Genomic DNA, 52,071 nt, shown 5'->3' with positions numbered 1-52,071 from the left:
GCGGCCAGGGCGTGGCGTCGGGTGAGCGGGCGCATCGGACTCCTCGGCGTCGAGTGGTGCGGATGGTCGGGCTGAACGCTAGCCGGGACGTCGGCGCGCACTGGTCGGACGCTCCGGAGCGCTGGCCATTGTTCGCCGAACATGGGCGCATGTCCAGTTGTCGGAATTTGTCGGTGGCGCGGGCTACCGTGGTGCCATGACCACGCATCTGACCCACTGGGGAGCGTTCGAGGCGGTCAGCGATGGCGAGCGGCTGACGCGGGTGCGGCCTTGGCATGGTGATCCCGAGCCGATGCCGTTGATCGAGAATGTCGCTTCGGCGCAACATCATCCGACGCGGATATCCCAGCCGTATGTGCGTCGCGGATGGCTCGAGCGGGGGCCGGGCGCGTCGGGGCGAGGGGTGGATCCGTATGTGCCGGTGTCGTGGGAGCGGGTGACGGATCTGCTGGCGGCCGAATTGCGCCGGGTGTACGGCGAATTCGGGCCCGAGGCGGTCTACGGCGGGTCGTACGGGTGGGCGAGTGCCGGGCGGTTCCATCATGCGCAGAGTCAGGTGCACCGGTTCCTGAACTGCCTCGGCGGGTTCGTGCGGCACGTGAACAGCTACAGCATGGGCACTTCGACGGTGCTGCTGCCGTATGTGCTCAGCAATCTGTATTGGCTACTGCAGCACGGTACTTCGAAGTCCGTGCTGGCCCAGCGCACGGAGTTGGTGGTCGCGTTCGGCGGGTTGTCGCCGAAGAATTCGGCGGTCACACCCGGGGGTGTGTCACGTCATCGCGGTCGCGGCTGGATCGCCGAGGCGCGGGAGCGAGGGTGCCGGTTCGTCTCGATCAGCCCGCTGCGCGACGACATCCCGGACGAGGCGAGGGCCGAGTGGATCGCCCCGCGCCCCGGCAGCGATGCGGCGCTGATGTTGGCGCTGGCGCAGGTGCTGGATGCGGAGGGCCTTGCCGATACCGATTTCCTGGATCGGTACACGGTCGGTTTCGATCGGTTCGCCGGGTATCTGCGCGGTACCGACGACGGTGTGGTGAAGGATCCGGAGTGGGCCGCGGCGATCACCGGGGTGTCGGCGGGGCGGATTCGGGAACTGGCGCGGGAGATGGTGGCCGCGCGGACGTTCGTCACGGTGAGCTGGTCGTTGCAGCGGGCCGAGCACGGTGAGCAGCCGGTGTGGCTGGGTGTGGTGCTCGCGGCGATGCTCGGGCAGATCGGTGTGCCGGGCGGCGGATTCGGGCACGGTTACGGATCCACCAGCAGTGTCGGCGAGCCCGCCCGCAAGCTGTCGGTGCCCAGGTTGCCGCAGGGCGAGAATCCGGTGCGGACCTTCATCCCGGTCGCCCGGGTGGCCGATATGCTGCTGAATCCCGGTGCGGAGTACGACTACGACGGCCGGCGGCTGGTGTATCCGGATATCCGGCTCGTCTACTGGTGTGGCGGCAATCCGTTCCATCACCATCAGAATCTGGCCCGGCTGCGGGAGGCGTTCGCTCGTCCGGAGACGATCGTGGTGCACGATCCGTTCTGGACGAGCACCGCGCGTCACGCCGATATCGTGCTGCCCTCGACGATGTCGGTCGAGCGGGACGATTACGGGGCGGGCGACAACGATCGCATGTTCTTCCCGATGCCCGCGCTGACCCGCCCGCACGGCCGGGCGCGTGACGACTATTCGATTCTGGCGGACGTGGCCGAAAAGCTAGGCGTCGGTAAGGAATTCACGGAGGGACGTACGGCCGTGGAGTGGCTTCGGCACCTGTACGACCAGTGGCATGCCGGGTTGGGCGAGGCCGGTGTCCCGGGTTTCGAGGAGTTCTGGGCGGGGGGCGGGGTCGAGTTGGCGGTCACCGAGGCCGATCAGGTGGTTTTCGCCGATTTCCGGTCCGATCCCGAGGCGCATCCGCTGAGCACGCCGAGCGGGCGGATCGAGATCTTCTCCGAGACCATCGAGGGTTTCGGCTATGCGGACTGTCCGGGGCATCCGGTCTGGATCGAACCCGAGGAGTGGCTGGGAAGTATTGCAGCACAGCGTTTTCCGTTGCAGCTGGTCGCGAATCAGCCGCGGACGAAGTTGCACAGCCAGCTCGATGTCGGCGCGCACAGCCAATCGGTGAAGGTGGCCGGGCGGGAACCGGTGCGGCTGCATCCGGACGAGGCCGCCGCGCGTGGCCTGGCCGCGGGTGATGTGGTGCGCATCTTCAACGATCGCGGTAGCTGCCTGGCCGGTCTGGTCGTCTCCGATGCGGTGGAGCCGGGGATCGCGCAGCTGTCCACGGGCGCGTGGTACGACCCGGATCCGGCGGATCCGAGTTTCTGCCGGCACGGCAATCCGAATGTGCTCACCGCCGATCGGCCGTCCTCGATGCTGAGCCAGGGCTGTACCGGGCAGTTGAGCTTGGTGGAGATCGAGCCGTATCGGGAGTCGCTGCCGGAGTTGTCGGTCAGCGTCCCGCCACCCACCGTGTGAGCCGCAGGGCGGGTGCCGTCTGCCGCTGTGCAGATCTCGTGTTTGAATCACTGAACCGACCGTGAGAGGACTTCGATGACCTACAGTGCCGATCCCACCCGCTACGACGGGGCCATGCAGTACCGGCGTACGGGCCGCTCGGGCCTGGATCTGCCGGTGCTCTCGCTGGGTTTCTGGCACAACTTCGGTGATGATCGGCCGTTCGCGGTTCAGCGTGAGATCGCCTTGCGCGCATTCGATCTGGGGATAACGCATTTCGATCTGGCGAACAACTACGGTCCGCCGTACGGGGCGGCGGAGATCAATGCGGGGCGGCTGCTGCGGGAGGATCTGGCGGCGTACCGCGACGAGCTGATCGTGTCGACCAAGGCCGGGTGGGACATGTGGCCCGGACCGTACGGGCAGGGCGGCGGTTCGCGCAAATACGTGCTTGCCTCGCTGGATCAGTCGTTGTCCCGGCTCGGTCTGGACTATGTCGACGTCTTCTATTCGCATCGGTTCGATCCGAGCACGCCGCTGGAGGAGACCGCGGCGGCGCTGGATACCGCTGTGCGGCAGGGGAAGGCGCTGTATGTCGGGATCTCCTCTTATGACGCTGAGCATTCGGCCCGGATGGCGGGGATCCTGCGGGAGCTGGGCACTCCGCTGCTGATTCATCAGCCGTCGTATTCGATGCTGAACCGGTGGATCGAGACCGAGGGTCTGCTCGATACCGCGGCGGCGGAGGGGTTCGGGATCATCGGATTCACCGCGCTGGCGCAGGGGCTGCTGACCTCGCGGTATCTGGACGGAATTCCGGCGGGATCGCGTGCGACGCAGGGCAAGTCGTTCCAGAGCGAGTTGCTGACCGAGTCGATGATCGCGCGATTGCGCGCGCTGGACGCGATCGCCGCGCGGCGCGGTCAGAAACTCGCGCAGCTGGCGCTGGTGTGGGCGTTGCGGGATCCGCGGGTGACCTCGCTGGTGATCGGGGCGTCCTCGGTCGAGCAACTCGAGCAGAACGTCGCGGCGCTGGGTAACCGGGAGTTGAGCGCGGCGGAGCTCGTCGAGATCGACGCGCTGCTGGACGAGGATGGCGCGGTGGATCTGTGGCATGACGCGCGTGCGGGGACATTGTGAATCAGGTTGCTGCCAGCGGGTTTTCGATTCACCGGCGGTGAATCCGCACCGCCGGTGATATCGGCGGTCCGGGCGCGGCGGTTGCCGGCGCCCGCCGCACGTCCGGGTGCTGGGCGCGCGTCGATCGCTCCGCGGCGGCTGGTCCGGCGTCGATCGTGACGAGCCGCGGATTGCGTGTATCGCCAGTCGAATTCGATATCCGGGGCGTGGTGGACGAGGGCCGGTGCTGCTGGTCAGCGGTCGGGTGTGTCCAGGTCCGCGAGGCCGGTGTTCGCGCCGCACAGGATGACGCACACGGTTTCGTCGGGATCGGGAATGTACGCGCGGCTGGTGAGTGCGGCCATGGCGGTGGCGCCGCCGTGTTCGACCGCGAGGCGGCGGTCGTCCCACAGGTGTGTGCGGGCGGCGGTGATGGCCTCGTCGGAGACTAGCAGAGCGCGGGTGTCGCAGGCCGCGGCGGCGGTGAGCGCCAGCGGGGTGGCGGTGCGTGCGCCCAGGGAGTCCGCGGCGATCGAGTTCACCGGGACCGGGACGGGCTGCCCGGCCTCGAGGGCGGCGTGCAGCGCGCGGCAGTTCTCCGGTTCGACCGCGATCACTCGCATTCCGTAATGTGCTGCGGCGGTGGCGATTCCGGCGTACAAGCCGCCTCCGCCGACCGCGACCAGCGCGGTGTCCACGCTCGGCAGCTGAGCATGGATCTCCCGCATGAGCGTTCCGGCTCCGGCCGCGATGAGCGGGTTGTCGTAGGCGTGGGATTGCAGTGCGCCGCTGTCGGCGGCGAATTGCGCGCAGGCTTCGGCGGCGTCGGCGTAGCTGTCGCCGATCTGTTTCACCCGCGCACCGTAGGCGACGAGCCGGGCGACCTTCACCGCGGGGGCGTTGGCGGGGACGAACACCGTTGCGGTGATGTCGTGTCGCCGTGCGGCCCAGGCGCATGCGAGTCCGGCGTTGCCACCGGAGGCGATGGTGACTCCGGCTTCGGGCAGGGTGCGGTCCTCGAGGTGGGCGGCCAGGAAGTTCGCGGCTCCGCGTGCCTTGAACGTGCCGGTGTGCTGCAGGAATTCCAGTGCCAGCCACAGTGATCGACCGGAGTCCGTAGGGGATTCGGCCGGGGCGAGGGTGATCGGGCGGGTGTGCCCGTGGATGCGCCGGGCGGCGGCCTCGATGTCGTCGTAGCCGAGGTGATCAGTGGTGTCCATAGCGCTCCTGCCTGGTCGTCGAGTGGTCGGCGGTGGTGATTCCCCGGGCAATGCCTGTCAGCGTGGTGTGCGTCCGTGCTCCGGCGTGGGGCGTCCGTGACGGGTTGGCACGACCAGTCGTGTCCCGCGCATCGTATGCCGAGGCGAGGCCGGATATGTACCTCCGGAACGGTTCCGGCGCCCGGGTGCGGCGGGTACGCTGCCAGAATCCGATGATTATGGGGGTCGGCAGCAAAAGGGGTGGTGAGTCGTGCAGACCAAGACCGATGAGATCGCTGATCGAATCTATCGTTTCTCCACCTTCGTTCCCGAGGTCGGGCCCAGCGGGTTCACCTTCAACCAGTTCTTCGTCGATGCCGAGGAACCGCTGCTGTTCCACACCGGTATGCGGTGGCTGTTCCCGCAGGTGTCCGCGGCGATCGCGCGGATCCGGCCGGTGGAGCAGCTGCGCTGGATCACCTTCGGTCACGTGGAGGCCGACGAGCTCGGGGCGATGAACTCGTTCCTCGCGGCCGCGCCGCAGTCGCAGGTGGCGCACGGGGTGCTCGGGTGCGAGGTGTCCCTGGACGATATGGCCGATCGGCTGCCGCGGCGGCTGGCCGACGGTGAGGTGATCGACCTGGGCGACCGGCAGGTTCAGCATCTGGACACGCCGCACGCACCGCACAACTGGGAGTCACGGGTGCTGTACGAGCAGACCACCGGCGTGCTGTTCTGCGGTGACCTGATGACGCAACTGGGCGACGGTCCCGCGCTCACCGAGGCTGACCTGGTGGGGCCGGCCTCGGTCGCCGAGGACGTATTCCATCAGACCTCGCTGGGCCCCGCGGTGCCCGCCGCGCTGCATCGGCTGGTGCAACTGCGGCCGACCACCTTGGCGATCATGCACGGGTCGAGTTTCACCGGGGATTGCGAACGAGCATTGAGCGACCTGGCGACCGTGTACGAGGATCGGCTGAACCACTGAGTTCCGCGGTGGGCGCAATGGTAGGGGTTCCGGTAGTAATCGCCGAAAAACCAACGGATATGCGTAGTCGGTAACCGATCGCTGGTGAGGCTCGGTTCGGCCTGCGGTGATGGCTGATTGCTGGTTGGCTTGGCTCCCAACGCTATTGGCTGGTGTGGGAGGTCGGGTTCGTGGCGACGCGGGTGTTCGCGGATGAGGAGTTGGCGCGTCTGCGGGAGTTCCCGGAGATCGGTCGTGAGGAGCTGTTCCGGTTCTTCACGCTCTCGCCTGCGGATCTGGCGTTCGTCGATCCCGGTCGCGGCCGTGGTCCGGCCGATCGGCTCGGGATCGCGGTCGCGTTGTGCACGTTGCCGTGGCTGGGATTCGTGCCCGATCGTGTGGTGACCGCCCCACCGGTCGCGGTAGCGCGCGCCCGGCTGAGCAGTTGCGGGTCGACGGTACTGAGATCCGTTCCTATGGTCGCCGCGCCCAGACCCGCACCGACCACCTGCGGCTGGTCGCCCAGTACCTCGGGTGGCGGGCTGCGGGTGCGCTCGAACTCAAGGAGCTCGACGAGTTCCTGCTCGCGCGGGCGATGGAACACGACTCCCCAACCCTGCTGTTCCGGTTGGGATGTGAGTACCTGATTTCGGCGCGGGTGATCCGGCCCGGCCCGGTGAGCATGGTCGAACGCATCGCCCACGCCCGTGAGCAGGCCCAGCGCGAAACCTACGACCGCCTGGCGCACGAGTTCACTCCGGCGCGTTGTGCGGAGTTGGATGCGCTGCTGGTCACCGATGCCTCGCTGGGGGTGTCGCGGTTGCGGTGGCTGGCGACCGGGCCGGTCGAAGCTTCGGCGGCCGCGGTGTGCGCCGAGGTCGACAAACTGGCGTTCCTGCGTGGCCTGGGCGCGGATCGGCTGGATATGTCGGTGCTGCCCGCCGAGCGCCGCCGGTTCCTGGCGACGATGGGGCGCCGGTTGACCCCACAGGCTCTGGAGCGCCGCGATCCGCAGCGGCGGTATCCGATCCTGCTCACGGTGTTGGCGCAGTCCGGTACCGACGTGCTCGATGAGGTCGTGGCGTTGTTCGATCAGGCGATCTCGGCGAAGGTCGGTGCCGCCGAACGCCGGATGCAGCAGGAACTGGCCGAGCGCGGCAAGAGCGCCAGGCCCTGCTCGACGACCTGTTGGCCATCGTCACCGATCCTGCGGTGGCCGATGCGGAGATCGGTGCGCTGATCCGCGACGATGCGATCGGGTGGGAGCGGTTGCGGGCGGCGATCGCGCAGGCCAAACCCCGGTTGCCGCGTGATCACGGGCATCTGGCCGCGCTGGATTCCTCCTACAATTACCTGCGCGAGTTCACTCCCGCGGTGCTCGCCACGGTCGGTTTCGCCGGCGGCACCGCCGCGTCCGAGCTGCTGATCGCGGTCGCGATGCTGCGCGAGCTCAACGCCACCGGCCGGCGGAAGGTGTTCGATGAGGCCCCGACCGGGTTCGTGCCCGCGAAGTGGCGCGGCTACCTCGATCAAGCCCGCAAATCAGGCAGCGCGACGGCGTATCGGCACTACTGGGAGCTGTGCGTGCTGCTGGGCCTGCGGGATGGGCTACGCAGCGGGGACGTGTTCGTGCCCGGCTCACGCCGCTATGCCGACCCGGCCGCCTACCTGCTCACCGGCGAGCAGTGGGCTCCGCAACGCGACGAGTTCTGCCGCCTGGTCGGCCGTTCGGGCGATCCGGGCGTCGCCCTGGCCGCTGTGGTCGAGGAACTGCACACCGCAGTCGGTGAACTCGAGACCGTGCTCGCCGACGGTGAGGGGCCGGTGCGCCTGGACGGGGATTCCGGGGATCTGGTCATCTCGCCGTTGACCGCTGAGGATGTTCCGGCCGAGGCGGTCTCGCTCAAGGCCGAGCTGACCGAGATGCCGCCGTTCGCGCCTATCGTGTCGTTGCTGATCGAGCTGGACAAGCGGACCGGCTACCTGGACTGCTTCACCCACGCGGGCGGACAGGCCACCCGTACGCCGGAGTTGAAGCGCAACCTGATCGCGGTGCTGCTCGCGCACTCGACCAACCTCGGGTTGACCAGGATGGCCGAGGCCAGCGGCATCTCCTACGACATCTTGTCCTGGACCGACGAATGGTATGTGCGCGAGGAAACCCTGCGCACGGCCAACCTGGTGCTCATCGATTACCACCAGCGGCTCCCGCTGACCCCGGTGTTCGGCGCCGGGACGCTGTCGTCGAGCGACGGACAGCGTTTCCCCACGGGCGGGAAATCCACGACGGCGCGGCCGATGAGCCGCTACTTCGCCCACGAGGGCCTGTCGACCTACACCCATGTCACCGGCTCCCACGCCACCTACGGCACCAAGGTCATCGTGGCCACCAAACGCGAAGCCCACTACGTGCTCGACGAGATCCTGGGCAACGCCACCGATTTGCCGATCACCGAACACGCCACCGACACCCACGGGGTCACCCTGGTGAATTTCGGGCTGTTCGACCTGCTCGGGATGCAGCTGTCCCCGCGCATCCGGGACCTAGGCCGCATCACCCTGTACCGGCCGGGCCCGCGCGCCGCGTCCGAGGAACGGTTCCCGCACGCTGGCCCGCTGATGACCCGCAAGGCCAACCTCGAGTTGATCGCCGAGCACTGGGACGACCTGCTCAGATTGGCCGGATCGTCGAAATTCGGGCACGCCACCGCGTCCCTGCTGGTCGGCAAGCTGTCCGCCTCCGGACGCCAGAACACCCTGGCCGCGGCACTCGAGGAGTACGGGGCGTTGCGGCGCACAATCTACGCCGCGAAATACCTCTCCGATCCGGACTACCGGCGCAAGATCGCCCGCCAGCTCAACAAGGGCGAATCCCTGCACGCCCTTCGTCGCGACCTGCTGTATGCGCACGAGGGGATGATCCGGGCCCGCCAGCTCGCCGACCAGACCGAGCAAGCGTGGTGCCTGACACTGGCGACCAACGCCGTAATCGCTTGGACCACAGAGTATTACGGGCTCGCTGTGGATCAGATGCGCCGGGCCGGACGCCGGATCGACGACGATGTCCTGGCGCACATCAGTCCGGCGCACAGCGAGAACATCAACTTCTTCGGCGCGATCGAAGTGGACATCGAGGCCGAGCTGGCCCAGCTTGGCCCGACGGGCTACCGGCCGCTGCGGGTGCGCGACACCTTGTTCTGAGCAGCCTTTACCGCGTTGTCGGACCTCTCAATTGCGAGTTGGGTTACGGGCTTCAGGGGTCGTGCCGGTGGCCGAGGTGGTGTGGTCGGTGGCGGCCCAGCTGGCGAGCAGGGCGAGGTTGTCGGCCGATTCGGTGGCGGGTTCGGCGGTATAGGCGGTGAGGATCAGTCCGGGTGCGGCGACGAGTTCCATGGAGTCATAGGCGAGTTCGAGGTGGCCGACGGCGGGGTGGTGGAAGGTTTTGATGCCGCCGCGGTGGATGCGGACGTCGTGGGCGGCCCAGCGGGTGCGGAAGGCTTCGCTGTGGGTGGCCAGTTCGCCGATCAGTGCGGTGAGGTCGGGATCGTCTGGGTTGCGGCCGGTTTCGGCGCGCAGCAGCGCGACCGCGATCGCGAGGGCGCCGTCGTGGTCGGGGTAGAAGTCGCCGGCGCGGGGGTCGAGGAAGTCAAAGCGGGCGATATTGCCGCCGTGGGCGGGATTGTCGAGAACCGGAGAGTAGAGGGCGCGCCCGAGTTGGTTGCTCGCGAGGATGTCCAGGCGGCCGTTGCGGACGAACGCCGCGGTGCCGGTCATGGAGTCCATCACCCGCTGCACACTCGCCGGTACCTGAATCTTGGTGCGGCGGCGAGGGGTGCGCGCGGGTTTGGCGGTGCGGGCGAGGTTGAGCAGGTGCTCGCGCTCGGCCTCGGTGAGCTGCAACGCACGGGCCACCGCGGCGAGGACATCCTCGGAGACGCCGTTGATGTGGCCTTTCTCGAGGCGGATGTACCAGTCGGTGCTAACGCCGGCGAGCACAGCGACTTCTTCGCGGCGCAGCCCCGGCACGCGGCGTCGCCCGCCCGCAGGGAGCCCTACCTGTTCGGGGGTGAGCTTGGCCCGCCGCGTTGCCAGGAAGTCTCTGATCTCGGCTCGGTTGTCCACATCACCCACGGTACGAGGACTGCAGCAGAAAGGGAGGTTGAATCACTACCCCCCATAACGCGCCCTCCCACCCTGGCGCGAACAGCGGTTTCCTGGATGCCGTGACCACTTCCTCCACTCCAGTGCACCCGCCGGTGACACCGGCGCACGCCCACGCACCCGGCCCGGTTTCCGGTGCTGGTCATGCCCGATCGGCACTGGCAGCGGCCGTGTTGGGGTTCTTCGTCGTCACCCTGGACGCGGTCGTGGTGAACGTGACACTGCCCTCGATCCGCGCCGACCTCGGCGGCGGGGTGGCGGGGCTGCAATGGGTGGTCGACGGCTATACCCTGATGTTCGCTGCACTATTGCTGACGGCTGGGTCGGTGAGCGATCGCATCGGTGCCCGCCGCGCGTTCTCGACCGGAACGGTGGTGTTCGTGCTGGCTTCGACCGCATGCGGTCTCGCCCCGGCCCTGCCTGTCCTGGTCGGTGCGCGGTTCGTGCAGGGCGCCGCGGCCGCGGCGATGATGCCCGCCTCGATGGCGCTGATCCGCCAGGCATTCCCCGACTCTGCGGCCCGGGCGCGGGCGGTCGCGCTGTGGGCGATGGGCGGCGCGGTCGCGTCCTCAGCGGGCCCGGTCCTGGGTGGGGTGCTCACCATGGTCGATTGGCGGCTGATCTTCTTCCTCAACGTTCCCGTCGGCGCGCTGGCGTTGTGGCTGGCCTCGCACACGCAGGCGAGTCCGCAGCGGGCGGTGCCGTTCGATCCGGTCGGGCAGCTCACCGGCGTCGTCGCCATGAGCGCGTTGACGTTCGCTGCGATCGAGGCCGGTAGCCACGGGTTCGGCTCGGCCACAGTGCTTTCGGCGTTCGCGCTCGCCGCTGTCGCGCTGGCCGGGTTCGTCACCGCCCAACGGCGGGTGGCGCACCCGATGCTGCCACGGGGCCTGTTCGCCTCCCGCACGGTGGTGATCACGGTGGTCACCGGGTTCGCGTTCATGGTCGGCTACTACGGGCTGCCGTTCGTGATCAGCCTGTTCCTACAACAGCAGCGCGGCCTGTCCGCCCTGCACACCGGCCTGGTCTTCGTGCCGATGATGCTCATCGGCGCCGCGCTGACCCCGTTCTCGACCCGATTCCCCCGCAAACCGACCATCATCACCGGACTCGCCCTGATGGCCGTCGGCCTCGCCGTCCTCGGATTCACCTCCGCGTCGATCCCGCTGTGGGCACTGGCCGCGCTGATGATGCTCGTCGGGCTCGGCGGGCCGACCGTGTCACCACCGGCGACCGCGGTCCTGCTCGACGCCGTTCCCGCCCAGCAGGCCGGGGTCGCGTCCGGAGTGTTCAACACCAGCCGCCAGATCGGCGGCGCGCTCGCCGTCGCCGTGTTCGGCGGACTGCTCACCCACCCCGACACCTTCATCACGGGGGTGCGCACCAGCCTGCTCATCGCCGCCACCGTGCTCGCCACCACCGCGGTTCTAGCACTGTTGCTGCCCTCCACCAAGGAGACCTCATGACCGAAACCACATGGATACCAGCCGATCTCGCCCGCTGGGGTGACACTGAGGAAATCCGGATCAGCACCCGCCGCGCCGACGGGACACTGCGAGGGTTCGTGCCGATCTGGATCGTCGCCGCCGACGGGAGCCTGTATGTGCGCTCCTACCGCGGCACCGACGGCGCCTGGTACCAGCACGCGTGCCGCAATCCCGCAGGCCGCATCCACGCCGATGCCATCGACCAGGATGTCAGGTTCGCCGAGCCCGATCCTGGCGCGCGCACGGCGGTTGATGCCGCCTACCGTGCCAAGTACGCCCGCTACAGCGACAGCTACCTGCGCCCGATGCTCACAGACACCGCCGTCGCGGCCACCCTTCGGCTCGACCCCCGAACCACGACAGCGCAACACCACGAAAGGAAGCAGTCATGACCGAGGAACAGAACACCGGCTGGAAGGGCGGGCAGCGCGCGTTCGGTGACTTCGCGCCCGGCCTGGTCCACTACACCGACAAGGTCCTGTTCGACGAGGTGTGGGAACGCGAGGGCCTGCCCAAACGTGACCGCAGCCTGATCACCGTCGCCGCGCTCACCGCGATGGGCAAAACCGATCAGCTCACCTTCCACCTCGACTACGCCCGCCGCAACGGCGTCACCGAGACGGAGCTGAAAGAAGCGATCACCCACCTCGCCTTCTACACCGGCTGGCCCAACGGCATGAGCGCGATGACCGTCGCCAAACAGGTCTTCGACCACTGAAGAACACGCCATCCAGGATGAACAGAACAGGAGACACCGTGAGCACCAACGGATTCGACCAGATCTTTCCGATCGGGGAGACCAACGACGCCTACGCGCAGTACTTCATCGGCCAGAGCTACAACGCGCCGTTGACCGGTGGGAGCGTTCCCGTCGCCAACATCACCTTCGAGCCCGGCTGCCGCAACAACTGGCACATCCACCACGGCGCGGACGGCGGCGGCGACCAGATCCTGCTGTGCACGGCCGGGTCGGGCTGGTACCAGGCCCACGGCGAGGAACCGGTCAGTATGGAGCCGGGAACGACGATCCGCGTCCCGGCGGGCACCAAGCACTGGCACGGGGCCAAGGCCGACTCGTGGTTCTCCCACCTCGCCTTCATCACCCCGGGCCACAACGTCAGCAACGAATGGCTCGAACCGGTCACCGACGAGGTGTACGGCGAGCTGCCGACGACGAACGGAGACAACGCATGACTATCCTGACCGAGACCTACACCCTGTCCAACGGTGTCGAGATCCCGAAGCTGGGCCTGGGCACCTGGTTCATCGACGACGACTCCGCCGCCGACGCAATCAAGTCGGCGATCGAGATCGGCTACCGCAACATCGACACCGCGCAGGCATACGGCAACGAGCGCGGCGTCGGCGAAGGGGTCCGCGGCGGCGGCATCCCGCGCGAGGACCTGTTCGTGTCCACCAAGCTCGCCGCCGAGATCAAGGACTACGACCGAGCGGTCGCCGCGATCGACGGCTCCCTGGCCACCCTCGGGCTCGACCACATCGACCTGATGCTGATCCACAGTCCCCAGCCGTGGAACGACTTCCGCGGTGGTGACTACACCGAGGGCAACCGCGAGGCATGGCGTGCGCTCGAAAACGCCTACCAGGCCGGCAAACTCCGCTCGATCGGCGTCTCCAACTTCGAGCAGCACGACCTCGACAACATCCTCTCGGCCTGCACCGTCACCCCGCAGGTGAACCAGCTGCTCGTCCACGCGGGGAACACCCCGACCGAGCTGATCGCGTACTGCGAGGACAACAACATCCTCGTCGAGGCGTACTCACCCATCGCCCACGGGGAAATCCTGAACAATCCCGACGTCGCGGCGATGGCCGATCGGTACGGGGTGAGCGTTCCACAGCTGTGCATCCGATACACCCTGCAACTGGGAACCGTCTCACTGCCCAAGACCGCCAACACCGACCACATGCGCAGCAACGCCCAACTCGACTTCGAGATCACCGACAACGACATGGGCGTCCTGCGAAACTTGCGCGCCCGCGACTACGGCGAGCACAGCGTCTTTCCCGTCTACAGCGGCAACTGACCCACCGCAATCACTACCCCGGATAATGGTCTGTTATCCGGGGTATCGTGAGACCCGACCTGCGGCGGACCCGCCGCCGCGCCTACGCGAAGCGACCCCGTTATCCGGGGCAAGTCGGAAACGGGGAACCGATCGCCGCGAAAGTGACCCGGCTGCGCACCGCGCCGACCCGCACCCTGCGCACCGCCGCCGAAGCGTTCCTCGACACGATCGGCCCGGCGAACACCCGCCGCTCCTAAGGCATCGCCATCGTCAAGACCGTCGACCAGATCGACGGCCGCGCCCGGACGGGCTGATCGGGCCCAGCCGCGCCCTGGGCTCGGTCACCGACGCCGAGATCGGCGCCGCACTGGAATCGCTGTGGGGCGCCGCGGCGGTGTGGGGCGCCGCGGCGGTCAACACCTGGAACGCCCGTCGCGCCGCGGTCGGTAAATGGCTGAGCTGGTGCTCCGAGCAGGGCTGGACCGCACCCCAGGTTCCCGTGTCGGCCGGGCGGTCGACGCCGCCGGACTCCGATACTCCGGTCCGCTCTCGGACGGCGATCGATCGACTCATCGGCCGCCGAGAGATCCACGTGCGGGAGAAGACGCTGTGGCGGATGCTGTACGAAACCTGCGCCCGCGCCGAGGAACTGCTCCAGCTCAACATCGAAGACCTCGACCTGGCCGCCCGCAGCGCGCCGGTGAAGCCCAAAAGCGCCAAACCCCGCACCCGTCGGAGGGGCGCCGCGCACCACGAACACGTCCTTGAGACCGTGTACTGGGACGCCGGCACCGCCCGGCTGATCCGCGGCCGAACCTGCGGCCCGGTGTTCGTGGGCCACCGCCGCCCGGGGCCCGGCAAGTACCTCGGCGAGCGTGACGTCTGCCCCGACACCGGACTGGCTCGGCTGTCCTACGACCAAGCCCGCGACCTGCTCGCCACCGCCACCGCCGTCGACGGGACCGGGACCGGCTGGGATCTACACGAACTGCGCCACTCCGGCCTGACCCACCTCGGCGAATCCGGGGCCAGCCTGCTGGAACTGATGGCCAAGTCCCGCCACCGCAAAGCCGAGAACCTGCGCCGCTACTTCAAACCATCCCCGCACGCGATGCGCGAGCTCACCGCGCTACTCGGCCCGGACACCAACCGTCGCTGACCAGCAGCTACGCCATATCCGTTGGTTTTTCGGCGGTTACTACCGGAACCCCTGGTATTGCCGCCGTGCGGTATTCGACGGGCGGATCGGGAACGGGTGATCGCTCCGGCAGTGTCGCGCACGTGGTTCGCATGGTGTCCTGGTACGCGGCCAGTTCATCGAAGACGTGGTCGGCGAGTGTGCGCTCGTCGTCGGCGGCGACCCAGGTCTCGTAGCCGGAGTAGTAGGCGCGTATCGCCGTATCCGCGAGCAGAGCGGCCAGGCGGGTGTCGCCGATCCGGTCTGCCAGCGCTTGTTCGAACGCCGAGGTGATGGCCGAGCGTTTGAAGATCGCGCGTTCGCGCAGTTCCTCGCTCGAGGCGATGATCGGGTCCAAGGTGCGTCCGGTGTCGCGGCGCTGCTGGGTGTGTGTGCTGGACAGCGCGCGCAGGCCCGCGGCGATCAGCTCCGCCGGGGGCGCATCCGCGGGGGCGTCCTGGACGCCGGCTGTCACTAGTGCGACGAGGGCGCCCTGTCCTTGGAAGATGATCTCGCGTTTGTCCGGGAAGAGGCGGAACAGCGTGGTTTTGGTGAGTCCGGCGCGTTCGGCGATCTGGGCTGTGGTCGTCGCGTCGTAACCGTGCTCGGTGAACAGTTCCAGTGCGGCGCGCAGTAGCCTGCCGCGCGCGTCCGGTTCCCAGCGGCCCATACGCACATCCTAAATGATGTGACTCGGTCATATCACCGCTAGGCTGATGTTACTCAGTCACATCACTTGGAACGTTCGGCGGCAAGCCGACCTCATCGCGAACGGAAAGCAATATGCGCGTCTTCATCACCGGTGCATCCGGTTGGATCGGAACCGCTCTGAGCCGCGAGCTGATCGCGGCGGGTCACGACGTCGTCGGTCTGGCTCGCTCGGCGGCCTCGGCGGAGAAGATCAGGGGCTTCGGCGGCACGGCGGTGCTCGGCGACATGTCCGGCCACGATCTGATCGTGGCCGAGGCAGCGAAGGCCGACGCGGTCGCGCACCTGGCCTTCAGTCTGGACTTCGCCGAGTTCGAGGCCGCCGTGGACAACGAGGTCGCGTTGCTGGACACGATCGCGCGGACGCTGGCCGGAAGCGGGAAAGCGTTCATCGCCGCCTCCGGGACACCGATCCTGGCAGGCCGATTCGCGACCGAGAACGATCACCTGGACGCCGCCGGGCCCGCTGGAGTCCGCGGCCGAACCGCGCGGGCGGTCCTGGCGCTGGCCGACCGTGGCATCCGCTCGGGACTGGTCCGGATGCCGCGCTCGGTCCACGGCGCCGGTGACCGCAACGGCCTGATCGCCGTGCTGGTGGACCTGGCCCGCAAGCTGGGCACCTCCGCGTATGTCGGCGACGGCCGCAATCGCTGGCCAGCGGTGCACATCAGCGACGCCGCCCGCCTGTTCCACCTGGCTCTCGAGCAGGCTCCCGCCGGTGCGGTGCTGCACGCCGTCGGCGAGGAAGGCGTACCGATGCGCCGGGTGGCGGAGGTCATCGCAGCGAAGACCGGACTCCCGGCTGGAGCCGTCGACCCCGAACAACTCGGCGTGTTCGGGGACTTGCTCGGCGGTGACCAGCCCGCCTCCGCGGAAGCGACCCGCGCGCTCATGGACTGGAAGCCGACCGGCCCCACCCTGCTCGAGGATCTCGAGGCCGGTTACTACACCGACTGATCACCGGTGATCTGGACGCCCGCGTGTGACGACCGGCCCAGCGTCGCGCGGGCATCCGGAGACGTGCCTGCCCCGCCTCGAGCGTCGGTGGGACCCGCAGTCTGTGAACCGGCGTGGCGCTCAGAGGTGTTTTCGGGGTGCTTTCGTCGTCTTCGGTTGCCGGGATGAGTTCGAGTGGCTCGCCGGTGAAATGGGTGGTGCGCGCGCGTGGTGCGGGCACTGGGTTTCGGCGCGATTCTACGGCTCGATCGAGACGATGAAACCCGGCCCGTCAGCGGATTCCCCTGTCGCGGCGAGGAATTCGTGAACGCGCGGTCGCTGGATGAGCACGGGTGACCTTCCTCGGGATCGCGGATCACAGGCCCAAGCGGGTCACCGCGTTGTCCTCGAGGGGGTTGGCGGTGCGGATGTAGCCGTGCACGGTGCGTGGGTTGGACCAGCGGCCCTGGCGCATGATCTCGCGGTCGCTCGCGCCGCCGAGGGCGGCCTGGGTGGCGAATCCGGCGCGCAGGGAATGTCCCGAGAACAGGGACGGATCCAGTCCGGCGCGGGCGGCGTAGCGTTTGACCAACTCGGCGACCGCGCGCCCGGACATGGGTGTCGCGCCGATGCCGCCGTGCCGCGACACCGCCGGGAACAGCGGCAGGTCCGGATCGGTGATGGTGGTGCCGGTGAATCCGTGACAGCGGTGGATCGCGGGATCCGCGGCGGGGATGCGCTCGAGCCAGGCGGGCAGTGCGCCGGGCCCGTGCTGGAAGTGGGCCTCGCGCAGGCGAATCCAATCCGCGAACGCGCACACCGGGCAGGTGTGCGGGTGCTTTCCGCGGGGCAGGGCCACGCGCTGGGCGGCGACGCCGGTGGGGTCGGTCTTGGTGGCGGGCAACTGGATCAGCAGGATCGGCTCGCCGGTGGCGTGGTCGGTGTGCACTTGAACATCACCGATGCGCAGGCCCGCGATCTCGCTGCGCCGCAATGCACCGGCGAATCCGACCAGCAGGACCAGCACGTCGCGGCGGCGGGCGGATTCGGCCGGCCAGCCCGGATCGGGCAGACCGCGCAGGAGTTGTTCGAGGGTGTGCAATAGAACCGGGCGTTTGCGGCGCGGCTGGGTGCGGCGGGTGCGGCGGATACCGCGCAGGGTCAGGCGCACCACGTCGGTGCGGGTGGGGGAGGCCAGCCCGTTGGCGGCGTGCACGGCCGCGATCGCGGCACTCTTGCGCTCCAGCGTGGCCGCGCTGAACGCCCACGCGCCATCGGGTTTGCGGGCGTCGGCCGCGGCGGCCAGGTACACCGCCACGTCCAGCGCCTCGGCGGGCAGCGCGCAGCGCCCCTCCGTGGCACACCACGCAGACCAGGCGATCCAGTCGGATCGGTACGCGCGCACGGTGTTCGGGGACTGAGAGGCCTCCAGGTACCGTCCCAGCGCCGCGGCCTGCTCGTCATCGAACCGTGCGCGTACCTGCCGCAGCGCGGCGGCATCCACCAGCACGCTGCGCACCCCGCGCCGCAACTCGGACCGGACCCGCTCGGGCACCGCGACCTGCCCCGTCGGCCCATCCTCTGGGGATTCGGCTGCTCCGTTCATCGTTCGCACCGTACCCCGCCGAGCGTGCCCAACCCGGATCGCACACCCGATCGCAATCCGAATGTGGCTGGACGCGGACATCTTTCGGCGCGCATCAGCAACGCCAGCACGGCACTCTGAGCACGTCGCCGATCAGTAACTCGTACACCATGTTCGGCAGGGTGTTCGCGCCGTTGTAGGACTCGCCGACCACGGCGTCGCCCAGGGCCACGCTGCGCGCGAATCCGGTGATCCGCCCGACGGCTCCGGCCAGCGCGACGCGGCTGCCGTTCTGCGCGAGCGTCTTCGGTGAGTTCCCCTGCTATACGCCTGTGGGCATCGTCCCAGAATGGCGCAGCGCCGCTCGCGCGTGGCGGTGCAGCCTGGCCGTAACGGTTCGGTTCGGCCAACCTCGGCAGAGCAACCGCGACGACGCCGGACTCGTCGAGGCGCGTATGTTCCTCGCCGATCCTTCGGCCGCAGCCGAGGAGTTACTGCCGGTAGGTGGACAGGAACCGGCCGATGCGTTCGATGACGGCTTCGAGGTCGTCCGCGTGTGGCAGGGTCAGGATGCGGAAATGGTCCGGGCGCGGCCAGTTGAAGCCGGTTCCCTGCACGATATGCACCTTCTCCTGCAGCAGCAGATCCAGGACGAATCGTTCGTCGTCGTGGATCGGGTACATGGCCGGATCCATGCGCGGGAACGCGTACAGCGCGCCCTTGGGTCGCACGCACGACACGCCCGGGATCGCGGTCAGGGCCTCCACGGCGCGGTCACGTTGTTCGCGCAGTCGCCCGCCGGGCAGGGTCAGGTCGTAGATGCTCTGATATCCGCCCAGCGCGGCCTGAATCGCCTGTTGCGCAGGGACGTTCGAACACAGCCGCAGGCCCGCGAGCATGGTCAGCCCCTCGAGATAGCTGGCCGCGTGCTGGGTGGGGCCGGACACCACGAGCCAGCCCGAGCGGAATCCGGCGCACCGGTATCCCTTGGACAGTCCGGAGAAGGTCAGGCACAGCAGATCCGGGGCCAGGGAGGCCGTCGCGGTGTGGGTGAGCCCGTCGTAGAGGATCTTGTCGTAGATCTCGTCGGAGAACACCACCAGGTTGTGGCGGCGGGCGATGTCCAGGATCGGGCGCAGGACCTCGGGCGGGTACACCGCGCCGGTGGGGTTGTTCGGATTGATCAGCACGATCGCGCGCGTGCGGTCGGTGATCTTGGCTTCGATATCGGCTGGATCGGGACACCAGTCCGCGCCCTCGTCGCACACGTAATGCACCGCGCGCCCGCCGTTGAGCGTGGTCGCGGCGGTCCACAGCGGGAAATCCGGTGCGGGAACCAGGACTTCGTCGCCGGTTTCGAGCAGGGCGGTCAACGCCATCATGATCAGCTCGGACACGCCGTTGCCCAGGAACACCTCCTCCACGTCGACCCCGTGTACGCCCAGGGTCTGGTAGTACTGCACCACCGCGCGCCGCGCCGGGAGCAGACCCTTGGCCGAACTGTATCCGCTCGAGGAGGGCAGGGCGCGCACCATGTCCTGCAGGATTTCCGCGGGCGCCTCGAAGCCGAACAGCAGCGGATTGCCGGTGTTGAGTTTGATGACGTGATGACCCTCGGCTTCCAGACGCGCGGCCTGTTCGGCCACCGGCCCGCGAATCTCGTACGACACGCCCGCGAGTTTGCTGGACTGGGTGAGCTGCATGAATGTCCCTCCTGGAGATGGCTTCCGCACACTGTACTTGGAAAATCCAAGTTTGCACTTGGTATTTCCAACCACTGAGCTACAGTGTGAGGCGTGTCCCGCCGAAACTACGACCACTTCTGCTCGGTGAGCCGCGCACTCGACGTCATAGGCGATCGCTGGAGCCTGCTGGTGGTGCGCGAATTATCCTCGGGCCCAAGGCGATACAGCGACCTGTTCGCCGACCTGCCCGGCATCAGCACCGATATGCTGGCCACCCGGCTGCGCGACCTCGAGCAGGACGGTATTCTGACCCGCCGTCGCGTCGGTCCCCGCGCGGCGACCGCGGTCTACGAACTCACCGAGTCCGGGGTCGCGCTGCGGCCGGTGCTCGAGGCCCTATCGGACTGGGGCGCACCGCGATTGGGCGCTCGCCGGGCCACCGACGCGGTGCGCGCACACTGGTTCGCCCTGCCGCTGGGCCGCGCGGTCGCCCGGCAGGTGCCCCGGGGCACGGTCACGGTGCACATCGGTGATGCGGTGTTCCATTACGTCATCGACCACGACACGATCAGCCACCACGACGGTCCGGCCGCGGACCCCGATCGCGAATTCCACCTCGAACTGGACGAGGCGATCGAGATCGCATTGGGCACGCGGCCTTTGAGCGGCCAGGCCAGAGAGGTCTGACCCGACCGGCAGCGAACCGGATCTGCTTGCGGCGAAACATGTTTCGGGCGATCCACATCGGCACGGTTCGAATGCTCGTCGGCTGGTCATCGTGGCACACGCGGCTGTTCGTACGGACCGGACGGGGCAACAGATCCGATCTGTGGCAGTCGGCCGTGCTGCTCGAAGCGCTGCCGATCGACCACCCGCGCTGCGTCGAGTTCGCTTGTGCGGGTGGGGTTCAGGGTCGGGCGAAGTAGCGTCCGAGGAATTCGTTGGTGAACTTGCCCGCTGGATCGTATTGTCCGAGAAGACGTTCGAACTCGGCATAGTGGTCGTAGCGGGCGCGCAGCGTCCCCGCCTCGCAGGTGAACAGTTTGCCCCAGTGCGGGCGTACCGCGAACGGGTCCAGCAGATCCTCGATCGTCGGCAGCAGGGCCAGGACCGCGGGGGTGTCGTCGATCCAGGTGAAATGGAATGCGGCCGAATCGCGTCCGGCGGCGGGGGACAGCCACAGCGGTTCCGCGGCGATCGTGCGGATCTCACACGTCTGCACGATCGGGGCCATCCGGTCGCGGATCGTGTCCAGGGCGCGGTAGGCCGCCACGACGTTCTCGCGGGGCACGAAATACTCCGACTGGAGCTCACGGCCGGTGCTCGGGGTGAAATCCATCCGGAAATGCGGCAGCCGGTGATGCCACGGGCCCGGTTCGCCCAGCTGGGCGGTGCAGTGCCGCGCGTCCATACCCGGGACCGGATGCCGCGCAGCGTCCGCGCGCCTCGCGCCGAACCAGCTCGGGCCCGGAACATCAGGCGTGCGTGGACCTTTCACCCACACCTGATCCAGATGATCGGCACGCCAGGTGGTGAACACGCTCACGCTGTAGCCCGCGGCGAGGATCTGCTGAGCGTGCTCGGCGAATTCGTCCGCGGGCAACCGGTCGTAGACGTACTGCGCCAGCTCGAAGGCGGGCACCAGATCCAGGCTCAGCGCCGTGACCACCCCGAATCCGCCCAGCCCGACCACCATTCCCGCGAAATCCGGGTGCCCGCGCCGGATCTCGATCAGATCACCGTCCGCGGTGACCATCTCCAGCCCCGACACCGACGCGGCCAGGCTGCCGTTGTGCACTCCCGAACCGTGCGTCCCGGTGGCCACCGCCCCGGCAACCGAGATATGCGGCAGCGAACCCAGGGTCGGCAACGCAAATCCCGCCGCGTGCAGGAGATCGGCGAAATCCCCGTACCGCAACCCGCCCGCGACCGTGACACACGATGCCGCGGAATCGATCTCGACCCGGGGAGCCATCCCCGCGAGCGAAATCTGTTCGCCGGTGGTGTCGGCGATCGCATTGAACGAATGCCCGCTGCCCAGCACGCGCACCCGCTCGGATTCGGCCACCAGCCGGCGCACCCCGTCCACATCGGCGGGCCGATGCACACCACGAGCCCCGAAAGCGATATTGCCCGCCCAATTCGTCCGCACCACGATCCGTCCTCTCCAGCACCCCGCCCGCATACGCTAGCGCGAATCCGAACCACCACCGCGTATCGGCGTGGGCGGGACTCGACTCTGTGCCGGCGGCGGTGCTCGCACGCGGTCCACCCGGACCCGACGTGTTGGCGTTTGGCCCGCCGCACCCACGACCGGCTGATTCGCGGGTCGTTGCGCGGAATACGACCCGCAGCAACGAGATAGGGTTCAGGTGTTCGCCACGAGCAACTCCTCCGAGGCCGCGGGACGCAACCCGTCGAGGCGGTCGCGGAAGTAGCGGTCGGCCAGATCTTCTCCCGAGACGGTGCGTGCGTCGCGGAAGCCCGCCTCGAGAGCCAGCGCGCGGATCTGCTCCGGATCGTAGAAGCTGATGAACGGCGTTCCCGCCGAACGCGCACCGCGCTCGGCGAACTCGCGCAGCATCCGCTCCTGGGCGTCGACTCGATCGATCGGGAGCATGTAGGTCATCACCAGCGTCGAACCCGGCGCGAGCGCGGAAATGCGTTGCAGGGTGGCGGTATTGGCCGCGTGCGTCAGATACATCGACACTCCGGTGGAGGCGACCACCGCCGGGCGCCGGGGATCGAAACCGGCCTCGACGAGCCGCTCCCACCACGACTCGGTCTCGAAATCGACCGGCACCAGCCGCAATCCGGGCGGTGTGCCCAGGCCGAGCTCGTCGAGGCGGCGGCGTTTCCACTCCTGCGGGCCGGGCTGGTCGACCTCGAAAATCGTGACGGCCGAAGCGATCTCGGGACGGCGCTGGGCCAGGGTGTCCAGGCCGGCGCCCAGCAGCACGTACTGCCCGAGGCCCGCGGCGGCCTGTTCGGCGATCAGATCCTCGATGAGCCTCGCCCGTGCCACGATTCCCGCGCGCATCGGCGCGGTCGAGACCGGGTCCATGTCCGGGCGCTCGCGCCAGCCGTCGTCGGGATCGACCAGGCGCAGGCCGATCTCGTCGCGCAGCACGTGCGGGGGTGCGTCGGCCTCGAGATGCAGCGCACGCCACAACGCCACCCGCGCCGCGGTGTGCTCGGGCGCGACGGTCTGCTCCCCGCTCATGCCGGATCCGCCTGCGTGATCGCCGGGGCGGCCTGCAGGGTCCACAACCGCCCGTCCGGATCACGCACGACCATCTCCCTGGTCCCGAAGTGCGTGTCCTCGAATTCGGTGACGATCTCGGCGTCACTGTCGAAGCGCACCGCCTCGGCGTCGGGCACCGCGAGGACCAGGCGGGTATCGGGCTCTTCGTGCGGGACCTCGGCGACGAACACGTATGGGCCCTGGCCGTTGCGGAACAGACCGGAGTTGTGGTCGGTGGTGAAATCGGGTTCGTAGCCCAGGGATTGCATGAACCGGGCGGCCTTACCCCAGTTGCGGGTCGTGAGATACACGGCCGCGATGCCGGTGGTGGTCACGATCGGCGCTCCTTTCGCTCGGGTGGTTGCTCGGTGGGGGAATGCTCGAGATATGCGCGCAGCGCCTCGGCGACCAGTGCCGACAACGACTGCCCCGACTCGATGGCCCGGAACTTGACCTGCTTGATCAGCTCCACCGGCAGATACACGTTGAACTGCTTGACCTCGTCTCCCACACCAGGATGCTAGCATGCTAGCAAGCTAGGAAGCAACGGCCGGAATACCCCACTCGCGGACGGGCTTGGACCGAAGGTGACCGATCACGAGATCTTCGAACTGGGCGAGTTCGCCCTCGGTGGCATCACGGTGCCCGACGTGCGACTGGCGTACACGACCTACGGGTCCCTGACGCCCGACGCCGCCAACGCCATCGTGTTCCCCACCTGGTTCGCCGGCACCCACGATTCCAACGAATGGCTGATCGGCCCCGGAAAGGCACTGGACACCGACCGATACTTCGTCGTCGTGCCGAACCTGTTCGGCAACGGCCTGTCCAGCTCGCCCAGCAACACCCCCGCACCCTACGATCGGGCCCGGTTCCCGCACGCGACGGTGCTCGACAACGTCACCGCGCAGTATCGCCTGGTCACCGAGCGATTCGGCATCACCCGGCTGGAACTGGTCCTGGGCGCGTCCATGGGCGCGGCGCAGGCGTACCAGTGGGCGGTCGCTCATCCGGACATGGTCCAGCGCATCGCCGCGATCACCGGCTCGTCGCACACCAGCCCGCACAATCAGGTGTTCCTGGAAGGGCTGCGCGCCGCGCTCACCGCCGATGCCGCCTTCGCCGACGGTGACTACCGGACCCCGCCGCGGCGCGGGCTGCGCGCGTTGTCGCGCGTATACGCAGGTTGGGGGCTGTCCCAGGCGTTCTACTGGGAGCGGCTGTACGAGAAACTCGGCTTCCCCACTCTCGAGGATTTCCTGATCGGGGTGTGGGAGAACAACTTCCGCGACTGGGACGCCAACGATCTGCTCGCCATGATCCACACCTGGGAGCACGCGGACGTCGGGCGCACACCCGGATTCGACGGCGACACCCGCGCCGCACTGGCCTCGATCACCGCGCGCACCCTGTCGATGCCCTCGCACAAGGATCTGTACTTCCCGCCCGAGGACGAGCAATGGGCCGTGCGGCACATCCCGGACGCGGAACTGCGCGTCATCCCGGGCATCTGGGGCCATCTCGCGGGGGGCGGCGCGGATCCCGACGCGGCCGCGTTCATCGACGCCGCACTGCGCGAGCACCTGGCCCGCTGACAAAAATGGACCTTTAGGTCCAAAGATCGGTATCCTCAGCGGATGACGATCACCGCCAAGGGTCAGGCCACCCGCAAGCGGATCATCGAGGGCGCGGCGGTGCATCTGCGCAGCGAGGAACCCGGCACGGTGACCCTCGACGACATCCGCGCGATAACCGGCACCAGCAAGGGGCAGATCTTCCACTACTTCCCCGGCGGCAAAGAGGAACTGCTGGTCGCGGTCGCGCGGTACGAGGCCGAGCGGGTGCTCGAGGATCAGCAGCCGCACCTGGGCGCGCTGACCACGTGGGCGGCCTGGGAACGCTGGCGCGAGGCGGTGCTGGCCCGGTATCGCGCCCAGGGCAGGCACTGTCCGCTGGGTTCGCTGATGGGCCAGGTCGCCACCACCGCCGGGACCGCCGAGGTGGTGGGCACGCTGCTGGCGCAGTGGTGTGAGCACATCCGCCGGGGCATCGCGGCGATGCAGGGCGCGGGACTGGTGAGCGACCGGATCGATCCGGACGCGGTCGCGATGACGTTCGTCGCGGCCATCCAGGGCGGTGTGCAGGTGCTGCGCACCACCGGCAGCGTGGAATACCTGGAGACCTCGATGAACACCCTCGTCGAACACCTGCGCAACGGGTGATCCGGCGCAGCATACTTTGGACTTGCTGGTCCAAAAATTGGCTCGTAGCGTCGGTCGTATGTCACGACTCTCGGGCAAGACAGCCCTCATCACCGGATCCACCAGCAATATCGGCCGCGCCATCGCCGAGGCGTACGCGGCGTCGGGCGCGCACGTCGTGGTCTCCGGCCGCGACGACGCACGCGGGCACGCGGTCGTCGAGCGTATCCGCGCCGCGGGCGGGCGCGCGGACTACGTGCACGCCGAGCTGGACGGCACCCTGGCCGCGAGCCGCGCCCTGGCCGAGACGGCCACCGCCACGCTCGGCGGCCGGATCGACATCCTGGTCAACAACGCCGGGATCTACCCGCCCTCGACCACCCCGACCGCCGACGAGGCGATGGTCGATCGCGTCTACGCGGTCAACGTCAAGGCCCCGTTCTTCCTCACCCAGGTCCTCGCGCCCGCGATGGCCGAGGCCGGCGGCGGGGTGATCATCAACCTGGGCTCGTGGGTCGCGCGCCTGGCGGTACCGGTCGGCGCGCTCTACGCCTCCACCAAGGGCGCGATGGAAACCCTCACCCGGGCGTGGTCCGCGGAGTTCGGCCCACGAGCAGTGCGTGTCAACGCCATCTCCCCGGGCGTGATCCGCTCCGGCGACCACGCGCCGGGCACACCGAGCCCGGGAGACGCGATGATGTACGGCACCCCGGCCGGGCAACTGGGCACACCCGAGGCGATCGCCGCGGCCGCGGTGTATCTGGCCTCCGACGACGCCGCGTTCGTGCACGGCACCGTCCTGGACGTCGACGGCGGCCGTACCGGCGTCGCGGTCGTCGCCGAACCCGTCCCCGCGGGCCGGTAGCGGTCAAGCCGGATCGGGTGCGCCGACCTGGCTCAACCGGCCCTGCGCCAAGCGCCGCCAGCGCCGCACCCGCACCTCGGTCAGGAAACGTGCGTCATGGCTGACCACGACGAACGCACCCCGATACGCCTCGAGCGCACTCTCGAGCTGCCCGACGCCGATCAGGTCCAGATTGTTCGTCGGCTCGTCCAGCAGCAACAGCTGCGGCGCGGGTTCGGCGAACAACACGCACGCCAGACTCGCGCGCAACCGCTCCCCACCCGAGAGCGCCCGGACCGGACGATGCGCGGCGGGACCGCGAAACAGCAAGCGCGCCAACGCGTTCATCCGCTCGGCGGCGGGCAGCCGCGGTGCGCTCAGGGCGAGGTTCTGCGCCACGGTCAGCTCGGGATCGAGCAGGTCCAGCCGCTGTGACAGGTACGCCACCCGGCCGTGGCCGTGCTGCACCCGGCCGCGATCCGAGGCCAGCGCACCGGCCAGGATGCGCAGCAGCGTGGATTTACCCGCACCGTTCGGCCCGGTCAGCGCGATCCGCTCGGGTCCGCGGATGGTCAGATCCACTCCGTCCCCGGCGAACATCTCCCGTCCGCCCAGCTGAACACCGATGCCCTCGCCCGCGAATACCGTGCGCCGGGCGGGAACCTCGGTGCCGGGCAGGTCCAGCACGATCCGCTGATCCTCGCGGATCGCGCGCTGTGCCCGATCGAGCCTGTCGCGGGCCGCGTCGACCCGCGCGGTGTGCGTCTGGTTGGCCCGCGCCGCGGATTCCTGGGCGTTGCGTTTCATGGTGCCGGCGAAGATCTTCGGCAATCCGGCATCGCCCACGGTGCGCGCGGCGTTGCTCGCCCGGCGCGCCGCGCGTTCGCGGGCCTGCTGCATTTCGCGTTTCTCCCGCTTGACCTCCTGCTCGGCGGTGCGCACATTCTTCTCGGCCACTTCGCGCGCGGCCCGCACGGCGTGCTCGTAGGCGGTGAAATTGCCTCCGTGGAAACGGATTTCGGCGGATTCGAGTTCGGCGATGCGGTCCATGCGCTCGAGCAGCGGGCGGTCGTGCGCGACCACCAGCAGGCCTCCCGGCCACTCCTCGAGCACCCCGTACAGGCGCTGGCGCGCATCGATGTCGAGGTTGTTGGTCGGTTCGTCCAGCAGCAGTACGTCCGGGCGGCGCAGCAGTTGCGCGGCCAAGCCGAGTGTGACGATCTGCCCGCCGCTGAGTGTGTCCAGGCGGCGGGTCAGCGCGATATCGGCCAGGCCGAGCCGGTCGAGTTCGGCCCGGGTGCGCTCCTCGATATCCCAGTCCGAGCCGATGACCGCGAAGTGTTCCTCGCGCACGTCACCGGATTCCACCGCGTCCAGCGCCGCCAGAACCGGTGCGATACCCAGCACCTGCGCGACGCTCGAGGTGCTGGTCAGCGGCAGGGTCTGGGACAGATAGCCCAGCACGCCCTCGACGGTGACGCTGCCGCCGCGGGGACGCAGGTCACCGGCGATCAGGCGTAGCAGCGTGCTCTTGCCCGCGCCGTTGGGGGCGACCAGGCCGGTGCGTCCGCCGGGGACGGTGAACGACAGGTCCCGGAATACGGGGGTGTCATCGGGCCAGGTGAACGACAGATTCGAACAGACGATGCGAGCATCCTGTAACAGGATCACCGTCGCGTGGCCGCCGCGTCGTTCTCCGCGCGTTCGAGCCGGGCCCGCATGCGAGTGAAAATCCTTCCCAGGCAAGCCAGTTCGTCTTCGGTGAGCTCGTCCAGGAACAGCTCGCGCACGGTGCGGGCGTGGCCGGGCGCCGCGGCCAGGAACGCCTCGAGTCCGGTGGCGGTCAGTACCGCGCGATAGCCGCGCCCGTCGCCGGGGGCCGGTTCGCGGGTGAGCAGGCCGCGTTTGATCATCGAATTGACCTGATAGGTGATGCGGCTGCGGGAGAACACCATCCGATCGGCCAGCTCGCTCATCCGCAGCCGATGCTGCGGGGCTTCGCGCAGCAACAGCAGCAGGTGATAGTCGATCAGGCTCAGTCCGCTCGAGGCTCGCAGGGCCGCGTCCACGCAGGTCTCGAGCCGCACGCTGCCCTCCAGGTAGGCGCGCCAGGCCTGCACTTGATCCGCACGCAATTCACTCGGCTCGGGCATCGCACTCCTCACTGCTACAAATCTTGATCATACGAGCCGATCGCGGTGGGCTGCCATGCTCACCCAGGCGAGACAACACCTGAAGACCTCCGCTGGATTACCGGGAATGTTCGGAAGGCGCCTATCGTTGTCAGGGTAGACAAAATTTCAACTACATTGGAGGACGTCATGCCAGCTGTGACAGCGGACACGCTGACGCTCAGCCGGGTGCCCGCACCGGATCCGGCGGTGATGTCGCAGCGCCCCGTCCGATCGGTGACGACCGCGCCGACCGGATTCGAAGGTGAAGGATTCCCGGTGCGCCGCGCATTCGCCGGGGTCTCGCTCGCGGATCTGGATCCTTTCATCCACATGGACCAGATGGGCGAGGTCGAATACGCGCCAGGCGAACCCAAGGGCACCCCGTGGCATCCGCACCGCGGCTTCGAAACCGTCACCTACATCATCGACGGCACCTTCGAGCACCAGGACTCCCACGGTGGCGGCGGCACCATCAGCAACGGAGACACCCAGTGGATGACCGCGGGCAGCGGCATCCTGCACATCGAGAAGCCGCCCGAGTCGCTGGTGATCTCGGGCGGGATGTTCCACGGCATCCAGCTGTGGGTGAACCTGCCGCGGGCGAACAAGTTCAACGCGCCCCGCTACCAGGACATCCGCGGCGGACAGGCCACCCTGCTGTCCTCCGAGGACGGCGGCGCGCTGCTGCGGGTGATCGCTGGTGAACTCGACGGACACGCCGGTCCGGGTAGCACCTTCACCCCGATCAGCCTCGTGCACACCACCATCAGCCCCGGAGCCCGGCTGAACCTGCCGTGGAACCGCGGATTCAACGCACTGGCCTACGTGCTGGCCGGTGTCGGCACCGTCGGCGAGGATCAGCGCCCGATCCACAAGGGGCAGCTGGCCGTGTTCGGTCCCGGCGACGCGCTGACCCTCACCGCGGGCACCTCGGCTCCCGCCGCCGAACCGAACCTGGAAGTGCTGCTGCTGGGCGGCGCCCCGATCCGCGAACCGGTCGCGCACTACGGGCCGTTCGTGATGAACACGCGCGCCGAGTTGATGCAGGCGTTCGAGGACTACCAGGCCGGGCGCTTCGGAGTCATTCCTGCGGAGCAACTGCCGCACACCGATGGCGACCCCGCGCGGGCATGACACCGCGAGCCGGATCGCGCGGGCACGTCCCCGCCCACGCGATCCGGTAGCCCGCGCCGGGATGTCCAGGTTCGGATCGATCGTCGGACACGCCGCCGAGTGTCTGCGACGCCTCCCGGTGAACATCCACTACGGTCGGCACCGGACATCCGCCCGCGTGATCGCTGCGCAGGCTGCGGCGATTCCGGTGCGCGGCATCGCCGAGGAGAAGTGCACGGCAGTGAACCTGCCGCAGGGAAGGCAACGCACCGGCGATCGACGAAGGGGACGTCCCGTGACCATGAGCGATTTCGCGTACACCGGGTGTGACAACCTGGAGGCAATGGCCGCGGCGGTCAACTACAACACCTTCCTGATCGACACCGTCGGCAGACACCTCGAGGCCCGATCCCCTGCGCGGGTGCTGGACTTCGGCGCCGGTTCGGGCACCTACGCGGACATGCTCGCCGCACGGCAGATCGCCCCCGAATGCCTCGAACCCGACCAGGATCTGCGAGAGATCCTGCGCGCCAAGGGATATCAGGTCCTCGATCACGACCGGGAGACCGCCCGTGACGACGAGGGCTACGGCCTGATCTACACCTTCAACGTCCTGGAACACATCAAGAACGACCAGGCCGCCTCCGAACAGCTGGCCGCGCTGCTGCGTCCCGGCGGCACACTGGTCGTCTACGTACCCGCCCTGGAAGTGCTGTTCACCGCCATGGACACCAAGGTCGGCCACTACCGCCGCTACCGCCGCACCCAGCTGAACCGCATCCTGCGCAACGCGGGCCTCGAGATCGTCGAGTCCCGCTACTGCGACCCCCTCGGATTCTTCGCCACCCTGGCCTACAAGATGCTCGGCCCCGGCGACGGCACCATCAACCCGCGCTCACTAGAGTTCTACGACCGCCTCGTATTCCCCGTCAGCCGCGCCCTGCAAATCCTGACCAGCAAATTCTTCGGCAAGAATGTCCTGGTCGTAGCCACCAAAGCTTGATCGGCTCGGTGCGAGGCAGGCGCGCCGCGAACCGGTGTCGTGACGAATTCTGGCACCGAACTGCTTGTGTCAGAGCACTTTCCGATCCTTCGATGTCGTCGGTGTACCATCACTCCGCCCTGATGCGCGTGCGGCAATCAGATTTGGACCGCACCGAAACGTTCCCCGCGGGCGTGCGCGCGCTGGTCGCACGGGAAAAACCGGTGGCGATCACCGGTTTTGGCACCGCCACCTGGCACGGCGCGGCCGATGTGGCCTCGCGCAGCAACGAGATCGTCGAATACGATCCGCGCACCGGCGATCCGTGCGGCTGGACGGCGTTCACCGCCGTCACCGAGTGCTACGGCGGCAAGGGTGCGCAGACCTATTGTGGCACAAGCCTTCCGGGCCAGAAAGGGATGCCTCCGGCGGATCATTGCTGATCGCGCGGGTACTGCTCGACCTCGCGGGGACGGCACAGCAGATGCAGGTTCGCCCCGGGGGCGTAACGCGCGGCCGCCGCGAGGATTCGGGGCACGCTGCGGTGGCGACAGCGGATCATCCAGTGCCAGAACGTCAGGTTCTCGCGGGAGCGGCGCAGTGCGCGTGAGGCGCAGACCGCGAGCGGGAAGTCCGCACGACAATCGTGTCGGCGGCGCGAAGCCGGGGTTCGAGGACATCGAACGGGCCCAGATCGCAGTCCAGAATCCAGGCCGGCGACGCGATGAGTTCCCGCTGGATCGCCGCCCACCGGTCGCGGGGGAGCGGGGCCGAATCCGGTGACCAGAAAATCTCGTCCAATTCGGTGACCGGCAGTCCGGTCGCGATGGCCAACCGGCGAGCGAGCGTGGACTTGCCCGCACCGCTGCGACCGAGCACGACGACTCGTTGCACAGGGCCTCCGGGGGATTCGGATGATCGCGGGGACGCCTGTCGACTATGCCGGGGCCGGGGCGGCGGGAGCGAGCTGTGCGTCATCCATCGCGTCATCGCGGCAAGTCATCGAAATTGGTACGTCCGTACAAGCGACTCCAGTTTTCGAGGTATTTCGTAGCTGTTTCGTTTGGTTTGGTGAACGCAAACGGAAACGAAAAATCTGCCTTGTCCTCGGGACGTTCCGAGCGATCCAGGGAAAGCTGACCCCCGATAAGGTTCACTTATCGGGGGTCAGAATCTGGCGGATCGCTCTGGGGCGCATCGGGATTCGTTTCGTGTTATTGCGTTGGAAATGACGAAACAAACGCTACGATTTATCGGTGGCAACGATGTGCAACTACCCGGGATGCTCGCGAACCATCACCAAGAGCGGCGGCCCGGGGCGACCCTCGGAATACTGCGATCACCCCGAACACACTCGGTGGCGGGCCTGGCGGGAACGGCAACGGCTACAGCAGGAGGAGGTCGACGTATCGGCCGCGAACGTCACTGTGACGCAACAAGGTCCGGTGACCGCCGCGCGGATGCGAGCCGATGAGCTGCTCATCCAGTTCCGTACCCTGGCTGAACAGCTCGGCGGCACACTGAGTTCCGCGGTCGCCGAACTGTCCACCCTGGCCGACCCGTCCATCGCCGAGGCGCAGGTCCAGAGCGTGCAGGCCGAGGCCGCACGCCGGATCGCCGAGGCCGAGATGTCCGCGGTCGCCGCCGAACAGGCCCGTCGCGAGGCCGAACAGGCCAGGGACGCCGCCGAATCCGCGGCCGAGGACGCCGCCGCGGCCGCCGAGAACGCCGAAGCCCGCATCGCCGAAGCGCTCGCCGCCCGCGACGACGCGCTCACCGAGGTGCACAACATCACCACCCAGGCCGCCGAGGAGGTGTTCACCGTCCGCACCGAGGCCGAGACCCAGGTCCGCACCATCCGCCGCGAGACCACTGAGGACCTCGAACGAGCCCGCGAACAGGCCGACGAGCAGATCGGCCGGGCCCGCGCCGCATGCGCCGCGGACATCGAACGCGCCAAACGCGAAGCCGCACAGCAGATCACCGCCGCCGCGGCCGAACGTGACCTGGCCGTCCAGCGCGCCGCCGACGCCGAACGCGCCATCGACCGCGCCGAAGCCGCGGCCGCCGAACGGGCCGAAGCACTGTCGGACACGCGCGCCGAACTCACCCGCACCCGCACCGAACTCGCCTCCGTGCGGGCCGAGATCACCGCAGTCCGAACCGAACTCACCGAGGCCCGGCGCGCCGCGGCCGAGGACGCCGCCGCCCTGCGCGCCGCCCACACCGCCGCACTGGAGGCCGCACACCGCGACGCCGCCGAACGCCTCGCCGCCGTCGAGGACGCGCGGGCGCAAACTCTCGCCCGCGCCGAACGCGCCGAACGCCTCGCCGACGAGCTGCTGGCACGATCACGCGACGGCGGATCACGAACCGAAACCGCCCCCGCCCGAACCTGATTCGCACACCTCTGCCACGGAGCACGCCAGCGAGCGGACGGTAAGATCGCCGACGTGCTCCACGACCCACCCGAGCCCACCTCCGCGCCCGAACCGGGTATGAGTATCGGCGAGGCCGCCGCACGCACACCGGAGTCAGCGCGGGCATCTGGCCGAACTCGCGAAGGTGCGATCGACGTGTACCGCAGCCGCGTCACCACCACCGGCGACGCCGACCGGAGGTGCGCGCCACGAGACCCCGAGCCCGGAACCGCTCCCACCGATTCGCGACAACAGATCGGTGGTTGAAATGCGGACTCGCAGGTCGGGGCCTGCGACCCGCTAGGGCTCGAGATCGGTGACGCCGTTGCCGCTCGCCATGTCCAGCGGCACCGAGACCTGGTCGTGCGCGATCAACCAGACGCCGTCGATCCGGCGCATTCCGTACGTGACTCGCACCCACATGCCGTTCGTCGCCGTGCCGTTCTTCAGCATGCCGCTGAGCCGAGCGAAGCCGTGCCCGAATGCCACGTCATCGCCCACGATGAAGCGCAGGTCGCGAAGCTCATAGGTCACGCTCTCGAAGAACAGGAAAACCCTCACCCAGTTCTCGAGTTTCGCCGCCACCCCGACATGCTGCAGTGGCGGCTCGACATCGAAGGACACGACGTCGGTCGTGTAGAGCTGTTTCAGGGCGTCGAGATCCTTGGCTCGCAGCGCTTCGGCCCCCTTGTCGATCTGCCGGCGGATCCGGATTTCATCCGCCTCGATACGGTCAGCGTGTGACCGAGAGTTGTTCGGCGTCGTCATGATCGGTTCCTTCGGTGACGGTGACGGTGACGGGTCGGCGCAGCGGCGCCAAAGCGGTACTCCAGGCGATGACCTGATCCAGCGTCTTGTGCAGGGCGTCGGAATGGTGTTCGCGCGGTGTGAAGGTGGCGTTGTTCTCGAAGTCGGTGAGCAGCGAGATCGCGACCTGATAGCCCACGTCGGCCATACCCAGCGTGCTGCAGACCGTGCGCAGTTGCACCACCGCTCGCGCGCCGCCGCCCGCACCGTAGGAGACGAATCCGACCGCCTTGTCGTTCCACTCCGCGAACGCGTGATCGATCGCGTTCTTCAGCACTCCGGGCGCGCCGCCGTTGTATTCCGGTGTCACCACCACGAAGCCGTCGAACGGGGCTATCCGCTCTGCCCAGGCGCGGGTGTGTGCATGGATCGATGGGCCGAACATCGGCGGTGCGGGCTCGTCCAGGTGCGGTAACGGATGATCGCGCAGGTCGATCAGTTCGAACTCGGCGTCGACGCGCTGCGATGCCGTGTCCAGAACCCATTGGGCGACCTGCGGGCCTTTGCGGTTGGGCCGGGTACTGCCGAGGATGATTCCGATTCTGATCATTGTCCGACCTCCTGCTGTGCTGAGAACCTCACGACCTTCCGACGACGCAACGCTCGGAAATGTCAGGCCGCGTCACACATCGGGTCGCTGATTCGTCGATTTCGGTGAGGACCCGTTGACCGAAGGAGCCGACCATGACCGACCCGCACCTACCGGTGGTGATCAGTGAACGCCGTCAGCTGCTCAATCTCGCCTATCGGCTGCTGGGTTCCCTGGCCGAGGCCGAGGACGTGGTGCAGGAGACCTATGCGCGCTGGTACGGGCTGTCCGAGCGGCAGCGGCGGGACGTGGCGGTGCCCGGCGCGTGGCTGAACACGGTCGCGAGCCGGATCTGCCTGGATCTGCTGGGCTCGGCGCGTGCCCGGCGCGAACGTTATGTGGGCGCGTGGATTCCCGAGCCGGTACCCGGCCATTCGGAGTGGTTCGGGGGTCCCGCCCCGGCCGATCCCGCCGACCGGGTCACTCTCGACGAGTCGATCAGCATGGCTTTTCTCGTCGTGCTGGACGCCATGACCCCGGCCGAGCGGGTGGCCTTCGTCCTGCACGACGTGTTCCGCTACTCCTTCGCCGAGGTCGCCGAGGTCGTCGGGCGCACACCCGCGGCCTGCCGTCAGCTCGCCTCTTCCGCCCGCCGTCGCCTTCGCACCTCGCGGGGACCGTCCGCGGCCCAGCGCGGACAGGTGGTCCGGGACTTCAAACGGGCTTGGGAGACAAGGGATATCGAGGCGCTGATCGGCCTGCTCGATCCGGCCGCGACCGCGACCGCCGACGGCGGAGGCCTCGCTCCGGCGTTTCTCGATCCGATCCTGGGCGGTGTGCGGATCGCCCACGCCTGGGTGCAGATCGCCGCCCGCAACCCCGGGGTGAGCCTGCTCGAGCGCACGGTCAACGGCCAGCCCGGCCTGGTAGCGCAGCTCGACGACACCGTCGTCGGGGTCTACGCCTTCGACATCGCCGACGGCCGGATCACTCGCATTTGGGCGGTCCGGAATCCGGAGAAACTGCGGACCTGGACGCTCGGCTGAGCGCGGCCGCGGATCCGCGCGCTCACCGATTGGTCTCGGCGGTGATGTGCTCGAACAACCCGGGCAGGATGCGGGTGCGCACCCCCGCGGCCCACGGCTCGTCCACCTCGCCGACGTCCAGGGCCGCGGCGTTGTTCAGCAACATTCCGAACGCCAGGAACGACTTCACCGCCACCGGATCCAGGCCGGTGGTGGCCGAGACGGTGTCCCACATGCGGGCCATCCGGGCGCGCACCACATCGCGCACCTCGGGGTCGCCGCACGCGGCGAAACCCTGTAACTGCAGCAGCAGCGTGGTGCGCCGGTCCAGCAGGGCGTAGTACTGCGCACCCATCAGCGTCAGCGCGTCCAGCCCCTGCGTGCCGTCGGCGGCCTGGCCCATCGCGTCGGTGAACCCGTCGAACGCGTCCCCGACCAGCTCGAGGAACAGGGCCTTCTTCGTGCCGAACATCCGGAACACGTAGGCCTGGGTGATCCCGGCCTCGTGCGCGATCGCCTCGATCGAGGCACCGTGCAGGCCGTGATCGGCGAACTCGGCCGCGGCGATACCCAGGACCTGCGTTCGCCGCTGCGATCCGCTCATGCGCTGTCTCACACCCAGTATGTTACTGGTTACTAACTACTTATTTATAGGATGGTCGCCATGAACGACGATCTGTGGGCCGGTCTGGTCGATCGCTTCGCCGACGGGGCCTACGCCACCGTCAAAGGGCGGGTGCGCACCTCGGTGATCCACCGGCATCTGCTCGAACATCTGCCCACGGCCCCGGCACGGATCCTGGACGTCGGAGGCGGGGCGGGACATCAGTCGTTCCCGCTGGCCCAGGCCGGATACCAGGTGACGATCCTGGATTCGTCACCGGCGATGCTGGACAAGGCGCGCGAACGCCTCGACGCGCTGCCCGAGCAGGTGCGCGCACGAGTTGCTTTCCTGCGGGCCCAGGGGGAGCACGCCGAGGAGGCGGTGCACGGCGAACGGTTCGACGCGGTGCTGTGCCACGGCGTCCTCGGTTATCTCGACCGGCCCGAACCGTTCGTCGAACAGCTGTGCCGATGCGCGGCCGAGGGTGGGATCGTCTCGATCATGACCGCCAACGCCCACACCACCGCGGTCCAACCGGCCCTCGAGCAACGCTGGCGCGACGCGCTCGCGGCCTTCGACGACCGGCACGGGGTCGTGCTGGGACTGCCCGGCCGCGCGGACACCCCCGAGGAACTCGGCGACCTGCTGCGCGGCCACGGCGTGGATCCGGTGCGCTGGTACGGGGTGTGGCTGTTCGTGGACTGGCTCGAATTCAGCGGAGTCACACTGGATGTGCACGACACCGACCGGGTCGCGGACACGATCGCGGTCGAATACGAAGCCAGCCTGCGAGACCCGTACCGCGCGATGAGCCGCGTGTTCCATCTCCTGGGACGCAAAGCGTCGCGCTGAGGCTGCCCGCGGGCCCCGGGGATGCGCGCCTGGCGGTGCGGCCGGGCGCCTCATGGACAATGTTCGCAGTCGCACGGCCCGGGTATCAGGGGCACGGGGACCTCAGAGCCGCAGCAGATCCGAACCGGAAAGAGTGGAATCGGCTCTGCGGGTGGACCTTTCGTGCGCGGAGGCCGGATCGGCCGGCGGCACGGGGCAGCTGTGGAGGTACGTGGAACACGGTGATGTTCAGTGTCTCCCGATGCTCGGTAGGGTCGGGGCATGGCGAGGATCGCGTGGCTGGGGCTGGGGCGGATGGGTTCCGGGATGGCGGCGCGGATGGTCGACGCCGGACACGAGGTCCACGTGTTCAACCGGACCCCCGAGCGGATCGAATCGCTCGTGGCGCGCGGCGCGATCGCTGCGCCCACCCCGCGCGAGGCGGTCCGGGACGCGGCGATGATCATCGCCATGGTCGCCGACGACCCGGCCTCGCGGGCGGTGTGGCTCGGCTCGGACGGTGCGCTGGCCGGTTCGCCCGCACCCGGCGCGTTCGCGGTGGAATGCTCCACCATCTCCCGCCCGCATGTGCTCGCCCTGTCCGGGCGCGCCGCCGAACGTGGGCTCCGGTATCTGGACGCCCCGGTGACCGGGTTGCCCGCGGCGGCCGCCGCCGGTGCGCTGACCCTGTTCGTCGGCGCGGACCCGGCCCACCTCGACGCGGCCCGCCCGCTGCTGGAACCGTTGTGCACCAGCATCGTTCGCTTCGGTGAGGTGGGTGCGGGCACCTCCTACAAGCTGATGCAGAACCTGCTCGGCTCGATCCAGATCGCCGCCACCGCTGAGGCCCTGCGCACCGCCGAACTGGCCGGACTGGACCTGCCCACGGTGGTCGACACGCTTTCGCGCGGTGGCGCGGCCAGTCCCACCGTGGTCCGTGTCGCCCGGCTGATCCTGGACGACGCACACGAGCGCGACATCAGCTTCACCGCCGCCCTGCGCCTGAAGGACACCCGCCTGGGCGTGGCAGCCGCCGACGCGCTGGGCACCCACGCTGCCCTGGGCCACACCGCCCTGGACATCTTCACCCGTCTGGTCGCCGCGGGGCACGGCGAACTCGGCGAGACCAAGGTGATCGATCTGCTGCGGGAGTAGGGCCGCGGCTACCCGTCGCGGCCGGGGGGATGCACGGTGGTGATGCCGGACAGGATCAGATCCAGGCCGTCGAGGAATTGCTCGCGGTCGTCGTGTCCGCGCAGCTGGCGGGCGACCGCGCGGGTGAACGGGTAGTCCTCGGGATCGAGGTTCTCCCAGGTGGTCGCGACGGTGTCCAGGAAATCGGGGCGGTTCGAGCCGGTGGTGGCGCGGCCGTTGGTGGCGTTCTGGCCGGCCGCGCCCAGGATGTAGTTCATCAGCGCGGAGGTCGCGGTGAACCACGCGGGCTCTGGTACGCCCAGGGCGCTGATCTCGCGGCCCAGGCTTTCGAACAGGCGCGGCGCGAGGGAGCTCGCGGGGCTTCGGGACAGCTGGGTGGCCAATTGTGTTGCCAGCCAAGCGTGTTCGTCGATCGCGTCGAAAAGGCCCAGCGCCACCGCGTGGATCCGTTCGCGCGGCGTGCAGGGTGATCGAGCGGGTTCGCGGGACAGGGCGGCGGTCACGACCGCGTCGGTGGCCGCGGCCAGGAGCTCGCCCTTGTTCGCCACATGCCAGTAGATCGCGCCGGGACCGGTGGCCAGGCGTTCGGTCAGCGCCCGGAATGTCAGCCCGGTCTCACCTGCGGTGTCGAGCAACTCGATCGCGGCCGCGACGATGCGCTCACGAGAGAGTGCCTCGGTGCGGCGCGGTGATCGGGGAGTGCGCGTGGCCATACCCCATCTTGACATGCCTGGAGCGTTGTTCCAGCATGGAATGGCGTTCCAATCATGGAACGGCATACCAGACGGGGCCGCTCGGATCGACCTCCGAGCGGCCGCATCGCGATAGGAGCCCACGATGAGCACACCGATCACCATCATCGGCGCCGGACTCGGCGGCCTGACCCTCGCGCGCGTGCTGCACGTCCACGGCATCGCCGCCACGGTCTACGAGGCCGACCCCTCATCCGCGGCGCGCACCCAGGGCGGAATGCTCGATATCCACGAACACAACGGCCAGCCCGCCCTCGCCGCGGCGGGACTGCTCGAGCAGTTCCGCGACCTGGTGCTGGAAGGACGTGAGGCGCTGCGGGTGCTGACCCCGGACGGTACGGTCCTGCTGGACGAACCCGACGACGGCACCGGCACCCGCCCCGAGGTACAGCGCGGGGATCTGCGCCGACTGCTGCTGGACTCGCTGCCGGAGGGCACCGTGCGGTGGGGGCACAAGGTCACCGGCGTGCGCGCGGCGGGACAGGGCCGTCACGAGGTGCGCTTCGCCGACGGCTCGAGCATCCTGACCGGCCTGCTCGTCGGCGCGGACGGCGCATGGTCGCGGGTGCGTTCGCTGCTGTCCGCGGCCACCCCCGAATACATCGGCACCACCTTCGTGGAGACCTATCTGTTCGACGCGGACACCCGGCATCCGGCCGCGGCCGCCGCGGTCGGCGACGGAGCGCTCATGGCCCCCGTACCAGGAAAGTCCATCCAGGCGCATCGGGAGAGCGGCGGAACCCTGCACGCCTACGTGGCGCTCGCGAAAGCGCAGGAATGGTTCGCCGAGATCGACGTCACCGATCCCGCCGCGACCGAGCGGATCGCAAGCCAATTCCACGGCTGGGCACCCGAACTCACCGCGCTGATAACCGACAGCGACACCACGCCGGTGCTGCGCCCGCTGTTCGCGCTGCCGATCGAGCACCGCTGGGCACGGGTCGCGGGAGTGACCCTGCTCGGAGACGCCGCACACCTGTCCCCGCCCAACGGCGAGGGCGCGAACCTGGCCCTGTACGACGCGGCCGAACTCGGTCGCGTCATCGCCGAGCACCCCGAGGATCTCGACGCCGCACTCGACATCTACGAGCAGGCCCTGTTCACCCGCAGCGCCGAGGAAGCGCTCGAGGCCGCCAGGGACTTCGAACGTTGCTTCGGGGAGAACACGCCGCGCAGTCTGCTCGGTCTGCTCACCGCAGCCGAGCAAACCGCCTGAGTCAGTTCACGATTGTGGGCGCCGAGCGACTGGAGGGCACGAGTTTCCGCGGTGCTATCCACTCCGCCGGTCGGATCCTTCGGAGTCCGGATCGAATCGGTGCGACCCGGCGCAGGTCCGCGGCGCAATCGCGGTGTTCCGCACGGCAGAGCTTCCGGTGGTGGCAGAACGATCCGGTGACCTCATGGCATGGCCGGTGCGCCGCGGCGCGCAGAGTCGAGGACGTGACCGGTCCGGATCACTGCCGACCGGCAGCGTGCCCATGACGGGATTCGCTGGACCGCAATCGTTTCCGGTACGCGGTCGATGCATCGATGCAGCCGGTGCGATCACGCACGACGCGCGATCGCCGGACTAGGTGCGGGTCGGGGAGACCTCGCACACCGGATCCACGGGGGCGTCCTCGCGCGGACGGGCGGTGAGCACCACCCGCGCACCGCCCGCGGGGACGTGGGTGATGTTGCGGATGCGGACGCGTTCGCCGTGCACGCCCGGTGGCAGGGACAGGGTGTAACGCGAGAGCACTTCGCGCAGTACCACTGTGCCCTCCATCAGCGAGAAGCCCGCCCCGATGCAGCGGCGCACCCCGCCGCCGAACGGCAACCACGTGTTCGGTGCGAGAGCGCCGTCCAGGAAGCGTTCCGGGGAGAACCGCTCGGGATCGGGGTGGCGGTCCGCGTTGCGGTGCGCCAGCAGGATCGAGGTCGACACCACGGTCCCGCCCGGCAGGCGCCAGCCGCCGATCGTCATCTCGCGGGTCAGTTTCCGGCCCGCCCCGCCGATCACCGTGCGTCGGCGCATCGCCTCCTTCAGCACCGCCTCGACGTATTTGTCGTCGCCGTCGAGCACGGCCCGGTACGCGCGCTCCTGCACGAGCGGATCCGCGGCCAGCTCGTGAAACGCCCACGACAGCGCCGAAGCCGTGGTCTCGTGCCCGGCCAGCAGCAACGTCACGAGCTGATCGCGCAGCTCCGCGTCCGAGAGCGGAACGTCGGTGGCATCGTCGCCGGACCCCACGGCCAGCAGCCGCGAGAGAACGTCCGCGCCACCGGGATCGGGATCGGCGCGACGACGCGCGATCTCGCCGTACAGCAACTCGCTCAACGCATCCTGGTTCTCGCGCATACGCCGCCACGGGCCCAGCGTCTGCAGACGCGGCCAGATTCCGCCGAACAGCATGAGCGGGTTGATGTTCACGATGCGGCGCAACCGCGGCGCGAACAGCTCACGCCGGCGCGGATCGCTCACCCCGAACACCACCCGCATGATCACCTCGAGGGTGAGATCGTTCATCCGGTCCAGGGTGTGCAGGGCGGCGCCCGGCGTCCAGGAGTCCACATGTTCGGTGGCGATCTGTTCGACCAGTCCGCGATATCCCCGCAACGCCGAGGCGGCGAAGGCGGGCATCAGCAGTCGGCGCGCCCGCGCGTGCTCGGCCTCGTCGGTCAGCAGCACCGAATGCTCACCCATGACCGCGCCCAGCACCCGATTGCCTTCTCCGGCATGCATATCGGCCGGATCACCGGCGAACACCTCCCGGATGTGCTCGGGCCGGGAGAACACCACCAGATGCTCGGCGTACGGGGGCAGCAGGCGCAGGGTGAACACCTCGCCGTAGCGGGCGCACATCGCGGTGAGCAGCCGCGGTCGCGCGGTCGCGTACAACAGCGTCTGCGCTATCCGCGGCAGCCGCGGGCCGGGGGGATATGCGGTGCTCACCAGCTCATGCCTTCCTCTGGGACGCCCCCGCGACGGGACGATCGCCGCGTGTCGACTACCACGGTACGTTCCATGGGGCCGGACTGTCGCCGCGGATCGGGCCCTCCGGTGCACGGCATTCCGCAGCCGATGTGAGCAATCGTGTGGCGACTGCAATGTCGTCGTGATTTTCCTGATATCCATCGCATTACCGACAACTCGGACGATGATCACGCAAATATTAGGCAACACGCCGATGGTGCTCATACGATGTCGCTATGCCCACCTTCAGAGTGGCCGGGCGCACCGATGTCTTCATCGGTGAGGCCTGGCAGGCGGCGTTGGCGATCGGCTGTGCATCGGTGGGGCTGGGGGTGGTGATGATGGTGTGGCCCAACAAGTCCGTCACGATGTCCGAGCTATTGTTCGCCGTGGCCATGATGCTGACCGCGGCCTGGCAGATGGTGCTCGCGTTCCGCGGACGCATCCGCCCCGGACTCAAGATCGTGGAGTTCGGCACCGCGCTGGTGGCGGTGCTGCTGGCGATGTGGTGCCTGCGCAGCGGGGACTGGGCGTCGCTGGTCGCGCTGTGGCTCGGGCTGGGCTGGGTGATCCGCGGCATCGTCCAAGCGACTGTGGCGGTCTGGTCGGACCAGCTGCCCGGCGCCGGCCGCCAGGAGATCGCCGGGCTGCTCACCCTGCTGGCCGGACTCGCGGTGGTCACCTGGCCCATCGACACCCTCGACGCCCTCGCGGTGCTGGCCGGGGTATGCCTGATCCTGTTGGGACTCAGCGAGATCCGCATCGCCACTCGCATCGCCCGGCCCGAAGCCGTCCCCGAGCACGTCGGCGTGCAGGGGCTGCTGCGCTCGCAGTCCTGACCCGCGTGCGTTGCCGCGCCGAAGGATTCCGGTGCACGTCGTACCGTCGAGAGCATGGCCGTCATCCACCACACCACGCTGATTCCGACCAAACTGGATAACACCCCGGACCCCGACATGGATATCACTCGTGCGGCCTTCGATGCGCCGATCATCGTGCGCGTCAACCGGATTCCCATAGACGGCGCTCCGCAGGGCCGGTGCGGGCTGGCCAGCGGCCCGTGGCGCACACCGGAAGGTCGCGAGGCTCGCGGGGCGCTGCTCGAGGCGATCACCGTGGACGAGAGGAAATGACGATGGTGAGCAGGACGAGGATTTTCGCGGTGGCGATGGTCTGCGGTGCACTCGGTGCGGTGGCGGGATGTTCGTCCGCCACGACCGGGGCCGCGGCGGCCGAGACGAGCGCGAGCGGCACGAGCACGGGCGGGCCCGGCACGGTAACCAGTGTCGCTGCCACATCCGGTGGTGATTCGTCCGCCGCGGCCGATCCCGGTGGGGCGGTGCGTGCTTCGGCGACCCCGGCGGCGATCGCGCCGTGCGCGGGCGGGCAGTTGGTGATCAGCGGACAGAGTCTGGGTGCGGCGGTGATGCATCGCGGCGTGCAACTGAGCTTCGCGCTGGCAGCGGGGGCCGCGCCGTGCACGCTGCAGGGCTACCCGGGCGTGGACACCGGTGCGGGCGGACCGGTCGTCCACGCCGCGCGCACCCCGAAGGGATACATGGGCGGTCCGGGCGCGGGAAACCTGGTGACCGTGCGGTCCGGCAGTCCGGCGCACGCGATCGTGGAGGCCATCGCGATGGGACCCGACGGCGGCGAATGCACCATGTACTCGACCCTGCTGGTGACCCCGCCCAACACCACCGACACCCATACGGTTCAGGTCGGCATCAACGGCTGTGAGCTGCAGGTGCATCCGATCAGCGGGTGAGTCCGGGGGCCGATGTGCGGCATCGCGTGCGGTGGGCCACGGCGGCATCGGCTGCGATTGCACCCGATGCACAGCGCCATCGCCCGTGAGGGCGTCGCGGAGGCGATGGAAAGTTATGCACGGCAACAGGGTTCGGCTGGCTGGGCGAGCGCACCGACCAACCACGGGCCGTGCCGTGTCGCCAGGACCATGGCCCACGCCTGCCGATACCGGTCATCGCCCCGTAAGCGAACGCCAGTGCGGCACTGGGGTTTCGGCTGAACCAGTCCGCGGCACGTCGGGCGGCCGTGTTGATCAGGATGCGAGCGGGTCGAGATTATCGGTCTCCGCTGGGACACGACGAGACCGCGCATGGCTCCCTCGATCGTCAAACTCTACCGGGGGCGTCGCGGTTGGCGTGGGCGATGCCGTCCAGCAGGGCGGTCAGGCCGAAGGCGAAGGTGTCCTCGGGAGTGGGGTCGGTGTCCTGGTGGATGCGTCGGGACAGGTGGGGATGCTCGCCCGCGGCCAGGACGGTGCGGATGTAGGGGGCGACGGCCTCACGCCATTGATCCTCACTCAGGCCCGTGTGGCGGTGCGCGCGCTGCTCGGCGATCTGCCGGGTGGTCGCGCCGAAGATATAGGCGCCCACGGCGTCGACGATGTGGGTGACGCGGGCGATGTCGGGGGTGAGTCCGGCGGCCGCGGCGAGGGCGAATTCCTGTTCGCGCAGCGAATTCGGGCCCAGCGCGGGACGTCCGGCGATCTGCGGGCCCAGCCACGGATGCCGCAGCAGCGTCGCGCGCAGATGGTGTGCCAGCGCGGTCAGGTCCGCGCGCCAGTCTCCGGTCCGCTCGGGTAAGGCGTGTTCGCCGCGCACCCGGTCGATCATCAGGTCGATCAGGTCGTCGCGACCGGTCAGGGAGCGGTACAGCGACGCGGTGCCCGAACCCAGGTCCGCGGCCACGCGCCGCATCGACACCGCCTCGAGCCCGTCGGCGTCGGCGATGGCGACGGCCGTGCCGACGATCAGGTCGATACCCGGACCCTGCCGTCGCGGAGCGCGCGGTTCGCGCATCCACACCAGGATCGGCTCGTCCTCGGGCATCGGGAAATCCTCCTTACCGGTGGGTGGCCGGGCGGCCATCCTTATGGCTACAGTGTATCCACACGCGAACACTGTAGCCGTAAGGGGTGGTCATGTCTGATCGGAGAGTACTCATCGTGGGCGGCGGCAGCGTCGGGCTGGCCGCCGCGGTGTTCCTGACCCGCCACGGGGTGACACCGCTGGTGCTCGAACAGCAGCCCGGCATCTCGGTGCATCCGCGGGCGACCGGGATCGGGCCGCGCACCATGGAATTCCTGCGCCAGGCCGGACTCGAACAGGCGGTCGACGACGTCGCGGTCGACATGTCCGCGGGCGGGGCGGTGAAGCTGACGATGCACACCCTGGCCTCGGCGGACCTGTCCGCGGCCGCACCAGGGATGGCCCTCGGAAGCGCTTGGAGCCAAGGCGATCCCAGTCCGGCGCGGGTGCGGGGGGTCTGCCCGCAGCACCGCTTGGACTCGGTGCTGCTGCCCGCGGCCCGCGACGGCGGTGCGCGCGTGCGGTTCTCGGCGCGGGTGCGCGAGTGCGCGATCGAATCCGGGGGAGTGAGCGTCACGCTCGACACCGGCGAGGTCATCGCCGCGGACTACCTGATCGCCGCCGACGGGGTGCGCAGTACTGTGCGCGAGCGGCTCGGCATCGGCGTCAGCGGGCCCGGCGCATTGGGCGAGCCGACCGTGAGCATCCTGTTCCGCGCCGATCTGACCCGCTACACCGGTGGCCGCCACTTCGTGAACTGCACCATCACCAATCCCGACGCGCCCGGACTGCTGGTGACCGTCGATGGGGAGAAGGAATGGATCTTCCATGCCCGCGCCGACGAGATGTCCGATGCGGCAGCACATTTCACCGATGAACACTGTCGTGAGCTGATCCGCGCCGCGGTCGGCGACGATGCGCTGCCGGTGGAGATCGTCAGTGCGCTGCCGTGGCGGCCGCGCGGGCATCTCGCCGACCGGTTCGGGCAGGGGCGAGTGTTCCTCGCCGGCGATGCCGCGCACACCGTCCCGCCGATCGGGGCGTTCGGCCTGAACACCGGGGTGGCCGATGCGCACAATCTGGCTTGGAAACTGGCGGCGGTGCTACGCGGCGACGCCGGGCCCGCCCTGCTGGACACCTACGATGCCGAACGACGCCCGGTCGCGGCAATGACCCTGGCGCAGGCCATGATCCGGCTCGCCGACCCGATACTGCACTGGGATCCCACCGCCGCAGAACGCCGTGCGGCCGCCGGTGCGCTGCACGCACCCGTGGTGCACCTGGGCTACCGCTACGATTCGGCCGCGGTGATCGACCCGCAGCCGGACCTGCCCTCCACCGAGGACGTATTCGCCGACCTGGACGGCGCCCCCGGCTCGCGCCTGCCGCACCACCGCCTCCCCGGCGGCGCGTCGACCCTGGACCTGATCGGCACGCGCTGCACCGTCATCGCCGGTAACCACCGCTGGATCGCCGCGGCCTCCGACGCCGCGGACCGCCTGGGCATCCGGATCGATTCCCACGTGATCCCGCTGTCCCACAAGGAGATCCGCCCCTGGGCCCAGACCGTGGGCATCGAACCGGACGGCGCGCTGCTGGTCCGGCCGGACCAGATCATCGCCGCGCGCATCCTCACCGCCCCGCCCGCTCCCGCCCACCTGCTACACCACCTGCTGACCCGTATCCTCGCGCGGTAGCGCCGGATGCTGCCGACCGGCGCGCGTATCCGGTCGGTGCACTGTCCGCATCGATCCTCAGCGCCAGTGCAGATCCCCGATCAACGCCGCCTCCGCACCTCCGGCGGCGAACACGACCTGTCCGGTCACGAATCGGTTGTCCGCGCCGGCGAGCCAGCAGATGAGCTCACCGACCCACTCCGGCCGCCCGGGAAAGCCGCCGAACGGTTGCGGTGCAGCGGTTTCCACCGCGGTGCGGACCTCGTCGCTCGCGAAGATCCACGCGGCCGCGGGCGTGTCGACGACACCGGAAGCGACGGCGTTGAGGGCGATACCGGCCCCTGCCCACTCGGATGTTGGGGGCAGCCGTGCGCACCCAGCGATTGAGTGCGCGCTTGGCGACGCCATAAGCACCGGCCTCGCCGCCGCCGGACGGGGACGCCGCGATGGCGGTGACGGCGGCGGCCTCGTCACCATCCAGACATGCCCGCATCACGAGCTCGTCCGCGGGCGCGAGCGACGAGGTCGACGACACGACCACGGCGCGCGGCGCGTCACTCTGCGCCAGCAGCGGCCGCAGGCCCTCCAGCGTCGCGACCGCGCCGAAGTAGTTCGTCTCGATCAGGCCGGTCCTGCCGCCGCCCGCGATCGCGAGTACCGCATCGACGGAACCGAATTCGTGCACCTGCTCGACCAGTGCCCGCCTGCCGTCCGGCGTGGACAGGTCGGCTCGGATATCGGCGTCGTCGAGGTCGCAACCGATGACCTCCCCGCCACGCCGGCGCAGAATCGCCGCGGTCGCCGCACCGATACCCGACGCCGACCCGGTCACGACATACCTGCGTCCGGCCACCCCCGCATTCGTCATTGCCCGGTCCATTCTCGTTCGCCTTCCGCCGGTGTTTCCCGCGCGGATAACTTATGCCAAGGCTCGTGACGATCAGGGCCGCTTCGGGGCAGCCGCCTCGGTTTGCTTGCCCCCCACTCGAGCCGGCGTCGATCCGGCGCCCGGCCGCAGCGCAGCATCCGGCGATCGATCGGACCGGTTGTCCCCGCCTACCGGGCGACCGTGTGCGCGAGGTAGTCCAGAGACCTGCTTACGGGGTCGGTTGGGCGGATACGGGGGTGAGGCCGTAGAGCGCATCGGCGTTGGCGTGGGCGATCTTTCGGCGATCCTCGGGGGCGGGGACGGTGTCCAGGAAATCCGGCACGCTCGTTGCCCCGAGGCGGTGGAACGGATAGTCCCCGGACAGCAGGATCCGGTCGGCGGTGGTGAAGTCCAGAGCGTGGCGTAGCAGGTGCGGGGTCAGCATGCCGCTGGTCGCGATGTGCACATTGCTCCGGATGTAGTCCGCGACACGGCGATTCAGATGCGTGGCCACATTGGAGAGGCTGTCGACCCGGTCGAGCCAGAACAGCAGCATCTCACCCCAGTGCCCCAGCACGATCCGCAGATCCGGGTGCCGGTCGAACGCGCCGCTGAGAATCAGCCGCAACGCCGCGAGCCCGGCCTCGGCGTGCCAGCCCCAGCCGAAGGTCGCCAACGCCAGATCGAGCGTCTCGCCGAGCCCGCGATAGGACGCCTCGCGCACCGCGTCCGGGGGGATCTGCGGATGGATGAACAGCGGGCGAGCATGTGCGGCCGCGGCGGCGAGCAGATCGTCGTAGGCGGGATCGTCCAGCGGGCGCTCGCCGCAGCGGCCGTAGGACATGATGCCCACGTGCGCGGACGAGGTCGCGGTCCGTTCGAGTTCGGCCACCGCGGCGGCCGGATCGGACATCGGCAAGGTCGTCATCGTCCGGAATCGGTCCGGATGACGCGCGACCGCGTCCGCGGCGCGATCGTTGGCCTCGCGGCACAGCGCCACCGCCTCGCCCGGTGGCAGGCCGTAGGTCCCCGGCGGGGCCAGGGAGATGATCTGCAGATCCACTCCCGCCGCGTCCATCGCCGCGATCCGGTCCGCGCCCAGGTCGAACAGCCGCTCGGGGATGTCGCCCCGATCGTTGAGGGCCACGCTGGCATCGAGTGCGTGGGCACGCACCGCCCGGTCGATGCCCTCGGTGGTCCAGTGCTCCTCGATGGTGACGACTCTCATCGCGCTCCTTCGCTCATCGTCTGTTGAGTGAGCATAACAGGTTCGCTCAACAGCTGTAGAGTGACCGGGTGGACGAACCGACGACACGCGCGGCCCGGCGCGCGGCCACCGCGCAACGGATTCTCAGCGCCGCACAGGCCGAATTCGGCGAATACGGACTCGAGCGCGCCACCGTGCGCGGTGTGGCCCGGCGCGCCGGAGTCGACCCCTCCCTGGTCCTGCAGCACTACGGCTCGAAGAACGACCTGTTCGCCGTCGCCACCCAATTGCATCGCGGCAGCACCGACGAGCTGGACGCCTCGAGCACCCCCCAAGACGTCGCCGAGCACCTGTTCGACATCCTCGGCGTCCGCCTGAACACCCCGCCGCCCGAGGCTCGCGCCCTGGCCCGATCCATGCTGACCGCACCCGAGGCAACTGCCGCGATGCGCAATTTCCTCGGCGAACGTATCCAGAACCTCGCCCGCGCCGACAACCGCCCCGACGCCGAACTCCGCGCCGCCCTGACCGTCAGCAGCATCCTGGGCCTGACCATCGCCCGGCACTTCCTCGAACTCGACGCGCTCACGGATATTTCCGAGGAACAGATCGACACGATCCTGCGCCCCTGGGTCACCGCGGCCCTCGACGGGCCCAATCCGCCGTCCACTCCTGAATCGTGACCCGTACATGCCGCCGATCGCCCAGGACCTGGTGCGGACCGAGCTCGGCGGTCCCGGCGAATGCTCGAAATCGATGAGATGACGCCTGGTCAGTCCCGTTGACGCACAGCGTGGGCACACCCCGGCGGGCGCTGAGGGTTGTGCGGGTGATCGGAGATTCGGCTGCATCGCCATCAACGCTCGTCACCCTCCGTGCCGAATGGCCTGCGGTAACGTCCCGGCTCGGCGGGATCCGGCCGATCGTCGCGCCGAGCGGACATGACGACCCGGCTCCGGTCACGGTTCGACGGCTGCGTCGTGTCGAGAGCGGTCGCCGTGATGAATCCGTTCAACCCTTGCCGCGTCGGCGGCGGTCGCGGGCGCCGACGATGGCCGCCGCGGTCGCCGCGACGGTGCGATCGTGATCCTCGGTCAGATCGGTCAGGGCCGCCCGGGCCGCGGCGCCGGGAATCTCCGCGAACGCCTGCGTGATTCGCAGCCGCGTCGCGGGGTCGGCGGTGCCGTCGAGTTCGTCTCGCATGGCTCGCACGATGTCGTCGGCGCGGGCGAGCGATCCGAGGACCTCCGCGGCCTCGACGTCGGAGCGGCCCGCGACGATCATCTCCAGCAGGACCGGTATCGACTCGGCCACCTGCCGCGAGCCCAGGGCCAGCGCGGCGCGTTCGCGGACCGTCGTGTCGGCGTCGTCGAGGGCCCGCCGCAGCAGCGTGGTCGCCTCGGCGGTGGGCACGGCCGCGATCGCCAGGACCGCGCGGCGGCGGACCTGGACCTGCGTCGCATCCAGACCGACGGCCAGCTCGGCCAACCCGGCACCGGCCGCGCGGGCCAGCGACCAGCGCAGTGCCCCAGCCACATTCGGGTCCTCCTCCGACAGCGCCGCCTGCGCCACCGCGGCCACCGGCAGCGCGGCGGCCGTGTTCTGCGACAGCACCGCCTGCTGACGACGGTTCCCGGACTCCGACTCCAGCCCGCGCAGCAGCGCGACGATGTTCGTGACCTCGCCCCACTGCGCCGGGGCGGCGGCATCGATGCGCTCGAGATTGCGCAGCAGCTCCTGCTCGGCGGCGATCCGCGCCCGGGTGTGCTCGATCAGCTCGCCGACCAGCGCGGCCGGCGCGAAATCGGGATCATCCATCGCCCGCTTGGCCTCGTTCAGCGACAGGCCCAGGGTTCGGAGACATTCGACGTGGAACAGGCGACGGATGTCCTGCGCGGAGTATTCGCGGTAACCGCCGACGGTGCGGCCGGTCGGGGTCACCAGACCCAGCGCGTCGTAGTGGCGCAGCATGCGGGTGCTGACCCCCGAGCGCCGCGACACCTCTCCGATCAACATCCCATCGCCTCCTCCCGTGTGCCGGAACCCTATGTGCCCGAACCTGTTACGTACACCCGCCGGGCCAGCTCGAGCGAGGGCTCGAACCCGCTGCCGGGATCGCGGCGCAACCGCTCGGTGGCGTCGGCATGAGCGCGGACCCGGGGATCACGATGATTCGCCGCGGCAGCGAGCACCGGTGTCGCGGCCTCGCCGAGCGCGGCCAGCGCCCGGCTCAGGCCCAGTTGCACCGGCTGATCGCCGCGGCCGAGCGCGGCCGCCAGATCCGCGGCGAGCGAGCCCTCGGACCCGGGCGGAACCAGAGCCGCCGCGGCCCGCCACGCGCTCAGTGCGACCTCGTCGTCCGAGTCGTGCAGCAAGCCCGACACCGCGGGCCAGGCGGCGCGGTCTCCGATCTTGGACAGGGTGTGCAGCGCCTGACTGCGCGCCTGAGCTGTCGCGGCCCCCAGCTCCGCGAGCAGCCTCGGCACCGTCACCTCGGCCGGCAACCGGCACAACGCCCAGGTCAGCATGTCCCGGACGAAGAAATCCGGTTCGAGCGCACACCGCGCGACGAGGGCCTCCGCCACACGCGGGTCGCCCAGCGTTCCCGCCGACAGCGCCGCGCGCAGCCGGACCGAGGATTCGGCGTGGGCGAGGGCGGCGATGAGGCGAGCATCCGGCTCGCCGTGGATGGTGTTCACGACAACCACCTCCTTCGCCGCCCATTGGAGTCGTTGTCACAGTGTGAAGGTCAAGCCATCCCATGGACGCGCCGACACGGACGGATTCCGGTCAATGGATTCCGCGCTGCTGGGTCCGGTGCCCGAGGCGATGCGGCCCACCGGCGGATGGTGTGCGGGAACCACTGTGCGGCAACAGCATTCAACTTCCGCCGTGGTGATCCAGGACGGCAAGGTAGCCGTCGAGTTGGGCGGCGCCGGCCAGCAGGGCGCGGGCACGGGAGGTCAGCCGGTCCTGCCAGGAATCGAGGAATACGCGCAGCGGTTCGGCCCCACCGGCCTCGCGCAGTGAATCCAGGAACCGCGCGACCTGCGGCAGCGGATATCCGCCGCGGCGCAACTCCCGTGCGATCTGCGCATCTCGCACACCGTCCGGACCGTATCGGCGGTACCCCGTCGCCCGGTCGCGGTCGGGGCGCACGATGCCGTGGGACTCCCAGGTGCGCAACGTCGCGGGGTGCACGCCGAGTCGGCGGGCCAGTTCACCGACGGTCAGCGGCTGCCCGCGCAACGGAGCCGGTGCGGTATCGGACAGCGCGGTCAGGGCCGAGGCGACGTCGGTGCGGGTATCGCGTTCGGCGACCAGCGCCAGGTGCGTGGCATCGATGAGCCGGTAGGCGGACTCGGTGCGGCCCTGGTTGATCGCGCACATGATCTCCATCGCCTGCTGATGCCCGTGCCCCCGGCGCAGGGCCAGGAATGCGCGCAGGGCCTGGGCGTGCGCCGGGGTGTAGCGCCGGTGGCCCGAGGCGCTGCGTTCGGCCGCCGGAAGGATCCCCGCCTCGTCGTAATTGCGGATCGCCTGCGCGGACAATCCGTGCTCGCGGGCCAGGTCGATGGGTCGCAGAACGCACCTCCGATTGAGCTTTTCTCTCGAAATCACCAAGTGAACTTCACCGAAATCTCACTCGATTCTTCAACGATATCGTCGAGGGTGATGTCTTTCGGGAAGGGGTATTCCATGTCCACTGCCGCCGCACTGCACACGATCGGCCGACCACTGGACGATCCGGCGAGTCTGGGCCGAACCCTGGACGAGGTGCTCGCCGCCCGCGCCGAACCGCCCGCGCTGTTCGCACTGGGCGAGCCGGTGCACGGGATCGAAGCGTTTCCGTTGCTGCGCAACGACATCCTCGCCCACCTCGTCGAGCGCGGATACCGGTCGATCGCACTGGAGACCGACGCGCTGTCCGCATCGGTGGCCGACGACTATGTGACCGGTGCGAGCACCGATATCGACACCGTCCTGGCGACCGGATTCAGCCACGGATTCGGCGGCATACCGGGCAATCGCGAACTGCTGCAATGGCTTCGAGCGCACAATGCCGACCGCGCGCCGCGAGATCGGGTGCGGTTCCACGGTTTCGACGCCCCGGTGGAATTCGCCGCCGCCCCGAGCCCGCGCCATGCATTGTGCGTGGTTCGTGACCATCTGCCCGAGGCGCTGCGCCCCGGCTCGGCCCACCGGCTCGACGAGCTGGTCGGCGAGGACGCCGACTGGACCGCCGAAGCGGCCATGTTCGACCCGGCCGCCTCGGTCGGAGACTCCGCGCGTGCGCGAGCTCTGCGCGTCGTCGCGGACGACCTGGCCAGCGCGTTGCGGCG

General features: G+C 69.0%; 52 protein-coding genes and 1 pseudogene. 30 read left to right on the top strand and 23 right to left on the bottom strand.

Going from position 1 to position 52,071, the window contains the following annotated elements; genetic code table 11:
* The first annotated feature begins 196 nt into the window (after positions 1–196).
* Positions 197–2,473: a molybdopterin guanine dinucleotide-containing S/N-oxide reductase gene (locus NM2_RS40235; RefSeq protein ID WP_067681026.1), complete on the top strand. Its 2,277-nt coding sequence runs from the start codon at positions 197–199 to the stop codon at positions 2,471–2,473.
* Positions 2,474–2,548: 75 nt separating this feature from the next.
* A complete protein-coding gene (mgrA, locus tag NM2_RS40230) occupies positions 2,549–3,592 on the top strand; it encodes an L-glyceraldehyde 3-phosphate reductase (RefSeq protein WP_067681023.1) in 1,044 nt (347 codons plus the stop codon).
* Between the two features lie 233 nt (positions 3,593–3,825).
* Here the strand turns inward: mgrA and NM2_RS40225 are convergent, their stop codons facing one another.
* Complete coding sequence (locus tag NM2_RS40225; RefSeq protein ID WP_067681020.1) at positions 3,826–4,791, bottom strand: threonine/serine dehydratase; 966 nt, start codon at positions 4,789–4,791, stop codon at positions 3,826–3,828.
* Between the two features lie 250 nt (positions 4,792–5,041).
* On the opposite strand from NM2_RS40225, the gene NM2_RS40220 reads away from it, so the two are divergent.
* Both NM2_RS40220 and NM2_RS40215 read left to right on the top strand, forming a co-directional pair.
* Positions 5,042–5,758, top strand: a complete 717-nt coding sequence (locus NM2_RS40220; protein WP_067681017.1) for an oxygen-binding di-iron domain-containing protein — start codon at positions 5,042–5,044, stop codon at positions 5,756–5,758.
* Positions 5,759–5,928: 170 nt separating this feature from the next.
* A pseudogene (locus tag NM2_RS40215) lies at positions 5,929–8,938 on the top strand (Tn3 family transposase).
* Positions 8,939–8,965: 27 nt separating this feature from the next.
* Here the strand turns inward: NM2_RS40215 and NM2_RS40210 are convergent.
* Positions 8,966–9,859: a helix-turn-helix transcriptional regulator gene (locus tag NM2_RS40210; RefSeq protein WP_067681062.1), complete on the bottom strand. Its 894-nt coding sequence runs from the start codon at positions 9,857–9,859 to the stop codon at positions 8,966–8,968.
* A gap of 101 nt (positions 9,860–9,960) precedes the next feature.
* On the opposite strand from NM2_RS40210, the gene NM2_RS40205 reads away from it, so the two are divergent.
* From NM2_RS40205 to NM2_RS40180, 7 genes are all read left to right on the top strand, one after another.
* Positions 9,961–11,364 carry an MFS transporter gene (locus tag NM2_RS40205; protein WP_218026089.1) on the top strand — a complete coding sequence of 468 codons (1,404 nt, stop codon included), beginning with the start codon at positions 9,961–9,963 and terminating at the stop codon, positions 11,362–11,364.
* Entirely contained in the window at positions 11,361–11,777 is a 417-nt protein-coding gene (locus NM2_RS40200; RefSeq protein WP_067681014.1) for a DUF2255 family protein, read from the top strand. The genes NM2_RS40205 and NM2_RS40200 overlap by 4 nt, the downstream gene beginning before the upstream one ends.
* Entirely contained in the window at positions 11,774–12,103 is a 330-nt protein-coding gene (locus NM2_RS40195) for a carboxymuconolactone decarboxylase family protein (protein ID WP_067681011.1), read from the top strand. Before NM2_RS40200 ends, NM2_RS40195 begins: the two co-directional genes overlap by 4 nt.
* Before the next feature lie 38 nt (positions 12,104–12,141).
* On the top strand, positions 12,142–12,579 hold the full coding sequence (locus NM2_RS40190; RefSeq protein WP_067681056.1) for a cupin domain-containing protein: 438 nt from the start codon (positions 12,142–12,144) through the stop codon (positions 12,577–12,579).
* Positions 12,576–13,433 (top strand): aldo/keto reductase, encoded by an 858-nt coding sequence (locus NM2_RS40185; protein ID WP_067681005.1) that lies wholly within the window; start codon positions 12,576–12,578, stop codon positions 13,431–13,433. The genes NM2_RS40190 and NM2_RS40185 overlap by 4 nt, the downstream gene beginning before the upstream one ends.
* Positions 13,434–13,480: 47 nt before the next feature.
* The gene (locus NM2_RS52190) at positions 13,481–13,672 is read left to right on the top strand and encodes a hypothetical protein (protein WP_245718463.1); all 192 of its coding nucleotides are present in this window, start codon (positions 13,481–13,483) and stop codon (positions 13,670–13,672) included.
* A 137-nt stretch (positions 13,673–13,809) separates the two neighbouring features.
* A complete protein-coding gene (locus NM2_RS40180; RefSeq protein ID WP_245718462.1) occupies positions 13,810–14,574 on the top strand; it encodes a tyrosine-type recombinase/integrase in 765 nt (254 codons plus the stop codon).
* Between the two features lie 7 nt (positions 14,575–14,581).
* Here NM2_RS40180 and NM2_RS40175 read toward each other — a convergent pair whose 3' ends face one another.
* Complete coding sequence (locus NM2_RS40175) at positions 14,582–15,262, bottom strand: TetR/AcrR family transcriptional regulator (RefSeq protein ID WP_067681002.1); 681 nt, start codon at positions 15,260–15,262, stop codon at positions 14,582–14,584.
* A 113-nt stretch (positions 15,263–15,375) separates the two neighbouring features.
* Here NM2_RS40175 and NM2_RS40170 point away from each other — a divergent pair, with 113 nt between their 5' ends.
* Positions 15,376–16,257, top strand: coding sequence for an NAD-dependent epimerase/dehydratase family protein (locus NM2_RS40170; RefSeq protein WP_067680999.1), 882 nt, complete (start codon positions 15,376–15,378; stop codon positions 16,255–16,257).
* A gap of 355 nt (positions 16,258–16,612) precedes the next feature.
* Here the strand turns inward: NM2_RS40170 and NM2_RS40165 are convergent, their stop codons facing one another.
* Positions 16,613–17,842, bottom strand: coding sequence for a site-specific integrase (locus NM2_RS40165; protein WP_067680997.1), 1,230 nt, complete (start codon positions 17,840–17,842; stop codon positions 16,613–16,615).
* 470 nt (positions 17,843–18,312) lie between these two features.
* Complete coding sequence (locus NM2_RS40160) at positions 18,313–19,524, bottom strand: pyridoxal phosphate-dependent aminotransferase (RefSeq protein ID WP_067680995.1); 1,212 nt, start codon at positions 19,522–19,524, stop codon at positions 18,313–18,315.
* A 93-nt stretch (positions 19,525–19,617) separates the two neighbouring features.
* Here NM2_RS40160 and NM2_RS40155 point away from each other — a divergent pair, with 93 nt between their 5' ends.
* On the top strand, positions 19,618–20,193 hold the full coding sequence (locus NM2_RS40155) for a winged helix-turn-helix transcriptional regulator (protein WP_067680993.1): 576 nt from the start codon (positions 19,618–19,620) through the stop codon (positions 20,191–20,193).
* A 220-nt stretch (positions 20,194–20,413) separates the two neighbouring features.
* On the opposite strand, the gene NM2_RS40145 is transcribed toward NM2_RS40155, so the two are convergent.
* The 4 genes from NM2_RS40145 to NM2_RS40130 form a co-directional block, all read right to left on the bottom strand.
* Entirely contained in the window at positions 20,414–21,661 is a 1,248-nt protein-coding gene (locus NM2_RS40145; protein WP_245718461.1) for an FAD-binding protein, read from the bottom strand.
* 213 nt (positions 21,662–21,874) lie between these two features.
* On the bottom strand, positions 21,875–22,729 hold the full coding sequence (locus NM2_RS40140; protein WP_067680987.1) for a class I SAM-dependent methyltransferase: 855 nt from the start codon (positions 22,727–22,729) through the stop codon (positions 21,875–21,877).
* Positions 22,726–23,085, bottom strand: coding sequence for a VOC family protein (locus tag NM2_RS40135; RefSeq protein ID WP_067680984.1), 360 nt, complete (start codon positions 23,083–23,085; stop codon positions 22,726–22,728). The genes NM2_RS40140 and NM2_RS40135 overlap by 4 nt, the downstream gene beginning before the upstream one ends.
* Positions 23,082–23,261 carry a ribbon-helix-helix protein, CopG family gene (locus NM2_RS40130; protein WP_067680982.1) on the bottom strand — a complete coding sequence of 60 codons (180 nt, stop codon included), beginning with the start codon at positions 23,259–23,261 and terminating at the stop codon, positions 23,082–23,084. Before NM2_RS40130 ends, NM2_RS40135 begins: the two co-directional genes overlap by 4 nt.
* 76 nt (positions 23,262–23,337) lie before the next feature.
* Here NM2_RS40130 and NM2_RS40125 point away from each other — a divergent pair, with 76 nt between their 5' ends.
* Genes NM2_RS40125 through NM2_RS40115 form a run of 3 tightly spaced genes read left to right on the top strand, consistent with a single transcriptional unit; the run spans position 23,338 to position 25,816 of the window.
* The gene (locus NM2_RS40125) at positions 23,338–24,345 is read left to right on the top strand and encodes an alpha/beta fold hydrolase (protein ID WP_067680979.1); all 1,008 of its coding nucleotides are present in this window, start codon (positions 23,338–23,340) and stop codon (positions 24,343–24,345) included.
* A gap of 42 nt (positions 24,346–24,387) precedes the next feature.
* A complete protein-coding gene (locus tag NM2_RS40120) occupies positions 24,388–24,972 on the top strand; it encodes a TetR/AcrR family transcriptional regulator (RefSeq protein ID WP_067680974.1) in 585 nt (194 codons plus the stop codon).
* 58 nt (positions 24,973–25,030) lie between these two features.
* Positions 25,031–25,816, top strand: coding sequence for an SDR family NAD(P)-dependent oxidoreductase (locus NM2_RS40115; protein WP_067680971.1), 786 nt, complete (start codon positions 25,031–25,033; stop codon positions 25,814–25,816).
* A 3-nt stretch (positions 25,817–25,819) separates the two neighbouring features.
* On the opposite strand, the gene NM2_RS40110 is transcribed toward NM2_RS40115, so the two are convergent.
* The gene (locus NM2_RS40110; protein WP_245718460.1) at positions 25,820–27,466 is read right to left on the bottom strand and encodes an ABC-F family ATP-binding cassette domain-containing protein; all 1,647 of its coding nucleotides are present in this window, start codon (positions 27,464–27,466) and stop codon (positions 25,820–25,822) included.
* Positions 27,463–27,948, bottom strand: coding sequence for a MarR family winged helix-turn-helix transcriptional regulator (locus tag NM2_RS40105; protein ID WP_067680969.1), 486 nt, complete (start codon positions 27,946–27,948; stop codon positions 27,463–27,465). The genes NM2_RS40110 and NM2_RS40105 overlap by 4 nt, the downstream gene beginning before the upstream one ends.
* Before the next feature lie 168 nt (positions 27,949–28,116).
* On the opposite strand from NM2_RS40105, the gene NM2_RS40100 reads away from it, so the two are divergent.
* The 3 genes from NM2_RS40100 to NM2_RS50460 all read left to right on the top strand — a co-directional run bounded on the left by NM2_RS40100 (position 28,117) and on the right by NM2_RS50460 (position 30,507).
* Entirely contained in the window at positions 28,117–29,103 is a 987-nt protein-coding gene (locus NM2_RS40100) for a pirin family protein (protein ID WP_067681049.1), read from the top strand.
* A gap of 61 nt (positions 29,104–29,164) precedes the next feature.
* Positions 29,165–30,085 carry a class I SAM-dependent methyltransferase gene (locus NM2_RS40095; RefSeq protein ID WP_169816326.1) on the top strand — a complete coding sequence of 307 codons (921 nt, stop codon included), beginning with the start codon at positions 29,165–29,167 and terminating at the stop codon, positions 30,083–30,085.
* A 92-nt stretch (positions 30,086–30,177) separates the two neighbouring features.
* Positions 30,178–30,507 (top strand): hypothetical protein, encoded by a 330-nt coding sequence (locus NM2_RS50460; RefSeq protein ID WP_067680962.1) that lies wholly within the window; start codon positions 30,178–30,180, stop codon positions 30,505–30,507.
* 133 nt (positions 30,508–30,640) lie between these two features.
* On the opposite strand, the gene NM2_RS40085 is transcribed toward NM2_RS50460, so the two are convergent.
* Positions 30,641–30,958 carry a P-loop NTPase family protein gene (locus NM2_RS40085; protein WP_218026087.1) on the bottom strand — a complete coding sequence of 106 codons (318 nt, stop codon included), beginning with the start codon at positions 30,956–30,958 and terminating at the stop codon, positions 30,641–30,643.
* A gap of 371 nt (positions 30,959–31,329) precedes the next feature.
* On the opposite strand from NM2_RS40085, the gene NM2_RS40080 reads away from it, so the two are divergent.
* On the top strand, positions 31,330–32,463 hold the full coding sequence (locus tag NM2_RS40080) for a coiled-coil domain-containing protein (RefSeq protein WP_245718465.1): 1,134 nt from the start codon (positions 31,330–31,332) through the stop codon (positions 32,461–32,463).
* 321 nt (positions 32,464–32,784) lie between these two features.
* Here the strand turns inward: NM2_RS40080 and NM2_RS40075 are convergent, their stop codons facing one another.
* Both NM2_RS40075 and NM2_RS40070 read right to left on the bottom strand, forming a co-directional pair.
* Positions 32,785–33,252, bottom strand: coding sequence for a YybH family protein (locus NM2_RS40075; protein ID WP_067680960.1), 468 nt, complete (start codon positions 33,250–33,252; stop codon positions 32,785–32,787).
* A complete protein-coding gene (locus tag NM2_RS40070) occupies positions 33,218–33,841 on the bottom strand; it encodes an NADPH-dependent FMN reductase (RefSeq protein WP_067680958.1) in 624 nt (207 codons plus the stop codon). Before NM2_RS40070 ends, NM2_RS40075 begins: the two co-directional genes overlap by 35 nt.
* A gap of 134 nt (positions 33,842–33,975) precedes the next feature.
* Here NM2_RS40070 and sigJ point away from each other — a divergent pair, with 134 nt between their 5' ends.
* Positions 33,976–34,866 (top strand): RNA polymerase sigma factor SigJ, encoded by an 891-nt coding sequence (gene sigJ / locus NM2_RS40065; RefSeq protein ID WP_067680955.1) that lies wholly within the window; start codon positions 33,976–33,978, stop codon positions 34,864–34,866.
* A 22-nt stretch (positions 34,867–34,888) separates the two neighbouring features.
* Here the strand turns inward: sigJ and NM2_RS40060 are convergent, their stop codons facing one another.
* Positions 34,889–35,461, bottom strand: a complete 573-nt coding sequence (locus tag NM2_RS40060; protein WP_245718459.1) for a TetR/AcrR family transcriptional regulator — start codon at positions 35,459–35,461, stop codon at positions 34,889–34,891.
* A gap of 48 nt (positions 35,462–35,509) precedes the next feature.
* On the opposite strand from NM2_RS40060, the gene NM2_RS40055 reads away from it, so the two are divergent.
* Together NM2_RS40055 and NM2_RS40050 are read left to right on the top strand one after the other, a co-directional pair.
* A complete protein-coding gene (locus NM2_RS40055; RefSeq protein WP_067681040.1) occupies positions 35,510–36,301 on the top strand; it encodes a methyltransferase in 792 nt (263 codons plus the stop codon).
* A gap of 261 nt (positions 36,302–36,562) precedes the next feature.
* Positions 36,563–37,435, top strand: coding sequence for an NAD(P)-dependent oxidoreductase (locus NM2_RS40050; protein WP_067680949.1), 873 nt, complete (start codon positions 36,563–36,565; stop codon positions 37,433–37,435).
* Positions 37,436–37,443: 8 nt separating this feature from the next.
* On the opposite strand, the gene NM2_RS40045 is transcribed toward NM2_RS40050, so the two are convergent.
* Positions 37,444–38,163 carry a TetR/AcrR family transcriptional regulator gene (locus NM2_RS40045; protein ID WP_218026086.1) on the bottom strand — a complete coding sequence of 240 codons (720 nt, stop codon included), beginning with the start codon at positions 38,161–38,163 and terminating at the stop codon, positions 37,444–37,446.
* A 109-nt stretch (positions 38,164–38,272) separates the two neighbouring features.
* Between NM2_RS40045 and NM2_RS40040 the strand changes: the two genes are divergently transcribed.
* A complete protein-coding gene (locus tag NM2_RS40040) occupies positions 38,273–39,403 on the top strand; it encodes an FAD-dependent oxidoreductase (protein ID WP_067680943.1) in 1,131 nt (376 codons plus the stop codon).
* A 354-nt stretch (positions 39,404–39,757) separates the two neighbouring features.
* Here NM2_RS40040 and NM2_RS40030 read toward each other — a convergent pair whose 3' ends face one another.
* Positions 39,758–41,122 (bottom strand): cytochrome P450, encoded by a 1,365-nt coding sequence (locus tag NM2_RS40030; RefSeq protein WP_067680937.1) that lies wholly within the window; start codon positions 41,120–41,122, stop codon positions 39,758–39,760.
* Between the two features lie 257 nt (positions 41,123–41,379).
* Between NM2_RS40030 and NM2_RS40025 the strand changes: the two genes are divergently transcribed.
* From NM2_RS40025 to NM2_RS48285, 3 genes are read left to right on the top strand one after another with little or no spacing between them, the layout of a single operon-like run.
* A complete protein-coding gene (locus NM2_RS40025; RefSeq protein ID WP_084532044.1) occupies positions 41,380–41,982 on the top strand; it encodes a DUF308 domain-containing protein in 603 nt (200 codons plus the stop codon).
* Positions 41,983–42,036: 54 nt separating this feature from the next.
* Positions 42,037–42,276 (top strand): hypothetical protein, encoded by a 240-nt coding sequence (locus NM2_RS40020; protein ID WP_067680931.1) that lies wholly within the window; start codon positions 42,037–42,039, stop codon positions 42,274–42,276.
* A gap of 2 nt (positions 42,277–42,278) precedes the next feature.
* Positions 42,279–42,911: a DUF4232 domain-containing protein gene (locus NM2_RS48285; RefSeq protein WP_245718458.1), complete on the top strand. Its 633-nt coding sequence runs from the start codon at positions 42,279–42,281 to the stop codon at positions 42,909–42,911.
* 367 nt (positions 42,912–43,278) lie between these two features.
* Here NM2_RS48285 and NM2_RS40010 read toward each other — a convergent pair whose 3' ends face one another.
* Positions 43,279–43,998 (bottom strand): TetR/AcrR family transcriptional regulator, encoded by a 720-nt coding sequence (locus NM2_RS40010; RefSeq protein WP_084532047.1) that lies wholly within the window; start codon positions 43,996–43,998, stop codon positions 43,279–43,281.
* 92 nt (positions 43,999–44,090) lie between these two features.
* Here NM2_RS40010 and NM2_RS40005 point away from each other — a divergent pair, with 92 nt between their 5' ends.
* On the top strand, positions 44,091–45,674 hold the full coding sequence (locus NM2_RS40005; protein ID WP_067680928.1) for an FAD-dependent monooxygenase: 1,584 nt from the start codon (positions 44,091–44,093) through the stop codon (positions 45,672–45,674).
* Positions 45,675–45,731: 57 nt separating this feature from the next.
* Here the strand turns inward: NM2_RS40005 and NM2_RS52185 are convergent, their stop codons facing one another.
* Positions 45,732–46,061, bottom strand: coding sequence for an SDR family oxidoreductase (locus tag NM2_RS52185; RefSeq protein WP_245718457.1), 330 nt, complete (start codon positions 46,059–46,061; stop codon positions 45,732–45,734).
* A gap of 689 nt (positions 46,062–46,750) precedes the next feature.
* Positions 46,751–47,749 (bottom strand): amidohydrolase family protein, encoded by a 999-nt coding sequence (locus NM2_RS39995; protein WP_067680925.1) that lies wholly within the window; start codon positions 47,747–47,749, stop codon positions 46,751–46,753.
* 68 nt (positions 47,750–47,817) lie between these two features.
* Between NM2_RS39995 and NM2_RS39990 the strand changes: the two genes are divergently transcribed.
* Entirely contained in the window at positions 47,818–48,411 is a 594-nt protein-coding gene (locus NM2_RS39990) for a TetR/AcrR family transcriptional regulator (protein ID WP_067680922.1), read from the top strand.
* Positions 48,412–48,739: 328 nt separating this feature from the next.
* Here NM2_RS39990 and NM2_RS39985 read toward each other — a convergent pair whose 3' ends face one another.
* The 3 genes from NM2_RS39985 to NM2_RS39975 form a co-directional block, all read right to left on the bottom strand.
* Positions 48,740–49,744 (bottom strand): MerR family transcriptional regulator, encoded by a 1,005-nt coding sequence (locus NM2_RS39985; protein WP_067680918.1) that lies wholly within the window; start codon positions 49,742–49,744, stop codon positions 48,740–48,742.
* Positions 49,745–49,773: 29 nt separating this feature from the next.
* Positions 49,774–50,436 carry a HEAT repeat domain-containing protein gene (locus NM2_RS39980; RefSeq protein ID WP_067680916.1) on the bottom strand — a complete coding sequence of 221 codons (663 nt, stop codon included), beginning with the start codon at positions 50,434–50,436 and terminating at the stop codon, positions 49,774–49,776.
* 172 nt (positions 50,437–50,608) lie between these two features.
* Positions 50,609–51,313 carry a MerR family transcriptional regulator gene (locus NM2_RS39975; RefSeq protein ID WP_067681029.1) on the bottom strand — a complete coding sequence of 235 codons (705 nt, stop codon included), beginning with the start codon at positions 51,311–51,313 and terminating at the stop codon, positions 50,609–50,611.
* A gap of 114 nt (positions 51,314–51,427) precedes the next feature.
* On the opposite strand from NM2_RS39975, the gene NM2_RS39970 reads away from it, so the two are divergent.
* Positions 51,428–52,071, top strand: a 644-nt coding sequence (locus NM2_RS39970; protein ID WP_169816325.1) for an erythromycin esterase family protein, incomplete at its 3' end; no start/stop codon positions are given.

It is taken from the genome of Nocardia miyunensis NBRC 108239 (assembly GCF_001613065.1).
GTDB classification, from domain to species: domain Bacteria; phylum Actinomycetota; class Actinomycetes; order Mycobacteriales; family Mycobacteriaceae; genus Nocardia; species Nocardia miyunensis.
The sequence above is the reverse complement of the archived record's forward strand: the minus strand, read 5'-3'. Positions and strand labels throughout refer to the sequence as shown.

What these genes read in the sequence shown, in the direction of transcription:
- NM2_RS40185 (WP_067681005.1), top strand. Translation starts at nt 12,576, where the DNA reads ATGACTATCCTGACCGAGACCTACACCCTGTCCAACGGTGTCGAGATC.
- NM2_RS40050 (WP_067680949.1), top strand. Translation starts at nt 36,563, where the DNA reads ATGGCGAGGATCGCGTGGCTGGGGCTGGGGCGGATGGGTTCCGGGATG.
- NM2_RS40100 (WP_067681049.1), top strand. Translation starts at nt 28,117, where the DNA reads ATGCCAGCTGTGACAGCGGACACGCTGACGCTCAGCCGGGTGCCCGCA.
- NM2_RS40175 (WP_067681002.1), bottom strand. Translation starts at nt 15,262, where the DNA reads ATGGGCCGCTGGGAACCGGACGCGCGCGGCAGGCTACTGCGCGCCGCA.
- NM2_RS40140 (WP_067680987.1), bottom strand. Translation starts at nt 22,729, where the DNA reads ATGAGCGGGGAGCAGACCGTCGCGCCCGAGCACACCGCGGCGCGGGTG.
- NM2_RS40115 (WP_067680971.1), top strand. Translation starts at nt 25,031, where the DNA reads ATGTCACGACTCTCGGGCAAGACAGCCCTCATCACCGGATCCACCAGC.
- NM2_RS40170 (WP_067680999.1), top strand. Translation starts at nt 15,376, where the DNA reads ATGCGCGTCTTCATCACCGGTGCATCCGGTTGGATCGGAACCGCTCTG.
- NM2_RS40200 (WP_067681014.1), top strand. Translation starts at nt 11,361, where the DNA reads ATGACCGAAACCACATGGATACCAGCCGATCTCGCCCGCTGGGGTGAC.
- NM2_RS40055 (WP_067681040.1), top strand. Translation starts at nt 35,510, where the DNA reads ATGAACGACGATCTGTGGGCCGGTCTGGTCGATCGCTTCGCCGACGGG.
- NM2_RS48285 (WP_245718458.1), top strand. Translation starts at nt 42,279, where the DNA reads ATGGTGAGCAGGACGAGGATTTTCGCGGTGGCGATGGTCTGCGGTGCA.
- NM2_RS39985 (WP_067680918.1), bottom strand. Translation starts at nt 49,744, where the DNA reads ATGTTGATCGGAGAGGTGTCGCGGCGCTCGGGGGTCAGCACCCGCATG.
- NM2_RS40075 (WP_067680960.1), bottom strand. Translation starts at nt 33,252, where the DNA reads ATGACGACGCCGAACAACTCTCGGTCACACGCTGACCGTATCGAGGCG.
- NM2_RS40040 (WP_067680943.1), top strand. Translation starts at nt 38,273, where the DNA reads ATGAGCACACCGATCACCATCATCGGCGCCGGACTCGGCGGCCTGACC.
- NM2_RS40080 (WP_245718465.1), top strand. Translation starts at nt 31,330, where the DNA reads ATGTGCAACTACCCGGGATGCTCGCGAACCATCACCAAGAGCGGCGGC.
- NM2_RS40095 (WP_169816326.1), top strand. Translation starts at nt 29,165, where the DNA reads ATGTCCAGGTTCGGATCGATCGTCGGACACGCCGCCGAGTGTCTGCGA.
- NM2_RS40120 (WP_067680974.1), top strand. Translation starts at nt 24,388, where the DNA reads ATGACGATCACCGCCAAGGGTCAGGCCACCCGCAAGCGGATCATCGAG.
- NM2_RS40195 (WP_067681011.1), top strand. Translation starts at nt 11,774, where the DNA reads ATGACCGAGGAACAGAACACCGGCTGGAAGGGCGGGCAGCGCGCGTTC.
- NM2_RS40025 (WP_084532044.1), top strand. Translation starts at nt 41,380, where the DNA reads ATGCCCACCTTCAGAGTGGCCGGGCGCACCGATGTCTTCATCGGTGAG.
- NM2_RS40045 (WP_218026086.1), bottom strand. Translation starts at nt 38,163, where the DNA reads ATGTCAAGATGGGGTATGGCCACGCGCACTCCCCGATCACCGCGCCGC.
- NM2_RS52185 (WP_245718457.1), bottom strand. Translation starts at nt 46,061, where the DNA reads ATGGCGTCGCCAAGCGCGCACTCAATCGCTGGGTGCGCACGGCTGCCC.
- NM2_RS39995 (WP_067680925.1), bottom strand. Translation starts at nt 47,749, where the DNA reads ATGAGAGTCGTCACCATCGAGGAGCACTGGACCACCGAGGGCATCGAC.
- NM2_RS40225 (WP_067681020.1), bottom strand. Translation starts at nt 4,791, where the DNA reads ATGGACACCACTGATCACCTCGGCTACGACGACATCGAGGCCGCCGCC.
- NM2_RS40005 (WP_067680928.1), top strand. Translation starts at nt 44,091, where the DNA reads ATGTCTGATCGGAGAGTACTCATCGTGGGCGGCGGCAGCGTCGGGCTG.
- NM2_RS40165 (WP_067680997.1), bottom strand. Translation starts at nt 17,842, where the DNA reads ATGAACGGAGCAGCCGAATCCCCAGAGGATGGGCCGACGGGGCAGGTC.
- sigJ (WP_067680955.1), top strand. Translation starts at nt 33,976, where the DNA reads ATGACCGACCCGCACCTACCGGTGGTGATCAGTGAACGCCGTCAGCTG.
- NM2_RS40010 (WP_084532047.1), bottom strand. Translation starts at nt 43,998, where the DNA reads ATGCCCGAGGACGAGCCGATCCTGGTGTGGATGCGCGAACCGCGCGCT.
- NM2_RS40235 (WP_067681026.1), top strand. Translation starts at nt 197, where the DNA reads ATGACCACGCATCTGACCCACTGGGGAGCGTTCGAGGCGGTCAGCGAT.
- NM2_RS40160 (WP_067680995.1), bottom strand. Translation starts at nt 19,524, where the DNA reads ATGCAGCTCACCCAGTCCAGCAAACTCGCGGGCGTGTCGTACGAGATT.
- NM2_RS40020 (WP_067680931.1), top strand. Translation starts at nt 42,037, where the DNA reads ATGGCCGTCATCCACCACACCACGCTGATTCCGACCAAACTGGATAAC.
- NM2_RS40105 (WP_067680969.1), bottom strand. Translation starts at nt 27,948, where the DNA reads ATGCCCGAGCCGAGTGAATTGCGTGCGGATCAAGTGCAGGCCTGGCGC.
- NM2_RS50460 (WP_067680962.1), top strand. Translation starts at nt 30,178, where the DNA reads ATGTCGTCGGTGTACCATCACTCCGCCCTGATGCGCGTGCGGCAATCA.
- NM2_RS40070 (WP_067680958.1), bottom strand. Translation starts at nt 33,841, where the DNA reads ATGATCAGAATCGGAATCATCCTCGGCAGTACCCGGCCCAACCGCAAA.
- mgrA (WP_067681023.1), top strand. Translation starts at nt 2,549, where the DNA reads ATGACCTACAGTGCCGATCCCACCCGCTACGACGGGGCCATGCAGTAC.